Raw genomic sequence first — 56,189 nt, 5'->3', positions numbered from 1 at the left:
TGTGAGCAGGCTTCGCCCTCGGTTTGCCTGGATGGCCGAGAAGGTCTCGTAGAAGAGGTCTCGGATTCTCATGCGCTCGTCACCTCCTGCGTGCCCACGAGCGCCTCTCGCTCTCGCTGGGCAAGCGACGCCACGTAGGCACGCTCCTGCTCGTCCGAGAGAAGCCGTCCGTCTCGTATGTGCACCACGCGGTCCGCCCAGCCTGCGACGCTCGAGTCATGCGTGATGAGCACTACGGTCTTGCCGCGTTCTTGCATGCGCCTGAACGTCCGCATGACCAGCTCTCCGGTGGCGGAGTCGAGGTTTCCCGTAGGTTCGTCAGCAAGGATGAGCGCAGGGTCGTTTACCAGCGCGCGGGCAATGGCCACGCGTTGCATCTGGCCGCCGGAAAGCTCGTTCGAGCGGTGGGTGTAGAGGCTCTCGGGAAGGCCTACCTCTGCAAGAGCCTGCCACGCCCTCAGCTCGCGATCGGCGGTGGAACCCCTGCTGTAGACCAAGGGAAGCATCACGTTTCGAAGCACCGTGGCACGTGGGAGCAGGTTGAATGACTGGAAGACAAAGCCAAGCCGCGTGGAGCGCACATGTGCCAGCTCGTCGTCGGTGAGCTTTGAGACGTCGATGCCCTCGAGGAGGTAGAGTCCGGACGTGGGGCGGTCGAGGCAGCCGAGGATGCTCATGAGCGTGGACTTGCCCGAGCCGGAAGGGCCCATGATGGCGAGAAACTCGCCGCGCTCGACGTCCAGGCTCACGCCGCGAAGCGCTGGCGTGAGGCCGGCGGCCGACGAGTAGATGCGACAGACCTTCTCGGCGTGGATGACGTGGGAGGCCATACTAGGCCGCCGAGCTCGAGGAGGATGCCTCGCCGGTCATGGTGTCCGCGCCTGTCTCGGCGCCTCCCTGCATCACGCCTATCACGACCTCGTCGCCTTCGGCAATGTCACCCTCGACGGCCGCCATGGTTCCGTTGGATGCAAGCACCGTGATGTGTCTTGCCTCCGTTGTGGGGAATCCGGAATCGTCCTGCCCGGTAACAACGCCCACCATGGCCTGGTCCCCCTCGCCGTCTACGGCGCTCAGCGGCAGCATGAGCGCGTCGGGGATGTCCGTCGAGGAGATGGTGACGCTTGCCGTCATGCCTGGCTTGAGCGACGGGTCCGGGTTGGGGATGAGAAGGTCGACGGCATAGGTGACCACGTTTCCGCCGTAGCCGGGGATGGCACCTTGGGCATCCGAGGAAGAGACGGTCGCAATGCGGGTGACCGTGGCGTCAAGCTCCACGTTTGGAAGTGCCGAGAAGGTCGCCCGCGCCGCCTGCCCAACGGAGACCTTCGAGATGTCCATCTCGTTCACCTGCACCGAGACCGTCATCTGCGAGAGGTCTCCAATGGTGATGAGCGCGCCCGAGGACCCGGCGGCAGACGTTGCCGTGGCGGCGGCACCGGCACCCGCGCCGGAACCCACGGCCGCGCCCTCGACGGCGTTCATGACCACAATCGTGCCCGAGGCCGGTGCCGTGACCGTGCGCTTGCCTGCGGTGGCAACGGCGTCGTCGTAGGCGGACTGTGCGGTCTCGAGCGAGAGCTGCGCAGCGTCGACAGCATCGGCGGCAGAGTTCACCGTGGCGAGGTCCGTCTGGTCCGCGTAGTAGGCGTTGTAGGCGGTGGTGTAATTCTCCTTGGCTGAGGAGAGCTGGGTCTTTGCGGAGCGCAGCTGGATGTCCGCCTCGCGCACCGCCTTGTCCAGGGAGTCGTTGCGGATGGTGAGGAGGGTGGTGCCCTCCTCGACGTAGTCGCCTTCGCTCACGAACACCTCGGAGATGATGCCGTCCACTTCGGGCGTTACCACAACGGAGTTCATGGGCTGGACGTTGCCGGATGCCTTGACCTCGTCGGTAAACTCGCCGCGCATGACCGGCGTGGTCTGAAGCGAGGGCTCCTCGGGGGCGTTCGCACTTTGCTGAGAAGTCACGGTCCAAACGAGAACAGCAACAACTGCGCAGGCGGCAACGACACCAACGATGATGTTCCTGCGGCGGCGCTTCTTGCGGTGGGCGAGAAGGCTTGCCATCGCGTCGCGGGTGTCCTCGTCCTCCTCGGCGCTCTCGCCAGGCAGGGGAGGCGGTGCGGTGGGAGAGTCCCCAGAGATGACGGGGAGGCTGTCGAGCGGATGGGCTTTCGGCGTTGTCTTGTCGGGTTCGCCGAGGTAGTTGGTGTGGTCGGTCTCCTGGGACATGCGTCCTCCTCGCCCTTGTGTGCCAAACGGGTGGTGCCGGGGTGCCGCCGAGCCTGTGGTGCCGAGTTAGTGACGGTGTCATGCCTGTTCAACGCGCTTGTGGAAATGATACCGGGGCATCGCCATCAGGAACCTATCGGCAAGCTTACGATTCTGTAAGCGGCGCTTGTGCCTGCGGACGGGCGAGACGGTAGGCACGGGGGCTCTCATCCCATCGGCTGGAGTTTGCGGCCAATAGGCAGGGCTTTTCAGTCCCGAAGGCCTATTGCCTCTCAATTATTGAACGTTATTTCTTCTAAGAATGACATTCTCCCAGTTGCTGTTAGGATTTCTCGGAATATCGCGCAATAAAACCTTGCCAGCAAGGCAACATCGAGTCGCGCACGGCTCTTGCCCCGCAGCTAACGCTCGCCCAACAGCCTGTGGGCCACGAGTGGCTAGGCAAAAGGGGCACACAAAACGGGCTTCCCAATGCCCATGCGGCACCGGGGAGCCCGTGGAGACGCTGTCACAGAAGCGCTACGCCGCGCTTGCCTGGCTCGTATTCTTGAGTCCAAACGAATCCTCACCGTCGTAGACGCTGCGGTCTACCAGGCCCTCGCCGGCGGCCACGATAAGCGAGGCCTCTGCCGCGCCAAGCACGTTGGTTGCCGTGCGGCCCATGTCCACGATGGAGGAGATGGGCGCGACAAGGGCTATGGTCTCCACGGGAAGCCCCAGCGCTGCCAGAAGCGCCGTGGCGGTGATAGTTGCCGTGCCAGGCACGCCCACGGTGCCAATGGAGACGACAAGCGTGAGCAGGACGAGGAAGCCGTACTGGACCGGCGTGAAGGGGATGCCCAGCGCGTTGATCGCGAAGACCGCCACGAGCGTTGGCCACATACCGGCGCAACCGGGCATGCCAAGGTTTGCCCCAAGGCCGGCGGTGAAGCTGGCCACGTCCTCATCAACGCCCAGGTTCTGCGTGAGCGAGCGAATGGTCACGGGCAGCGTGCCAATGCTGCTCTGCGTGGTGAAGGCGGTCACGGCAGCGGGGGCCATGCCCTTGAGGAAGCGCACCGGGCTAAGATGACCCACCCAGGCCACGAACGCAGACTCGACGCCAAAGAACTGGATTGCCAGGACCACGTAGGCAACGGCCAGCACGCCAAGCAGCGGCACGAGCTGGGTGACGTCGGCGCGGCCAACTGCGCGGCCAATGAGCGCCACCACGGCGTACGGCGTGAACCCAACAACCCTGCTTACGGTCTCGCCCAGGACCTTGTTGCCGGCGTCGATGAACGCCTTGAACGGCCGCACGTCGACCTTCTCGCCATCCTGGCGCTCTGATGCAAGCCGGTTGTACGCCAGTGCGACGATGATCGCAAAGACGATGATGGGCACAACTGCGTTGCTGGTCCACGCGGCGGCGAGGTTCTGCGGGAAGAGGCCCACGATGGTATCGGTGACGGTGGGGACCTCCTTGGCCTCGTAGGTTACGCCGTCAAGCGAGAAGCCCGTTCCCACGCCCAGGGGCAGCGCGATGGCAAGCGTGAGGAGCGTCGCCGTGAGCGTGTTGAGCACGAGGAAGACCACCGATTTCACGCCGATGCCCTTGAGATGCACGAGGTCCGCCAGGTTGGTGACGCTCGAGATGATGCTAAAGAGGAGGAGCGGCACCACAAGCGCGGAGATCACGTTTGCGTAGATGGTGCCAAAGATTGCGTAGTACGAGAAGCCCTGGCCAAACGCGACGCCAATGACTATGCCGAGTCCGGTCGCGATGAGGGTGCGCACGCCAAAGCCAACCTTGAACTTGCGCTTGAGCGTGGCGAGAAGGGCGAACGCCACAATGGTTGCGACGAGTGCCCAAAGTGCCGTGATGTCGATCTGCATGGGGTGTTACCTTCCGACGTGTCGTATGCGTTCCAAGTGGGGGATGCGGGCAAGCTGCCTCGCCGTGCTGGTTTCGCTACACATTCGGTGACAGATGATGACCATGATGCGCTCCTCAATCTCTAGTGCGTTGGTAGGATATTGGTATGGTCGTGCATCGGCGCTTCCGGTACAAGGCTGGGTGTTACAGCGTTTTCCGACAACTGGCGTTCGGAAATATGGGGGAGCGAGGTCTAGCGGAGAGGGCGCTGCTCCCCAGCGCGTTGGCTGACGTAGAATACCCGCGCAAGCGTCAGCAAGAGTAGTGAGAGGTGCTGTGTGCCATTGGAGACAGAAAAGTTCGTGCGCTACGAGTTTCTCGGCGAGAAGGACGACGCCTCGCGGCTTGAGTTCCGCGCGCTTGAGGACTGCTCAGCGCTCGACCTGGCACTCTCCACGGGGATGTCGCGGCGCTCTGCCGCCCGCGCGTTCCAGGGCGCTGAGCTCACGCGTGGGGGAGAGGCGCTTGCGGCGTCCTCGCGTCTGGCTGTCGGGGATGTGGTGGACGTTGCCCTCGCGCGGCAGGCAGCCATGCCTACGCCACCGGACGTGCCATCTGCCACCATTATCTATCAGGACTCCGTTTGCCTTGCTGTCGAGAAGCCCGCAGGCATCCTCGTACATGGTGACGGTACCTGCGCACCCACGCTCACGGATCGCGTGCGCGTCTCGCTTGCGCGCCAGGGCGTGGCAGCTAATCCCCAGGCAGTGCAACGCCTGGACGTCGATACCACGGGGCTTGTGCTCTTCTCGCTGGCCGAGGAGTTCCAGCCTGCGTTTGACGCTCTCGTGGCCGGACATGCCATGCGCAAGCGCTATCTCGCCGAGGTGAGCGGTGCCTTCCCGGGAGACGTGACCGCCATCGAGAAGCCCATCGGTCGCGACCGCCACGATGCGCGCCGCATGCGTGTGTGCCGCCCCGGACAAGGTCAGCCCGCGCTCACGCGAGTGCGCGTGCTCGAGCGGCGTGGCAACCGCACGCTCCTTCTCGTTGAGCTGGGAACGGGGCGCCGACACCAGATCCGCGTGCACCTCTCGTCTCTGGGATTTCCCATTGTGGGAGACACACTCTACGGCGGTAGGAGAGACCCGCGCGGACTCATGCTGCATGCGCTTGAGGAGGAGTTCGACCATCCGGTGAGCGGTGCGCACGTGCTTCTCCGCACGGAAGTCCCGGAGAGGTTCCGGGCGTAGCGAGGCAACACACGCCCGTTCGACTCATGCAACGAGGACAAGGTTGCGCGATACTGTTGATGAAGGGGACGCCGCCCACGTGACGGCGTGACGCCGTTTGCAGTGCGGCGAGAAAAAGGGACGAGAAGCGAGAGGATCCACCTATGGCTGACACCATGCGTGGCGTGTACACTAACCTGACGGAAATCAGGCGCAACGTCTTTTGCGAGGTCGCGAAGATCGCCTACGAGGGCGGCGATGACCAGGCGAAGAAGCTCGACGAGCTGCCCTACAAGATCATCCCTGGTGACGTGGCAACCTACCGCGAGAGCGTGTTTCTCGAGCGCGCCATCGTGGGCGAGCGCATCCGCCTCACGCTGGGCCTGCCGCTGCAGGGCGTCGACCGCCCCGAGCAGCTCTCCGATGGCCTTGCCGAGGCTGCAAAGCCCGAGACCTACTACCAGCCGCCCCTCATCAACATCATCAAGTTTGCCTGCAACGCCTGCGAGGACAACGTCTACCGCGTGACCAACATGTGTCAGGGCTGCCTTGCGCACCCCTGCCGCGAGATATGCCCCAAGGGCGCCATCACCTTTGTGGACAAGAAGGCCCACATCGACCAGGAGAAGTGCGTCCACTGCGGGCAGTGCGCCAAGGTCTGCCCGTACCACGCCATTCTCCACAAGGAGCGCCCCTGCGCCTCCGCCTGCGGCATGCATGCCATTGGTTCCGACGAGCACGGACGCGCGCAGATCGACTACGAGAAGTGCGTCTCGTGCGGACAGTGTCTCATCAACTGCCCGTTTGGTGCCATTGCCGACAAGAGCCAAATCTTCCAGGTGATCCAGGCCATCAACGCGGGCGACGAGGTCATTGCCGCCGTGGCGCCGGCGTTTGTCGGCCAGTTTGGCGGCAAGGGCAACGTGGGCAAGCTGCGTGAGGCCTTCCACCAGCTGGGATTCTCCGGCGTCGAGGAGGTGGCGCTTGGCGCAGACCTTTGCACCATCCAGGAGGCGGATGACTACCTGAACGAGGTCCCCGAAAAGCTTCCCTTCATGGGCACCTCGTGCTGTCCCGCGTGGTCGGTCATGGCAAAGAAGGAGTTCCCCAAGTACGCCAACTGCATCTCCATGGCGCTTACGCCCATGACGCTCACGGCGCGCATGATCCGCACCCAGCATCCGCACGCCAAGATCGTCTTTGTGGGCCCCTGCGCCGCAAAGAAGCTCGAGGCCATGCGCAAGTCCATCAGGAGTGAGGTGGACTTTGTGCTCACCTTCGAGGAGATGGCGGGCATGATGGAGGCCAAGCAGATCGACTACCTCTCGCTGGCTGACGACAACAAGAGCGACTTCGACGTGGCCTCTGCGGACGGTCGCGGGTTTGCCGTTGCGGGAGGCGTAGCCACCGCCGTTGTCAACGCCATCCACCGTCGCTACCCCGACCGCGAGGTCAACGTGGCCAATGCCGAGGGCCTCGAGGACTGCCGCAAGATGATGAAGGACGCCGTGTGCGGCAAGTACCCCGGCTACCTGCTCGAGGGCATGGCGTGCCCGGGTGGTTGCGTGGCCGGCGCCGGCACGCTGCAGGCCATCAAAAAGTCTGCCGCGGCGGTCAAGCGCTATGCCAAGCGCTCGCCGCACGAGAACGCCACCGAGAACGCATACCGCGTGCTCATCCCGGCGCTTGCCGAGGAGGGTGGCGTGGACACTGAGGTCGAGGAGACCTTCGAGGCCCAGCGCCCGGTTGCGAAGGAGTAGGCGCGGCTGGGGGCGCTCTTCGCGCAAGGCCCCCGGAAACCTGCGGGTTAATAGCATCGTGCCGAGAAGGACCAAGCTCCCTAGCTGCGGTTCTTCTCGGCACTGTCTTCTTGCGACTGCTATTAAGCCGCAGGTTTGGCAGGGGTGCAGGCATTTCCTCCTTTGCACACAAAACGGCCCCGTTGGCAAACGCCAACGGGGCCGCAATGCTCTTAACGGCAGAGTTACGCGGACTTCTCACCCTTGACCGAGGCATAGAAGGTTGCCTGGTCAAACACGTCCTTGATGGTCTTGCCATGGACAAAGGGGAGCGTGAGGAACTCGTCAACCGTGTCGACAAGCTCACTGCAGTCGACGAAGTGGTTCTTGGAGTTGCGTCGCAACGTATCCTGTGCGCGCCACGCTTCAAAGTTGACGTCTGTGAGGTAGTAGACGGCCGACCCAACCTTCATGTACACCGAGTGGTTTCTATGGAGGTAGTCGGCCAGATCGTTGTAGCTGATATCGAGCGCCTCTGCCGCTTTCTTTCCCATGGCATGTCCTTTCGCCGAACGACCATGACCTGCATAGATTGACTATATCCCCGTTGGCCCAGAGTTAGTCCCGCGTTTGGATAATGTTTCCTTCTCGTCGGCAAGCGATTGTTTCTCCAAATAAGCAGCAGCTCGAAAGGGGTGTGCATACACCGCCCACCCAATTGGTTGCGGTTGCCGGAGCCCATTGTGTAATGCGTGCGATAGCATAGTGGGGAATGCGCAGAGTCTGGGCGCCTTTCGGCACCCGTTTGAGGCTTGATGAAGGAGCGCTGCCATGGAAGCAAGCGAGGCCGGTGTTCTTGCGTCTGCGTGCGAGCGGCGTCGCACCGTGCGCACGTTTGACGGAACGCCGCTCTCGCCAGAGGCGTGCGAGCTTCTGGAGACCCTGGCATCCAATGACGAGAATCCCTATCGCATACCGGTTGAACTGCGGCTTATTGATGCGGAGAAGTTCGGTGCTACAAGCCGGGTGATTCGCGGGACCAGCTGGTACATTGTTGGCTCTCTCCCGCGCTGCGTACATGCCGAGGAGGCCTTTGGCTACGTGGTCGAGCGCTTGGTCCTGGCTGCGACGGCGCACGGCCTGGGGACGGCATGGCTTGCGGGTACCATTGATCGGCCCGCCTTCGAGCACGTGGTGGGTGTTGACAGGGACGAGAACCGCATCATGCCGGCGGCCATCGCCGTAGGCACGCCGGCGCCGCGCGCTTCGGCACTTGAGCGAGTCATGCGCTCGAAGCTCCATGCGGACGAGCGTGCCCCGTGGAACACCCTGTTCTTCCAGGGCGACCTTGCACATCCTATGGCCTCGCCGGATGCGTGTGATCCTGCGATTTCGGCCGCGTTCAGCTGCGTGCGGTTGGCGCCCTCGGCGCAGAACCTCCAGCCGTGGCGGCTCGTCTGCTCGGACGGGCGCATCGACCTCTTTGAGGATCGCACGCTGCCACTTAGGTCCATCGGTGACGTGCAGCTCGTTGACATGGGGATTGCCATGCTCCACCTTAAGGCGGGCCTCGCCAGGCGTGGCGTGCATGGCACGTGGTCATTCGACGGGCCGGTGGCTGGTGCGGCCGGTGCGGACGCCTCCGCCACCTACATTGCTACCATCAGTTATTAGACACAAATCGCATCAAGTGTCGTTTACTTCTCGCACCACGGGGTAGATAATTCATCGAAACAAAGGTTAGCTTCGAGGCACGGCTCGGGGCTCGAGTGAGGGAGGCGATACCGATGGGCAGCGAAGACGAGATACATTCAAACCTGTCTGCGGCCGCCAACCCAAGGCACGCCCGTTTGTAGGTCCCGGGAGGGCCAGCAACGCGAAGCGTAAGTCGCATCAAGGGCGCTAGCAACCTGGCGGTTCACAGACAGCAGCTCTACAGGTTGCGATAGCAGAGGAGCGATACCACCCTAATAGCCCAAGGGAAGTCCACATGACATGAGGAGGGCCGGCAGGCCAAGAGACGCCGGCCCTCTGTTTTTTTGGCTGTTGTCGGCAAATGCACCTGCTAGTGGCGCACCTCAAAGGGCGTCTTCTCTCCACGCTCGAAGGCGAGAAGTGCGCTTGCGGAGTTGCGGATCATGGCCTCCACGTCCTCGGCGGTGTAGAACGCCATATGCGGAGAGACGATCACGTTGGGGAAGGCCATGAGGACCGAGCGGTCTCGGTTGGGAAGCACGTCTCGGCTGCGATCCAGGTAGTAGAGGTCCTCCTCGTGCTCAATGGTGTCAAGCGCCGCCGCGCCCACCTGGCCGGACTCCACCGCCCCCACCAGCGCCTGTGTGTCGATGAGCATGCCGCGCGCCGCGTTCACGATGGTTACGCCTCGCTTCATCTTGGAAAAGGCCGCGGCGTCGATCATATGGCGGTTCTCGGGCAGGCCGGGCGCGTGGAGCGTGATTGCGTCGGACTCGGCGTAGAGGGTGTCAAGGTCAACGTAGGTGGCAAGTTTTGCGACCTCGGGGTTGGGATAGGGGTCATAGGCAAGGAGCCTGCAGCCAAAGCCCGCGAGATGCCTCACGACCGTGGCGCCAATGCGTCCTGTGCCAATGACGCCCACCGTGGAGGTGGAGATGTCCTTCCCCAGCTTGCCATGAAGGCCAAAATCCTGCGCGAGGGACTGGCGCGAGAGGAGCTTCACCTTGCGCTGGGCCATGAGCAGCAGCATGATGGCGTAGTTCGCCACGCCTTCGGGCGGGTAGGGGGCGTTCGCCACGCGCATGCCCAGCTTGTAGGCGTGTGCTACGTCGATGTGCTCGTAGCCGATGGTCCTGGTGGCGAGGTTCTTGATACCCTCCTCGTGGAAGGCGTCGAGAAGATCTGCCGGCATGGGGTTGGTGATGATACAGAGCGCGTCATACCCGCGGGCCAGGCCTACGTTATCGAGGTTGGGGTACTCGGACGTCCAGCCGTACTCGAATCCCATCTCCCGCGCGCATGCGTCAAGATAGCCCAGCTCGTCGTACTCGCGCAGGGCATAGGCAAAGAGCTTCATGTTGGTTCTCCTTAGGTCATGCTGAGTGCGGCTCCATGGTAGCCGCCGTGGTTGTGCGGGCGCCGCTCGGCAGGCAACGCGAAACATGCCGGTCAAATGGGTGTGCCGTCAGTTCGACAGGTGCGGATCGGCGTCTCGTCCCTTCTGGAGTGAGCGCTGACGTTGTCGGGCAACTTTCGGACAGAATTCGCGCTGGGCAAGGAGCAAAACGTCCGATTTTTGCCCCATGGTTTTCCGAAGCCAACTCGGATGCCCGAGTGGGGCAGGCTTGGAGCTTCGACAGGTGTTGGAACTACGCACGGCTGAGGGCGAGAAGGACAAAAGCCCAGCAATCCACAAAGCTTAAACGCGACCGTGCGTAGTTCGGGGCCCGGGGTGTGCGGACCGCATGCCCCGGGCCGGCGGAAACGCAGACGACTCGTCCTTCTCGCCTATCAACCTGCACACAGAGAAAATCTCAGCGCGTATGCAGTAGATTTTCGGCCCTTAGGGGTTTATCGCCCCCGGTGGTGGGTAACTAGATAAACGTTGGCTTGTCTCAAGGGAAAGAAGCGCACATGAAGCAATTCAAGACAGAGTCCAAGAAGCTCTTGGACCTCATGATTAACTCGATCTACACCAACAAGGAGATCTTCCTGCGCGAGCTCATCTCCAACGCGTCGGACGCCATCGACAAGCTGAGCTTCGAGAGCCTCACCAACCCAGACGTCCACGTTGACCAGGACTCGCTTGCCATCCACCTTGCCTTTGACAAGGATGCGCGCACCATCACGGTGAGCGACAACGGCATCGGTATGACCAAGGACGAGCTGGACAAGAACCTGGGTACCATCGCCCACTCTGGCTCGGAGGCCTTCAAGGAGGCAAACGCCGAGCACCAGGGCCAGGACATGGACATCATCGGCCAGTTTGGCGTGGGTTTCTACTCCGCCTTCATGGTTGCCGACAAGGTCCGCGTGGTGAGCCGCGCCTATGGTGCGGACGAGGCCTTTGCCTGGGAGTCTGACGGCCGGAGCGGCTACACCATCGAGCCTGCCGCTGAGGGAGAGCGCTCGGGCGAAAATGACCACGGCACCGACGTGACGCTCTACCTGCGTCCCTCGACCGAGGAGGACAACACCGACCGCTTCCTCTCCGAGTGGGGCCTGCGCGACCTTGTCACGCGCTACTCCAACTATGTGCGCCATCCCATCCAGATGATGGTCACCAAGAGCCGCGAGAAGCCCAAGCCCGAGGACGCCGGCGACGACTACAAGCCCGAGTACGAGGATTACCAGGAGCTTGAGACCCTCAACTCGATGACCCCCATCTGGAAGAAGCGCTCGAGCGAGGTCAAGCAGGAGGACTACGACGAGTTCTACAAGTCGACCTTCCACGACTGGGAGAAGCCACAGCGTACGATCAGCTTCCACGCCGAGGGTGCGCTCTCGTACGACGCGCTGCTCTTCATCCCGTCCGAGCAACCCTTCGACCTCTACAGCAAGGACTACGAGAAGGGCCTGGCGCTCTACTCGTCAAACGTCCTCATCCAGGAGAAGTGCGCCGACCTCTTGCCCGACTACTACAACTTTGTGCGCGGCATCGTCGACTCGCCTGACGTGACGCTCAACATCTCCCGCGAGACGCTGCAACAGAACTCGCAGCTCAGGGCCATAGCACGCCGCATCGAGAAGAAGATTCACTCCGAGCTCGAGGACATGCGCGACAACGACCGCGAAGGCTACGAGAAGTTCTTTGGCAACTTTGGCCGCGGCCTCAAGTTTGGCATCTACAACTCCTACGGCTCGAAGGCCGCCGACCTCGCCGACCTGCTGCTGTTCTGGTCGGCCAAGGAGGGCAAGCAGGTCACGCTCAAGGAGTACGTGACGGCCATGCCCGCCGAGCAGGACAAGATCTACTACGCTGCCGGCGACTCCCGCGACCGCCTGGAGAAGATGCCCGTGGTGACCTCCGCCGTGAACCACGGCTTCGACGTGCTTCTCTGCACGCAGGACGTCGACGAGTTCATGTTCCAGTTCATGCGCACCTACCACGTTGACGCTGTGGCGGGCGACTCCGAGCACAAGGGCACCGACGCCCGCGACCTCGAGTTTGCTAACGTCTCTTCCGCGGATCTCGACCTTGCGACCGAGGACGAGAAGAAAGCTGCCGACGAGGCGACCACCGAGCACAAGGACCTTATCGACGAGCTCAAGGGTGACCTGGGCGACAAGGTCACCGACGTGCGCGTGGCGGCCGGCCTGGGTGACGCCCCTGCGACGATTGCCTCCGAGGGCCCGGTCTCGCTCGAGATGGAGCGCGTGATTTCCCAGGGTCCCGAGGCTGCCTCTGCCCCCAAGGCCCAGCGCGTGCTGCAGCTGAACGCTGCGCACCCTGTGTTTGGCAAGCTCGTCGCGGCGCAGGAGGCTGGCGAGAAGGACCGCCTCAAGCTCATGGGTTCCATCCTGTATGATCAGGCGCTTCTCGTCGAGGGACTGCCCATCGACGACCCGGTGGAGTTCGCCAAGAACGTGACCGAGCTCATGTAGGAGTCGGTGGGGAAGCCTACTCGGCGGGGTCGGCCGGTGTCGCTGCGCTTTGCGCCTCACTGGCCGCATCCTTATCATCACCGGCAACCGCCCTCGTGACCTCCTTGGAGGGAACGAGGGCGTTCTTGTCCATGCAGCCCATGATCAGCTGGTTGAGCTCGGCGATGTAGGCCTGCGCGAGGCTTGAGAGCTTGCGCTCGCGGTGCACCACGTAGCCCACGTTCATGACCTCGTCCACGTCGAGCGGGATGGCCACGATGCCGTCGAGCATCTCGTCCGAGCGCACGCCTGTCGAGACGAGAAAACCGTCGTAGCAGCGCAGGAGGCTCGTCATGGTTGCGCGGTCGCTCACGGTGATACGCTGGCGGTGGGGGAGCGACGAGAGCGGCTCCTCGGAGTAGTAGAGCGAGCCCTCGGGGCCCTGCTCGAAGGTGTAGCGCGGATAGTCCTCGAGGTCCTGCACGCGCACGCTCTTGCGGCTGGAAAGCGGGTGCCCCTCACGGACAAAGACGTGCGGGCGCGCCCGAAAGAGCGAGACAAAGCGCAGGTTTGCCTCGTCCAGGCGGCGCCTGAGCACGCGCTCGTTGTAGGTCGAGAGGTAGAGCACCCCGATGTCGCTCCTAAAGGTGCGCACGTCGTCGATCACGTCGGCCGTGCGCGTCTCGCGCAGCGTGAAGTCGCAGGACTCGTCGTGGCGCTTGGCAACAAACTCCGTGAAGGCGTTGACCACAAAGGCATAGTGCTGAGACGAGACGGACAGCTTGCGGTAGGTGTCGTTGCGGTCGCTCTCGTAGTGGCGAATCATGAGATCGGCCTGCTCGACCACCTGGCGCGCGTAGGCGAGAAGCTCCACGCCCTCGGACGTGAGCGTGATGCCCTTGTTCGTGCGGTTGAAGACCTTGACGCCCATCTCCTCCTCGAGCTCGCGGATGGAGGTGGAGAGTGCGGACTGGGAGATGTAGTGGCTGTGCGCCACGGAGTTGATCGACCCGCTCTCCGCAACGGCGATGAGATAGCGCAGCTGCTGCAGGCGCATGTTAGTCCTCCTCGCGCTGGCCGGGGAACATCTTCCGCTCAGAGAACTCGGCCTGCACGGTCGCGAGCATGAGGTCCACGTCCTCGAGGCCCAGGTGGCGCTCCTTTTCGTTCTTGCTCAAGGTGCCGCGGCGGCGGGCCCAGTTCTCGAGCGTGGCGGGGTGGGTCTCGCGGGGAAGCAGGCGCACCTCCGGGTCCACACGGCGGCAGATGTCGCGTGTGTCGATGGGCACGATCTTGCCGGCCTTGCGCGCCTCGGCGTAGCCGTCAACGTTGAGCATGAACCAGGAGTCCTCGAAGGCGGCGTTGTGGGCCATGTAGGGGAATGCCGTGAGCGCGGCGAGAATAGCCTTCTGCATCTTGGGGTTCTGGCGCAGGGGTGGCACGCCCTCGAGGTCCTTCCAGGTGATGTGGTGGATCTCTGAGAGGGGCACGCCCTTCTCGGCGTACATCTCGGGCATGCCGCAGTAGGCGGAGTAGGGGTTGGTGGGCTTGGCCGTGGGGGTGAGGTTCATGAACTCCAGGCCCACGTTGATCACGTAGCCGCGGTCGGGCTCGCGGTCCGAGGTCTCGAGGTCGATGCCTACCACGGCGCCCCATACTGGCGCGTCGATGTAGGCGATGCCCAGGTCTGCGGCAGTGGGGCCAGAGACGCGCGCGACCTCCTCGTCCGTGCGGTGCTGGAGCGTGGCCACGCCGTGGATGAGGTCGGCATCCGAAAGGCGCCGCGCGAGGTTCAAGCCGTTGGTGTTTCTCAGCCGCTCGATGCCATAGCGGTCACAGATGTCGCGGTTCCTGTCGGCAAGGCCTCGTACCAGGTCAAACGAGAAGGGCTCGCGGCCAAGCGGCGCCGCCTTCCAGGCATCGGTCAAGACCTTGATTGCCTCCTCGTTCTTGGAGCGCTCCTGGGTGAGGGAGTCGTCGTCCGTGAGGAAGCCAGGGAAGACAAAGGCGTTTGCCTGCTCGATTGCCTGGGAGAGGTCCATGCTTGCCGCTTTCGCTCCTGGCGGGTGAGGCCCGCGCGTTGTTGCCGTGTTAAGCGTCCGGTGGAACCAGACGGAACCATACAGACTAGCAGAGGGGCGTGGTGGCGGTGTGCGCGGACGGAGGTAATCGGCGTGGCTCCCGATGGCGTGGGCGCGGTTCTCGGCACGGCGCTATCTGCCACGCGTTATCGCCGGTTAGGGAGGTCTAACCGATCGGAATCCGCGGCAACTGCCTACGACGCGATAACCTCCGGCCATGCGTCGCCAAACTTCTTGCGAAGGTCGAGAATCGCCTCGCAGAACGTGTACCCGTGTGGCGCAGACGTTCGCACCAGGCGTCCGTCTCGGTAGGCAATCAGGCGGTTGCGCGGGACTGGCTTCCAGAGGTCCTTCTCCGCGTCCCCGCCAAGCGGCTTTGTCGAGAAGACGATGGCATCGTCCGAAAGTTGTCGGTAGTTGAGCGTGTCTTCCGACGTATTGGTGTGCACGTAGGTGTAGGTGCCATCGTCCAGGATGAGGTTCAGGCGGTTGAGGTTAGAGATTTGCGAGAGGGCGCCTGCCAGCGCGTCAAAGGTGCCGTCAAAGCCCAGTGTGCCACCTGCACGCATGGTGGCCTCGTCCAGGACGTCGAGAAGGAAGAGCATTGTGCGCTCGCTGTCCGTCTCACCGCGCTCGATGCGGTCGTAGCCCGCGAGCAGCTCCTCGTTGAAGAGGATGCCGTTGTGGATGAGGGTCCACTCGCGTCCGGAGATGTCCGAGCCCAAAAACGGGTGGCAGTTCTCCACGCTCTGCGCGCCGCAAGTGGAGAAGCGAATATGCGCCTCCAGGCGGCAGGCCTCCACGGGCTGCTCCAGAATCTTGGGCAGCAGCGTTGACTCGTAGGCCGGGATGGGCTCGTGCCAGAGCATGACGTCCGCCTCGGGGTCGCCGGGCTTGCCATGGTCGTCTCGCCACGAGAGGCCCCAGCCATGCGGGTTGTCATGACTGTGGGTGTAGAACTCCCTCAGGTAGGCGTTGGCCAAGACCGGCCTTCCCGAGTTGATCGCGAAGAGCTCGCACATGCCGGGCGTCCGATCTCAAGCGGGTGCAGGTACAACACGATGATAGCGCGTCTCGTGTGACGGCACTGTTACCGAGTGGCGCCGCGCGATTCTTTGGGCATACTAGAGCCATGCAAGTGACGGAGCTGACTGGCAGCACTCTATCGGTGATTCGCGCGGGCTCCAGAACTTTTGCGTAAGAACCTGTGGCTATAAGGGGCACAAGTCTGCATCTCCACAGTGAACGCTCTGCATACGAAGGAGCAGCAGGTGCGTTTACAGGAGGATGGCTATGCCCACGATTTCGATATTCTATGGCATCATCATCGCAATGTTCTACGACGATCACAATCCGCCGCACTTCCATGCGACTTATCAGGATTATGAGGCAATATTTGACTTGAATGGGAATATGTTAGATGGAGAAATGCCGATCAGGCAACGTCGTCTTATTGTCGCATGGGCAACGATCCATCAAGACGAGTTGGTGGGGAATTGGCGCTTGCTGTCTGCACATGAGCTCCCATATAAGATTGACCCTCTGCGGTAGAGGTCTCGCCCGATAAGGAGCAGGAGGTGCCATGGGAAGATTTGGTTGGTCCGTAATGTCGGTACGACCACATGAGGACTACAGCATCGATGTCGAATTTTTCGACGGGACAAAAGGCTCCTTCGATGCGCGTCCCCTCTTGAATCTACAGCCGTATGCCCCGCTCAAGAATCCCGTGTTCTTTATGAAGGCACATGCGGAACGTGGGACAGTCGTGTGGAACGATGATTTGGACGTAGCCCCTGAGCGCGTATATGAGGAGTGCACAAACGCGAAATCTGACGGCCGCAATCCCTAGTACCCCACGGTGCAGGGGAAGCCGAGGGCTCGCACGCGCTGGGCAATGGCGTCGAGGGTCTCTCTCGGCGCCTTACCAAGGCCCGAGGCAGGCGTGTCGCGGTCCACGGTGTAGATGGTCACGCCCTCCGGCCTAATGCGCTCAAGCGCCGAGAGCCACGCTTCCACGTGGCCTTCATCCGTGTTGTCGAGCGAGCGGCCCTTGTAGCTGCCGCGCAGGAAGATGGTCTGCACAATCACATGCCCCTTGAAGGACGCGAACACTTCCACCTGATGCTCCACGCTATAGGGCACACGGGGGCGGTCAAGTGCGGCCACGTAGGTGGCGTCGACGGTGTCAAGCTTGAGGACGTTCCTGTCCACGCGGAGAAGTGCCGCGTGCACCTCCGGCCGTGCTGCCTGCGTGCCGTTTGAGAGCACGGTCACGTGCGCTTCTGGCGCGTAGCGGTCGCGCAGTGCTAGCGCCGCGTTGACGGCTGCCGGAAAGACGGGACTTGCGGTTGGCTCGCCGTTGCCGGCAAAGCAGATGTCATCGAGCTTCTCGCCCCTCTCGGCCATTGCCACTAAGGCCGTTTCGAGGGCGGAGATCACCTGGTCAAGGCCCACATAGCTGTCGCGCGTGCGGCGCTCGTCGTTAAAGCCGTTCTCGCAGTACAGACAGTCAAAGGTGCAGATCTTGCCTGTTCTCGGCATTAGGTTCACCCCGAGGGAGACGCCAAAGCGCCTGCTTGTGACCGGCCCAAAGACGGGGCTCTGGTTGAGGAACGTGGGCATGTCGATTGCCTCCAATGCCGCTGGCGTTACCACCTATATCTCGTCGGCGAAGGTGACAAAGTCGAGGTTGCCAATCGACTCTATGAAGAGACTCTTGCGCCCCATCGACGAGAGCTCCACCGAGAAGGTCGCCGCCGTGCCCTTGCGGCCATCCTGGCCGCGAATGACCTCGAAGTTCTCGTACGTGCAGTCCCACGAGTGCAGCTTGCGGAGAAGCTCTCGCACGCCCGACGGCTCGTTGAACTCCACGTAGACGTCGAAGGTCTTTGATGCGCGGCGAATCACGCGGTCAAGGCGGTTGAGCCCCTCGAAGGTGAGAAGCACGAAGAACAGCCCGATGAGCGCGGCCTCCGTGAATCCAATGCCCGCAGCAAGCCCTATGCACGCGCACGCCCAGAGACCGGCGGCAGTGGTGAGGCCGCGGACCTCGTTCTTGCCGGTCACGAGGATGGTGCCCACGCCGAGAAAACCAACGCCCGAGATGACCTGGGCGCCAATGCGGTTGATGTCGCCACGCGCATCGGGGAACTGGTGGAGCACGTACTCGCTCACGATCATGGCCATAGCTGCGCCAATGCACACGAGGACGTGGGTCTTGACGCCTGCGCCCTTGTTGTGGAACTCGCGGTCGATGCCGATGGCCACGCCAATGAGGGTTGCGAGCAGCAACCTTAAGAAGACGGCATGGGCACCCCATGCCGCCGTCTCAGAAACAAAGCTCTGCCAGGCTTTGCCAATCATGCCCTGTGCCGCTTGCTACTCGTCGCCAAAGCTGATGCCCAAAAGCTTTGCCTCGCGCACGAGGTCGCAGTTGGGGTCGACGTACTTGAGCTTGCCGGCAACGTCCTCGAGCGGTACGCGACACATCTTGCCGCCCACCTTGGCAATCATGTAGCCGTACTTGCCCTCGAGGCAGCCGCGCGCCGCCTCGACGCCGCACTGCGTGGCAAAGATGCGGTCCTGGGAGTCGGGCTGGCCGCCGCGCTGCGTGTGGCCGGGCACGGCCACACGAACTTCTCGGTCGGTCCTGCGGGCGATCTCCTCGGCAATGTCATAGGCCACAGAGGGCTTCACGCGCTCGGCTACGAGCTTCTTGTAGTCCTTCTTCTTCATGGCCGCCTGCTCCTTGGAGATGGCGCCCTCGGCGCAGACGATGATCGCAAAGCGTCCGCCGTTCTCCTCGCGCCGGTCGATAGCCTTGACCACGTTGTCCATGTCGTAGGGGATCTCGGGGATGAGGATGACGTCGGCACCGCCGGCAACGCCTGCGTAGAGCGGAATCCATCCCACCTTGTGGCCCATGATCTCGATCACGAAGACGCGGCCGTGCGAGCTGGCGGTGGTGTGGATGTCGTCAATGCAGCGCGTGGCGACGTCGGTTGCCGAGGTGAAGCCAAAGGTGATGTCGGTGCCCCAGGTGTCGTTGTCGATGGTCTTGGGCAGCGCGATGATGTGCAGGCCCTCCTGCGAGAGGCGGTTGGCGGTCTTGGTCGACCCGTTGCCACCGAGCACGAAGAGACAGTCAAGCTTGAGGTTCTTGTAGGTGCGCTTCATGGCCGGAACCTTCACGGTGCCGTCTGCCTCGGGGATGTCGAGCAGCTTGAAGGGGGTGCGGCTGGTGCCGAGCACGGTGCCACCCTGCGAGAGTAGTCCCGAGAAGTCGCCGGGGGTCATCTGAATGTAGCGGTTGTGAATGAGGCCCTGGTAGCCATCGAGAAAGCCGTAGATTTCGACGTCCTGCTTGGTGTTGTGCATGACCGTCTTGACGATTGCACGCATGGTGGCGTTGAGCGCCTGGCAGTCGCCGCCGCTGGTGAGAAGGCCGATCCTCAGCATGGTTCATCCTCTCCTGTGGTCCGTCGTCCCCTGGCGGACGCCTAGAGAGAGTGTGGCACAAGTTGCGGCTCGCGGGTGGGGCCGGCGGCCAAAGGGAGGCTGGCCCGGTGCAGGCGTGAGCTTGCCGCCGGGCCAGCTGCGGGCGCTGCGCCCCGCTCACAGCGAGAGGAACAGCCGGTGCAGCCTGAGGTCTGGGTCGAGTTCCGGATGGAAGGCAACCCCCAACTGGGCACCCTGCCGCACGGCCACCACGTTTCCGTCCACGCGCGCCAGTGCCAGAGCGCTTTTCCCCACGTCAACCACGCGCGGCGCGCGGATGAAGGTCATGGGCACATCTGGGCCAATGCCAGCGACCTCCGCCGTTGCATGGAAGCTTCCCAGCTGCCGACCATAGGCGTTTCTCTCGACGGTCACATCCATCGTTGCCAGGCGTGGCGTGCCCTTGTCGTCATGGGCCGCAAGTCTCTGCGCCAGGAGGATGAGCCCGGCGCAGGTTGCAAGCACCGGCATGCCGTCCTCGATACGCTCGCGCAGTGGCCCGAGCATGCCCAGCTCCTTGAGAAGGCGCCCCTGGACCGTGGACTCGCCGCCGGGCAGCACCAAGCGATTGAACGGGCGCGCGAGGTCGTCCGCGCTCCGTAGCTCGATGGTGTTCTCGCCAAGCTCGGCGAGGCGGGCCTCGTGCTCGGCGAAGGCTCCCTGGAGGGCGAGAACCGCGGTGGCCATTACTTGCCCCTCTCGGCCATGAGCAGGTCTATCTCGTCCTTGTTGATGCCCACCATGGCTTCGCCGAGGTCCTCGGAGAGCGCGGCAACCTTCTCCGGATCGTCGAAGTTGGTGACGGCCCCCACGATGGCACGCGCGCGCTTGGCGGGGTCGCCGCTCTTGAAGATGCCCGATCCCACGAAGACGCCCTCGGCGCCCAGCTGCATCATGAGCGCCGCGTCAGCGGGGGTGGCCACGCCGCCTGCGGCAAAGTTAACCACAGGCAGGTAGCCGTTCTCGTGCACAAAGCGCACAAGCTCGACGGGTGCCTGCAGGCGCTTTGCCTCCTCGAAGAGCTCGTCCGTGCGCAGGCTCACCACGTGGCGGATCTGCGAGTTGATGAGGCGCATGTGGCTTACGGCCTGCACCACGTCGCCAGTGCCCGGCTCGCCCTTGGTGCGGATCATCGAGGCACCCTCGGCAATGCGGCGCAGTGCCTCGCCCAGGTCGCGGGCGCCGCAGACGAAAGGCACCGCGAACTGGGTCTTGTCGATGTGGTAGACGTCGTCGGCAGGGGAGAGGACCTCGGACTCATCGATGTAGTCGATGTCGATGGCCTGGAGCACCTGAGCCTCCACAAAGTGGCCAATGCGGCACTTGGCCATCACGGGGATGGAGACCGCCGCCTGGATGCCCTTGATCATGTGGGGGTCGCTCATGCGGCTCACGCCGCCTGCTGCGCGGATGTCAGCAGGGATGCGCTCGAGTGCCATGACGGCGCAGGCGCCGGCTTCTTCGGCAACGCGAGCCTGTTCGGGGGTCGTGACGTCCATGATGACGCCGCCCTTGAGCATCTGTGCAAGCTCACGGTTGAGCTTTGCGCGCTCCGGCCCGGGTGCCGGCGTGACGGTCTTCTCGTCTCTCTTGTCCTGTGACATTCGTGGTCCTCCTTGCGTTGGCGCGTCTGTGTGCCTACGTAGACTAGGAGCACCGTGGCAATATTAGAATGTCCAGAACGTGATAGATTGCTATGACCAATATAAGTCCAGTTTTACAAAACCGATAAGACCAGATGTTGAGAGGATCGTCGCATGCGGGGGATTGACCTCACAGGGAGAGGGGAGCTTCCCCTCTATGAGTACCTCTACCGGTGCATTCGCAACCAGGTTGTGACGGGTGCGATTGCCGCGGGCGAGCGCTTGCCCTCTAGGCGCGTCCTGGCGGAGCGGCTGGGCGTGAGCGTGGTCACCGTGGAGGGCGCCTATACGCAGCTGGTTGCCGAGGGGTATGTGATCGCTCGGCCGCGTCGGGGCTACTACGCGGCAAGTCTGCCTTCGCTTCCGGACATGGCGATTGCCACGCCGGCTTCCTCGGCGGCCGAGATTGCGCCGGCAGGTGTGGCAGAAGACCAATCCGCTGCAGGTAGGGTGCCATATGATCTGACGCGTGGAGCTAACGTCGCCTGCCAGGGAGCGGCGCGTCTCTGGGAGCGTGCGTTGCGCGACGTATTGGCCCATGAGCCCGACGAGGTGCTCTATCGCACACCGCCTGCCCGAGGCGTTCTCCGCCTTCGCGAGGCGATTGCAAACCACCTCGCGCGCTCGCGCGGTATGTCGGTCGACCCTCGGCTGGTGGTTGTGGGTGCTGGCGCGCAGACGCTCTACGGACTTGTCGCACAGCTCGTTCTTGGGGATGGTTCGGTGGGCGTGGAGGACCCCGGCTATGCCCGTGCGAGCGAGACCTATCGAGCGCATGGGCTTGACGTGCACTACCTGCCGCTTGATGGCGAGGGCATCTCGGTGCGTGCCTTGCGTGCGTCTGGTGCTACCGTGGCGCACGTTATGCCCTCGCACCAGTTTCCCACCGGCCGTGTGATGAGCGTCGCGCGTCGCTACGAGCTTCTGGGCTGGGCCGCCGAGCAGGACGGGCGCTACATTGTCGAGGACGACTACGACTGCGAGCTGCGCCTCGCGGGCCGGCCCATTCCGGCGCTTGCGAGCATCGATGCCACGGGAAGCGTGATGTACCTCAACACGTTCTCGAAGAGTCTCTCTTCAGCGCTGCGCATCGCCTACCTGGTGCTGCCTGCCGCGCTCGACGCCGTCTATGACGAGCGCCTGGGGTTTCTCTCGACCACCGTACCTGCTATCGATCAGGTGGCGCTTGCACAGGCACTTGAGTCCGGAGCGTACGAGCGGCACGTGGCTCGCTATCGCCACGCCATGCGCGAGGTGCGCGATGCGCTGGTTGAGGGTCTGCTCGATGGACCCTCGGGGGAACGCGTCCGCTTTGAGGAAGCCGATTCCGGGATTCACTTCGTGCTGGAGGTGCGCGATGAGGGGCGCGGGGAGGCCGGTATTTCCGCGGCTGCGCGTGAGGTGGGCGTGGGACTGATGCCGCTCTCCTCGTTTGCGCGGGTTTCCGAGCATGTCGGGGCACCGGATGGCTTTGCCCGGTTTGTGGTGCAGTACGACAGCCTCTCGGTGGACGATGCCCGTGCTGCTGCCAAGGCGCTTGGGAGCGTGCTATAGGCCAAGCTCGGCTCTCACCTGCGAAAACGGACGCACCGACGGCTGTGGCAAAGCGTGGGCGCCCAGATTGCGTTCCATCCACACTGTGTCGTACCAGTGCCCAAACTTGTATCCGCAGTTGGGAAAGTGGCCTATCTCGTGGTAGCCTCGCCGCTCGTGGAAGGTGACGCTCCCGTTGTCGAGGTGGGTGTCGGGCGTGCTTGTTGTGGCAACGCAGGCGTATAGGTTGAGGATTCCCTGAGCGGTCAGCACGCGTTCGAGCTCCTGGTAAAGGGCGGTGCCAACCCCGCTGCCGCGGGCCTCGCGGTCAACGTAGATGGAGGTCTCAACGCACCAGGCGTATGCGGCTCGCCCATAGTAGGGACTCGCGTAGGCATAGCCGAGCGCTGCTCCTGCGGCGTCGCGCGCAATCAGCCAGGGGTGTGTGGCGCCAACCCGTTCGATGCGAGCGGCCATCTCCCGTGCGTCAGGGGCATCGTACTCGAAGGTGATTGCGGTGTCTCGTACGTATGGAGCGTAGATGTTGGCGACGGCTGCAGCATCTGAGCTGGTAGCGACCGTTATGCGAAGCTGGTCTACCTGGTTCATGTGGTTCCTCCTTGTAACTCCTGGGTCAACTATAGCGGTGTGCTTGGAGTCCATCGGGCTTGTCGCGGCGCCCATGCTTGCTGCAACAGTCATCTCACTGCACAAAAAGTCGATAGCGGACAGAGTTTCAGGGTTCGCTGCATAAAAACGCTCTATCGGACGGTGTTTTTTGTCTAACTGCATCAAATATTGAATCAAACTTTCATAGAAATGCATACTTAATATGAAATATGCAGTATTGTGGATATGTAGTTCAAAGTTTGATATCTGTGACACGAAGGCACTGTCCGATAGAGCGTTTTTATGCAGCGACTCAGGATTCACCGTCCGATAGGGTAGTTTTATGCACAGGGATCAGCGTCGTTGCATGGCGAAGCGCAATAACTCCTCCGCCTGCAGGTGCCCTATAGCAAGCGCTGCATCAAGTCCACCTGCCGCGCACACCCTCTTGGCGACGCTCCTCTGTGATAAAGTGCGCTCACGGACGCCTGCCCCATCAGGCGCGACGTCTGGGTGACAATGGGTGCACGCGCCGAGTTCAGTCGGCGCAGATTGGCTCGAAAGGCGGTATGGCATGGCAGACGAGCACGACGGCACGGCGATCACCGGCAATGCGGGGGCAAAGGACGCAACGCGCCTTCCGCACGAGAGGCTCGAGGAGATGCAGCTTGAAGGCGTGCGCCGCACGCTGGTCAACTGCTACGAACACGTCCCGTTCTACAAGCGCTCCTTCGACGAGGCGGGCTTTGACCCCTATCACCTGGCCTCCCTCGATGACCTTGCCAACGCCCCGTTTGTGAACAAGCAGGACCTCCGCGACGCCGCGCCCTACGGCATGCTTGCCGTTCCGCTCTCCGACGTGCGCGAGATTCACATGTCGTCCGGTACCACGGGCGTTGCCACGCTTGGTGCCTATACCCAGCATGACCTCGACTTCTGGTCCGACTGCTTCGCCCGCGGCATCCGCTTTGCGGGCGGTGGCGCCAACGATGTGGTGCAGGTTGCCTACGGCTACGGCCTCTTCACGGGTGGCCTTGGTGCCCACTACGGCGCCCTTGCCTCGGGCGCAACGGTGATTCCCACCTCTGCCGGCAACACTGAGCGCCAGATTCGCATCCTGCGTGAGATGGGCACCACGATTCTTTGCTGCACGCCCAGCTACGCCATGCACATCGCCGACACGGCGTTGGAGATGGGCCTCGATCCCTCCCGCGATTTCCATCTCAAGGCGGGAATCCACGGCGCCGAGCCCTTCTCCGACAACTTCCGTGCCGAGCTCGAGCGCAAGCTCGACTACAAGGTGCTCGACATCTACGGCCTCACGGAGACGATGGGCCCGGGCGTGGCCTGCGAGTGCCTCGAGCAGGACGGCCTTCACCTGGCGGAGGACCATTTCTTTGCCGAGATCATCGACCCGGCCACCGGCAAGCGCCTGCCCGACGGCGAGTGGGGCGAGCTTGTCCTTACCACGCTCGATCGCGAGGCATCGCCCGTCGTGCGCTACCGCACGCGCGACATCACGCGCATCCTGCCTGGCGAGTGCCCCTGCGGCTGCACACACAAGCGCATCGACCGCCTGCATGGCCGCACCGATGACATGCTCATCATCCGCGGCGTGAACGTCTTCCCGTCGCAGATCGAGGACGTCATGAAGACCTTCGATCAGGTCTCCAGCTGGTACCAGATCGAGGTTGGCACAGACGAGCGCTCGCTGGATGTGGTCACGCTTAAGGCCGAGGCGAACCCCGACTTCGACTTCGACCAGACCGGCGCAATCGAGTCCCTGCAGCGTCAGATCTCCGCGCGCCTCAAGACCGACCTCTCCGTTGGCATCAAGGTTCGCATCGTCGAGCCCAAGTCCATCTCGCGCAGCACCGGCAAGGCGAAGCGCGTCATCGACACGAGGAAGGGGATTAAGTGATGATCAAGCAGATTTCGGTCTTTCTTGAGAACGACAAGGGCCGTCTGGCCGCGCTCTGCCGCTGCCTGGCGGACGCGGGCGTCAACATGAGCGCCCTCTCGATTGCCGATACCCCGGAGTACGGCCTGGTACGCATCGTATGCAATGAGGCCGACAAGGCCAAGGCGGCGCTCGACGCGGCCGGCTACCGTGCTCGCGTGACCAAGGTCACGGCCGTGGCAGTGCCAAACCGCCCCGGCGGCCTGGCCGAGCTCCTCGAGACGCTCGACGAAGCTGACATCTCGGTGGAGTACGGGTATTGCTTCTCGCACCAGGACGGCAACGCGATCTTTGCCCTTAAGGTGACGGACTCCGCGCAGGCAGCGGAGGCGGTCTTTGCCATCGAGCGCGCCGGCTTCCAGATTCTGGAGGAGGGCGAGCTGGACTAGCTCCGGTCCTGGATGCCGCTGTCCTTCTCGCATATTGAACGGAGAAGCCCCTCCGGCGCCATCTGGCACCGGAGGGGCCGTTTTGGAAGCAACAGCGTCTAAAACCCTCGCTCCGGCGCCGAATTCTCGCCCGAAGGTGCATTTCTGCAGAAGGGGAGAGAACCGCACGCGAAGAAGCGAGAATCGCACACCTACAAGCGACCGAAGAGCGTCGCGCTTCCTGTGCAGTCGTCGTCGATGGTGGCGGGCAGCGCGGGGACCATGGCCTCGATGAGCTTGCGCAGCAGGTGGAGGTTCTCGTTAAAGACGCGCAGCACGTCGTCGTTGGTGACGGCGGCGTACTTGCCCAGACCGGAGTCGTAGTCGGTGACCAGGCTCACGTTCACGTAGTGCATGCCAAGTTCGCGGGCGAGCCATGCCTCGGGGTACTGCGTCATGTTCACCACCGACCAGCCCATCTTCTGGAACCACTCGCTCTCAGCGGTGGTCGAGAAGCGCGGCCCCTGGATGGTGACAACAGTCCCGCCGTCGTGCACGGGAATGCCCAGCTCGCGGCACTTCTCGACGGCGACCTTGCGCATGGTCTCGCAATAGGGGTGAGCTGCGGAGAGGTGCTGCACGCCCAGCCCCAGGTCATGCGTGAAGAACGTGTCGGCACGGCCCTTGGTCCTGTCCACAAACTGGTCGCAGATCACAAAGTCGCCGGGGTGGATGTCAAGCGAGAGGGACCCCACCGAGCACGGCCCAATGACCTGCTTCACGCCCAGCTCGTGCATGCCCCAGAGGTTGGCGCGATAGTTGACCTCGCCGGGAGCAAAGGTGTGCTTGTGGCCGTGGCGGGGGAGAAACGCGACCTTGCGACCGCCGATGGTCCCCACGGTGTAGACGTCGGAGGGCTGGCCCCAACGGGTGTCAAGGGAGACCTCCTCGTAGTCGCCCTCGAAGAGGCTGTAGAAGCCGGACCCGCCAAAGATGCCGATTTCTGCCTGCGGAAGCTCTGCCATGCGTGACTCCTTTCGAATGCGGTGCATATGCCCTCGTACATTGTAGAGTGGCGTCTCTGCTCCGTCACGCGGCACTGCATCAAAGCAAATCGATACAAGCTCTATATGGGAAGGTACATCAAAATGTATTTTACCTATCCATTGGCCAATCCTACTATCAAGACTGAAAGGCGGCGCGCCCCATGGCGTGCTGCACAGGGACCGCAACAGGTGTTGCCGTCCAACCGCATGTCGTTATAGGAGGCAACAATGGTTCTCGGAATGGGTGTTCCCGAGCTTCTCGTCATCCTCTTGGTCGCCCTGATCATCTTTGGGCCCAAGAACCTGCCCAAGCTTGGCTCCGCCATCGGCAAGACCGTCAAGAACGTGCGCGAGGGCATGGAGGAAGGCAGTGACGACAAGGACGTCGCCAAGGTCGAGAAGTCCAGCTCCTCCGAGAACCTCGAGGAGGTCGTCGCCGACCCCGATGACGCCGATGTCGAGGTCTCCGCGAGCGCCAAGTAACCTAGGTTCCCATTTCCCCAGGCCGGACGGCCTCCTTCCTCCGTTCGGCCAGTTCCTACCCCAGATCGCCGAGAAGAGCCAAGCACCTCTGTGCAAGCGGTGACATGTAACGGTCTGCCTTCCAGACCACCGCCTGCCGAGTTGACAAGCCCTTCTCGGCGATCACCTTTATGAAGCAATCGCCCGTGTCGGTGACGGGAAGCAGCGTCTCGGGTGCGAGGGCAACGCCCATGCCGCCGCGCGCCCAAGTGCAGGCCGTGCGCTCGTCGTCGACCACGCAGCCTACGGAAAGCTCCGCCTTGGCTTCGTCGAACGTGGCGCGCACCTGCTCTTCAAGGCGACGCGCGAGCACCACCGGCACGCCCGAGAGCTGAGTGCAGGTGACTTCCATCTCCGAGCCCACCTCAAGCGCGGGCGGCATGATGGCAAGCATGCGCTCCGTCTTGGCGTAGCGGCAGCGCAGACCGGCGCTCGCGAACGGCGTGCGCACCACGCCGATGTCCACCACGCCGCCCTCGAGCATCTCGAGTACCTGCGGCGTGTCTCCCTCGCGCAGCTCCACCGAGACGTTGGGTGTGGACGCAAGCTCGACGAGTCTCGTGCCGGGCACCAATCCCGCGCACGAGGCATCGACCCCAAGCGTGAGCACGCCGGTCATGCCCTTGCCCACGCCCTCGACGTCGCGCTTCGTTGCCTGCGCAAGCGCTAGGATGCGCGTGGCCCGCTCGTAGAGGAGCTTGCCTGCGTCCGTGAGCGTGGCCGAGCGAGGCCCCCTGCGCACGAGCGTGGTTCCCAGCTCGCGCTCCAGTTGTGCCAGCTCGTACGAGAGCGGTGGCTGCGAGATGTGCAGGCGACGCGCGGCCGCCGTGATCTGGTGCTCCTCGGCTATGGCGACGAAGTACTCCAACTGCTTGAGATTCACGCATGCCTCCTGCGGTATCTGCATGTGTGCGGCCGCCTGGCGTGACGGCAGCGTGCGAACAAGTCATACGAGAATTGTATGGCGTTGCCTTAGAACATGCACGTGCAAGATGGATCTCTATCATTGCGCCCCGCACCCATGGGTAGAATGTGGGCACGAAGGGAGCCGGGCACAAGCGCCGGCACACACGGAGGGTGAGGTCCACATGGCCCGCAACAGCGACAACTACCCCAGCTACGAGGTCCCCGGTGAGGACTTTGACCCAAAGCGCGAGGTCGAGGAGGCAATTGACGCGGGCGAGAAGGCCCTTGCGTGCCTCAATCGGGCGTCCAAGTGCCTTGACAGCGCGTCGGGGTGGGGCATGCTCGACATCTTTGGCGGTGGCCTCATCTCTGGCCTGGCCAAGCACCACCGCATCGACGAGGCGCAGGACGCCCTGCGAGAGGCGCAGTCATCCCTTGCGGTGTTCTCGCGCGAGCTCTCGGACGTTCGCGAGTTCTCTGGCCTCAAGGTGGACATTAGCCGTGGCTGGACCTTCGCGGACTTCTTCTTTGACGGCGCCATCTCGGACATCGTGGTGCAGAGCAAGATTGAGGACGCGCGCAGCCGCGTGGACCATGCGCGTGACACCGTACGAGATGCCCTCGCGCGTCTGGAGAAGCTCCGCTAGGCGTCTTTGCACATCGAAAACGTGGCACTTACGCTGGGCTAACGTCTTGTTCAAACAAGTTGTAGACGTTATGTGCAGTTAACGATGAAGCAACATATCGCTCCTGCATGGCGGGTACCGTATTCACCAGGAACACCGCTAGGAAAGGAGGACTCCATGAAGATCAAGAACCTGAGCAGGCTCCAGAAGAAGGTCCTTGACGCCTGCATGGACGGCTGGTTCATGAGCGGCGAGTACACCGCCATGTTCGACAACCACCGTCGCAGCTTCGAGGCCGACAGCCCCCTGTGGCTCTACCGCGATATTGAGCGCTGGTATGGAAGCCATGCCGCCAACCACGGGGATTCCCACCTGCTCGTCAAGTGCACCAGGGTCGATTAGGGGCAATACGCCCCGGCACCCCGGTGCCGTCCGGGGAAATGACAAAGTGCACGTTGGCAAGCGGGACCCCACGGGGTCTTTTTTTGTTAGTCTTCGGGGAGTAGCGCCCGCGCGCCGCCCCCGTTTTTCTTTGGGGCAGCCTGGAATCCCTAGGAGGAACCCATGCCCCTCTCGCTCAATGCTGCCCTTGATGACCTAAGGCTCTCTGGCATCAGGCGCTTCTCGGCACTCGCTGCCCAAACTCCCGGCTGCGTCTCGCTCACGCTTGGTGAGCCCGGAGAGGACACGACCCCCAACGTATGCGCCAAGGTGGGGGAGGACCTTGCCCGCGGTCTCACGCATTACCCGCCCAACAACGGCTTTGCATGGCTTCGCGAGGCAATCTGCGCGTGGGAAGCCGAGCGTGGCGTGCGTCTTGCGCCGGAAAACGTGATTGTGACCGATGGCGCAACGGAGGCGCTCTTCTGTGCCATCACGTCGCTTCTCAACCCCGGCGACGAGGTCATCATCCCCACGCCGGCGTTTCTCCTCTATGACTCCCTCGTGAGGCTGGCGCGCGGTGTGCCCGTGGCGCTCGACACCACAGCGAGCGACTTCCAGCTGGACCCGCGCGCGCTCGCGCAGGCGGTTACCCCCCGCACCAAGGCGATTGTGATTACCTCGCCCAACAACCCCACCGGGTGTGTGCTCGACCGTCGCAGCATGGATGCCGTTGCCGAGGCGGCGCGTACGCGCGACCTCTACGTGATCTGCGACGACGTCTATGGCGAGCTTTGCTACGAACCTGGCTACCGACGCTTCTCGTCCCTCTATCCCGAACTTGCGGATAGGACCATCGTTGCCAACAGCTTCTCGAAGCCGTGGGCCATGACCGGCTGGCGCCTAGGCTGGGTGGGCGCTGGCGAGAAGGTCGCTGCCGCTATGGCCAAGGTGCACCAGTACGCGGTCTCGTCGGTGCCGGCCTTCCTGCAGCACGCCGCCGTGGAGGCGCTTGCTACCAATACGGCCCCCATGCGCGCCTCCTACCAGTCACGACGCGACGTCACGGTGGAGGCGCTCGCGCACATGGGGCTTCGCACCGTCACGCCCCAGGGCGCGTTCTACGCATTCCCCAGCATCGAGGCGCTGGGCTTCTCAAGCGAGGAGTTCTGCGAGCGCGCCATCCGCGAGGCCGGTGTGGCGCTGGTGCCGGGCTCGTGCTTTGGCGGCGAGGGCCACGTACGCCTAAGCTATGCCACGGACGAGAAGACCCTGGCCACAGGCCTTGAGCGCCTGGCTGGGTTTGTGGGAGAGTTGCGGTAGGGGTGCCTGCCGCCAACGGCGCATACGGGCGCTACTCGTCCTCCACCACGTGTGCCATCATGAGCAGCAGCGCCACCGCGACGCCCTGCTCAAGCGACGCCTTGCGAATCCACTCGTCGCGCGTGTGGGGAAGGCCGCCCGCGATGGTGCCCACGCACACCGCGGGCACGCCAAGCGAGAGCGGCACATTTGCGTCGGTCGAGGAGCTCACGTGCCGCGCGCGCATGCCAAGGACCGCCTGAATGGCGTCGTCGCAGCGACGCGTGAGACGGCGCTCGGCACTCTCGCTCACGTCACCGGTGGCGGGGCGGCGGCCTATTACGTCGATTCGCACCTCCATGTCGTCGCGGGCGTCCGCGCGGGCGACGAGGTTGCGGAGCTTCTCGTCCATCTCCTGCAGGCACGCCTCGCTCGTGGAGCGGAACTCGCAGAGGCACGACGCCTCGCTCGCGATGCTGTTGACCGTGGTGCCGCCCTCGATGAGGCCAACGTTGCAGGTGGTGCGGGCCTCGGTGGGGCGCGGCAGGTCGTACATCGCGCAGACGATGCGCGAGAGGCGCTCGATTGCGTTGGGAACGCCCCAGTTCTTCCAGCTGTGACCGCCCTGTGTATGCACGCTGATGCGATAGCGCATAGACCCCACGGCTTCGGTGACCACCTCAGGGAAGTGTGCGTCGAGCGCGGTGAGTTCGGTCACGGGGGCCGTGGCCTCGCGCATGAGCTGCTTGGTGCCCTTGAGGTTACCCAGGCCCTCCTCGCCGGAGTTTGCCACCACCACAACGCAAGTGTCGAGCTTGGGCCGGTGCCTCAGGAACCACTTGGTGGCCATGAGCAACGTCACCAGGCAGGCGGTGTCGTCGCCGATGCCCGGGGCGTACATGTTCTCCTCGTCCTCGGAAAGCGGCAACTCGCCCGTGTCGGGAAAGACAACGTCGGTGTGAGCCGAGAAGACCGCACGGCCTGGTTCGGACCGGTTGCCCAGGATGCAGACCACGTTTCTTGCCTCGTCCACGGTGACGTCGGTTGCGCCCTGCTCGCGGAGCCAGTTGGCCACGAACTCCGCACGGCGGCCCTCATCGCCGGTGGGTGCGCCAATGCGGCCGATCGTGCGAAGGAGCTCGAGTGACTCCTCGTGCACCTCTTGAGCAAACTCCAGTGCTGTGCAGGTCTCCCTTGGGTTCATGCGGTCCTCCCGAGCGCGGCGCACCGCCGCGTAGCGTGCGTGTTGCCCTTAGCATACTCCCTTACTGGCGCCCAGCTCTCCTCCTATCGGCGCCCGCCTCCTCCATCCCCCTCCGCCCCGTTCTTTAGCGGTATTTGAGAATCGTGTTTCTCGCCAACTGGGCAAATGCAGTGCCCGATTCTCAGAAATCGCTAAAGAACGGCGGGGCGCAGGGGGACTATGGAGATGATGGGCGAGGAGGTGCCTACCACCTCGTGAAGAAGTTTTTCTCCGTTGGTGTCACGTGCGACCTTGCGCCGCCGGGGCGTGGATGCTAGCGTTGTCCCCACGATAGAGGAGCGGGCACGATGGTCCTGGTGGAGCCGGCGGGCGAGGATTCCAGGAGAGGCGATGACCGCCGAACTTCCACGTCAGGCATGGCGTGGCGGTGGGCTCGGCGGGAATACCGCCGGGACTGTCCGTGGAGAAGATCTGCGGGAGCGCTATCCCCGGCCACGCGGCGCTGCTGCGTGGACCCCGGCGGCGCCCCTGCGGCGCGTCTGGGGGAACAATGGGGGAGAAGCTACCGTTCGTCACAAGAGACCAGCTCGAGCGTGCCGCCGCGCAGTGGCCCACGCCCTTCCACGTCTATAGCGAGAAGCTCATCCGCGAGCGTGCGCGCGCCTTGAAGGCGGCGTTCTCGTGGAATCCCGGCTTCACCGAGTACTTTGCCGTGAAGGCAACGCCCAACCCCACGATTGTCTCCATCCTCGCCGAGGAGGGCTGCGGCTGCGACTGCGCAACCGCCACGGAGCTCACGCTTGCAAACGCCTGTGGCGTGCGAGGCGAACGCATCATGCTCTCCTCCAACGATACGCCCGACGAGGACTACCGCCGCGCGCGCGACCTGGGCGCCATCATCAACCTGGACTCGCTCGACATGGTGGACTGCCTGTCGCGCGCGCTTGACGGCAGGCTGCCCACCATGGTCTGCCTGCGCTTTAACCCCGGAGGGAACTTCACTGCCTCGAACGGCATCATCGGTGAGCCCGAGGACTCCAAGTTTGGCATGACCGTCGAGCAGGTCATGGAGGCCGCGCGCAGGCTCTCTGCCATGGGCGTCACCGAGTTTGGCCTCCACGCGTTTCTCGCCTCGAACACGCAGGTCGAGGACTACTACCCGCGCCTCGCGCGCGTGCTCTTCGAGCTGGCCGTGCGTCTTTCGCGCGATCTTGGCGTGCATGTGCGGCTGGTTGACCTCTCCGGCGGCATTGGCATCGACTACCGACCCGAGGATGTTCCCGTGGGCATCGCTGCCGTGGGCGAGGGCGTGCGCCGCGTGTACGAGGAGGTTCTCGTGCCTGCGGGTATGGGTGACGTGGCGCTTGCCGCCGAGCTTGGCCGCTGGATGCTGGCGCCTGCGGGCGGCCTTGTGACCCGTGTGATCCACGAGAAGGTCACCTACCACGACTACCTGGGCGTCGACGCCTGCGCCTCCAATCTCATGCGCCCCGCCGTCTACGGCGCCTATCATCACATCACCGTTATGGGCCACGAGGGCGAGCCCGCAACCAAGCGTTACAACGTGGTGGGAAGGCTCTGCGAGAACTCCGACCAGTTCGCGCGCGACCGCATGCTGCCCGAGGTCCACATCGGTGACCTGCTCTTCATTCACGACGCCGGCGCCCACGGGTACTCCATGGGCTACAACTACAACGGCACGCTCCGCTCGGCGGAGCTGCTGTTGCGCGAGGATGGCTCGTTCGAGCTCATCCGGCGCGCCGAGACGCCGGCGGACTACTTTGCCACGCTCGACTTTCCGGGTTCGCGCTTCTCGGCGCTCGCCCACCCAGAGGGCTAGGCAGCACGTAGGGATCACACGCAAGGCGCCTGCGGGGCGCCCAGACGAGAGGGGAAACAATGGACATGCAGGGACTTACCGGATCCGTCGTGGCGCTGGTCACGCCGTTTTTGGAGGACGGCTCCATCGACTTTGGCTCGCTGGAGCGCCTGGTTGACTTTCACCTCGAGAACGGGACCGACGGCATCTTGGTCCTGGGGACCACGGGAGAGTCTTCCACGATGACCGACGAGGAGGACCTCGAGGTAGCCAAGACCGTCATTGACCGCGTGGCGGGCCGTATTCCCGTCATTGGCGGCGCGGGATCAAACTCCACGGCGGAGTCGCTCCGCAAGGCAAAGGCGCTGGAGAAGCTTGGTGCCGACGGTCTTCTCCTCATTACGCCCTACTACAACAAGTCCAACGAGGAGGGCATCTACCGTCACTTCACGACGGTCCTCGACCAGGTTGACGTGCCGTGCCTGCTCTACAACATCCCTGGTCGCACGGGCTGCTCCATCTCGGAGAGAAACGTCGCACGCCTGGCCACGCACCCCAACGCGTGGGGCATCAAGGAGGCCTCGGGCAACATCTCCTATGCCACGATGGTTGCGCGCTACCTCTCGGATGACTTCCACATGATGAGTGGCAACGATGACATGGTGGTGCCCATCCTCTCGCTTGGTGGTGTTGGCGTGGTCTCGGTCTGGGCAGACGTTGCGCCGCGTACCGTGCACGACATGTGCGAGAAGTGGCTCGCTGGCGATACCGCCGGCGCGCTCAAGGTGCAGCTTGAGAACCTCGACCTGGTGCACGCGCTCTTTGGCGAGGTCAACCCCATCCCCGTGAAGGCGGCGCTCGCCAAGATGGGCCTCATCGGTCCCACCGTGCGCCTGCCGCTCTGGCAGCTCTCGCCCGAGGCTGACGCGCGCCTCGAGGAGGCCATGAAGGGGGCTGGTCTTCTTGGCTAGCGTGCTGGTGGTAGGTGCCAAGGGGCGCATGGGAACGCTGCTCCGGGCTGCCGTCGAGGCAGATGAGTCGCTCTCGCTTGCGGGCGGATACGACGCCGATAACGTCTCTGAACTGGACTCGGTTGCGCCGGAGGTGGACCTCGTGATTGACTTCTCCGCCCCCGCGTCGCTGTCCCACGTGGAGGCGTACGTGCGCCGAACGCACGCGGCGCTCCTTTCGGGTACCACGGGCCTCTCGGCAGATGACCTCGCGCGACTGCGCGCTCTGGGCGAGGTGGCACCGGTCATCTGGAGCGGAAACTACTCGCTGGGTGTGGCGGTCCTTCGACACCTGGCGCGCGAGGCTGCGGCATCGCTTCCCGGATGGGACACCGAGATTGTCGAGTGTCACCACAACCGCAAGGCGGACGCCCCCTCCGGAACGGCAAAGATGCTGCTTGAGGCCGTGGACCCCGCTGGCGAGAGGAGCGTCGTCTACGGTCGCGATGGCATCGTGGGACCGCGCCCCGCAGGCGAGATCGGCATGCACAGCCTGCGCGGTGGCACTGTGGCAGGAACGCACGAGGTGATGTTCTTTGGCGAGGACGAGGAGGTTGTGCTCACGCACCGCGCGACGAGCCGCCAGATCTTCGTGAACGGCGCCATTGCCGCGGCCAAGCGCCTGCTTGCGCGCGAGCCCGGCTTCTACGACTTCGACACGCTCATGTTCGGACAGCTTTAGGAAACGAGAGCCGCCAGTTGTTGGCGAGAGGAGACTATCCGTGGACGCCCAGGAAATCATCAACTTCATAGCGAGTGCGCCAAAGAAGACGCCGGTCAAGGCATACGTCAAGCTTGCCCCTGGGGCGCACGTGGACTTTGGTCCCAGCTCTCACGTCTTTGGGGCGGGAGACGTCGTGGTCTTTGGCGACTGGTCCGAGGTCGGGCCGGCGCTTGAGGCGGCAGGTGACGACGTTCTCGACGTCGTCATAGAGAATGATCGCCGCAACTCCGGCGTGCCACTGCTTGACGTGCGCAACGTGAACGCTCGCATTGAGCCGGGCGCCATCATTCGCGACCAGGTGGAGATTGGTGACAACGCGGTCATCATGATGGGCGCGATCATCAACATTGGTGCGGTCATTGGCGCGGGCACGATGATTGACATGGGCGCTGTTTTGGGTGGGCGCGCCACGGTTGGCGCCCACTGCCACGTGGGCGCTGGCTGCGTGCTTGCTGGCGTGGTGGAGCCCGCGAGCGCGACGCCCGTGGTGATCGAGGACGACGTGCTTCTCGGCGCAAACTCCGTGGTCATCGAGGGGTGCCGCGTTGGCAAGGGGGCCGTTGTGGCGGCTGGCGCGGTAGTGACCGAGGACGTGCCTGCCGGTGCGGTGGTTGCCGGGTGCCCGGCTCGTGTGATCAAGATGAAGGACGAGAAGACCGAGGCCAAGACTGCCCTGGTGGACGCGCTGCGCAACCTGTAGAGGGAGCTGCTCGTCACGGCGGGGGGTGCTCTTCTCGCCCTTGCTTTTCTTCCCGTCGCGTTGTCGCGGATTTCGAACGGTTAAGCAGGGTTAACCAGCGAAAATCCGCGTCATTCGAACTGTTCCGCGGAATTCGAACGTTTACGGTGGTCCAAACGTTCGAATTCCGCGGCTTTTGCATCTTGCTAGATGCAACTCTTCCAGCCACGCAGCGGTGCGGCGAGGATGGGCGTATAGGTGAGCTGCTCGCCCGTGGGGTGGTGGCTCCACATGAGGGCTACCTCCGCGTGGCGTGTCTCGAGCTGGGAAAGCTCGCAGGAGACCTCCTTGCAAATGCGCCACAGGTCAGGCATCCCGTTGGCTCCTACCTCTCTTGCTGGCCGCGCGCCACGTACAAGGGTCACGTGCGGCACGAAGGGCCTCTTGTCCACAGGAAGCCCCTGTGCGGTCAGCTCCCGCACGAGCGTTCGCTGGAGGACGAGAAGCCCCTCTTGCCGAGAGACGCCCCGCCATACGATGCCCCCGCGCCGGTGCTCAAAGGCGCCAAGGTCGCCCAGCGAGAGGCTCACTGGGCCACACATGCGCGCGGTCGCGAGCAGCGCTTCGGCCGCGTGCCGCTCGCTCGATTCGTCGAGCGATCCGAGAAAGGTCAGCGTCAGGTGGATGTTTGTCGTGGGGGTAGGACGCCCCGTGCGAAGCCCCTTCAGCATGGCGTCGCGCGCCCGCGCAAGCGCTGCCTGCTCCTCTGCCGAGAAGCGCAGGGCAATAAAGAGCCGCTTGGGTGTCTGGACTGTAGACGGTTGGTGGTTCTCGGCATGCTCCATGATGTCTCCCGTAGCTAGCCTGCAGAGATTGTCCCTACAAGGAAGCCTATCTCAACGAGTGGCTCCGCAGCTCCACTTGCAGGAATGACGAGTTGAACGTCTGCTCTGTGCCCTATAGTCATTCGGTGAGCGGGATAGGCGCCCGCGAGCCACGTGACGTTGGGAGGGTACACATGAGAGTCAGGGCTTTGGTCGTGCACGAGAAAAACGGCCCCTATTGCATGGAGGACGTCGAGCTGGACGAGCCTAAGGACAACGAGGTTCTCGTGCGAAACGTGGCCTCGGGCATCTGCCACACCGACGAGTTTGGCCGCTCCCAGGGCGTGCCCATAGCGCTGCCGCTGGTGCTGGGCCACGAGGGCGCCGGCATCGTCGAGCGCGTGGGCGCCAACGTGGACGACCTCAAGCCCGGAGACCACGTGGGCATAACCTACGCTTTCGACAACACCTGCCCTGCATGCCAGGCGCACGAGCCCTACTACTGCGAGAACTTCAACCAGATCAACTTCGGCGGCGTTGCCTCCGATGGCACCACGCGCCTCCACCAGGACGGCCATGACGTGAGCATGTTCTTCGGGCAGTCCTCGTTCGCCACCTACTCCGTGGCCAACGCTGCATCGGTCTGCAAGGTTGACGATGACGTTGACCTGGGTATTGTTGCGCCTCTGGGCTGTGGCGTGCAGACGGGCGCCGGTGCCATGATCAACGTGGCTCACGTGGACGAGACAAGCGCCGTCGCCGTATTCGGCTGCGGTGCCGTGGGAATGTCGGCCATCATGGGTGCGGCTGTAGCGGGAGCCAAGGTCATCATCGCGGTGGGAGGCAATTCCAAGAGCCTGGCCCTTGCCCGCGAGCTTGGCGCGACTCACACCATTAACCGCAAGGAGGTGGACGACGTCCCGGCGGTGGTCCACGGGATCTGCCCTGCCGGCGTCGACGTCACGTTGGACACCTCCGGCAACCAATACATGATGGTAAACGCCATCCGCAGCCTCAAGTACCATGGCATGTTCCTGCCTGTTGCGGCAGCAGGTTGTATAGACCACTTTGACGTTGGCGGCGACATCATGATGCCCATGCGCACCATGAAGGGCACCTGCGAGGGAGAGTCAGATCCCAAGACCTTCGTCCCGCAGATGGTGCGCTGGTACAAGGAGGGTCGCTTCCCCGTGGACAAGATCCTCTCGTTCTACGACTTCTCCGAGATTGACAAGGCTCTTGAAGATACGTCTAGCGGCAAGGCCATCAAGGCCGTACTCAGGATCTCGAAGCAGTAGGACGCGTATTGCTGGCGATTGTTGTCGGGCCTCCTCCGTCTGGTTGACAGGATTGTTCTATCTGTTATAGTTCAAATAGAACAAATGCTGTCGCCGCGGAGGGGGCTTTGCCATGCCCATCGTGATAGACCAGATGTCAGAGGATCCCATCTACCAGCAGATTCGCACACAGGTGATAGGGGCCATCGCCACGGGTGAGCTGTCTCCCGGGGAACCTCTCCCCTCGGTGCGCTCGCTTGCGCGAGACCTTGGTGTGAACCTCCATACCGTGAACAAGGCGTATGCCGTCCTGCGCGACGAGGGCTACCTCATCATGCGCGGTCGGTCTGGCGCCTTTGTCGCAGACATACGGGATTCGCCCGTGCACCATCTCACGGCCGAGCAGGACTGGCTCATGGGAAAAGAGCTGAGGCGACTAGCGGTAGCCTTCCGGGCTCGCGGGGGTTCGGAGTCTGCGTTTGTGGAGGAGGCGGCCCGCCAGGCGCGCGCCGCGTTCCAGAGGGAGAAGACCTTAGTCAAAGGGGCTGGTACGGATGAGCGCTGAGTCTATCCTTGAGGTGGTCATGATTCTCGTCTTGGTGCCAATGTGCGGCATCGTCTTCGCCCTGACTCCCTGGATCACGCCGAAGAGCGAGCTTTTCGCGGTGAGCGTTCCCACCGCGGCGGCGAGCGACCCAGAAGTACGTTCGCTCAAGCGTGGTTACTCACAGTGGATGCTCGTCCTAACCGCCGCGCTCACCGGCTTGGTCATCTATGCGTTCGCCGCGGCTGATGAATACACCGCCGCACTTGTCATCTGTGTGGCGACCGCAGCCCTGGTGCTCGTGGGCTACCTCCTCATGCTGCGCTGCAGGGACAGGGTGCGTAACCTCAAGAAGGTCCGCGGCTGGGTAGCCTCAGCCCAGGAGCACGCGGCCATGTTGGTCGGTGACGGCGTTCCCATGCCGGCGTCGCTGAGCTGGGAGCTTCTCAACTTGCTGCCCATAGCCGCATCGTTGCTCATAGCAGCGCTGGGCTACGACGGGGCGCCGGACCTCATTCCCATCCACGAGGGCTTGGACGGAGTCGTGAACGGCTGGGCTGAGAAGTCCGTTCTCACGATGCTCCTGCCGATTCTGTTCCAGCTGGCGATGGCAGGTACGATGACCGTTGCCCACGCCATGATCTTGCGGTCAAAGCGTCCCGTGGACCCGCGACATCCGGCGTCGAGCGCCTTCGCCTACGGTGCCTACGTGCACGCCTGGAGCGTGTGCTGCGTGTGGATGGGCCTGGCACTGAACGCGTCCGGGATGGTGCTGGAGGCATCCCAGGTGGGATGGGTCTCGCTGCACGTTGCATCCACGGCGATCACGGCCGTCACGCTGGCAATTCTCGTCCCTTGCTTGGTCCTGGCCGTTCGCTATGGGCAGAACGGCACGAGGCTCCTTGCGCGGCTGCCGGAGGACCTCGCGCTTCCCGCGGACGAGGACGACCGATGGTATGGAGGCGTGTTCTACGTCAACCGAGAAGACCCGTCAGTAGTGGTGCCCAAGCGCTTTGGGATTGGCTGGACGCTCAACATGGGAAGGCCTGCCAGCTGGGCCATCGTGGTTGGGCTAGTCGCCATCTGCATCGTGTCCATTGTGGTGGCTGCGCAGGGGTAGGCGAGGCGCCGCCCTGCTCAACGGGTGCCCTTCTCCTGGTAGAGGTGTTTGTCGGCGTACTTGAGCGGGTCCTCGTAGGTCTTTGCGCCATCCGTTTGCACGCTCGAGAACCCAACGCACAGCGTGGGGGCCTCAAGTCCCATGGCATCTGCAAGATAGCTCAGGTTCGCCTTGGCGTCTTCGAGGCAGGCGAGAAGCCCCTTCTCGTCCTGCGAATCGGAGATGGCCGCAAACTCGTCGCCACCCATACGGAAGCACAGCGCGTGGCTCCCAAATCCCCCTAGAGAGCCTGTCCAATGCAGCTCAGAATCCGGTTGCCCGCGTCGTGGCCATACGTGTCGTTGAATACCTTGAAGTCGTCTACGTCGACGATGAGCATGGTCGTTGCGTCCCTCGGAACCCCTTGGCGCACTCGCGAGAACGCCCGCATGTTGCCCAGTCCTGTGAGGGCGTCCGTCGACGCGAGGGTCTCGAGGCCCTCCTCAGCCTTGTCACGCCTCAGGCGCTCGGAGTACATGAGTACGCAGACGGCATCTCCCTACGACATCCCTTCCCATTGGAGGCCCCTCAACGCACTGCGTCCTCGCAGGTCATACCGGTCTGCCATCCGCCAAGATCCTGGGTGACATCGACCAGCTCAAGGAGGGGGACTGGTTCATCATCCCCGTTCTGGGGGAGGACCACGCCTACCGTGTGACCAGCACCGAGGTCGTGCTTCCTACAGAGACGCAGAGCCTCGTCACACAGGACGGAAAGGACCTGGTGACGCTTGTCACCTGCACGCCGTATGGCGTGAACACGCACAGGCTGCTTGTCCACGCGGAACGCTGCGACGTGCCCCAGGAGTGGCTCGACATGCAGGACACGGCCGATGACGTGCCACTGCTCAGTCCTGCTGACGAGAGCGCGCCCCTCATCGTCTTCTCCCTCATAGGCCTTGGCGTGGGCATCGGCCTGCTCGTCCTGCGCTGGGCAGTCGTGCGCAGGAGAGACCGAGACTCTTCCTACACGCCATGCCACGAACGCAAGTAGCGTCTTGGCCCTATCTCGTCTCAAGCCCCTCCGTTCTTTATCGGTATCCGTGAACGGGACGTCGCATTTGCCCAGTTGGCGAGCAGAGCATTCCCAGATACCGATAAAGAAGGCTGATTGGGGAGGCTCACCAGTCTGGCATCCCTCTCGTTGGGTAGATTGGTCCCTGGCATGTGCCCGGCGGCATGGGCGCCGCCGGAATCCAACGGAAAGGAAGAGCCAATGGCCAATCGCTTTGTCCTCAATACCATCTCGTACCACGGCTCCGGTGCCATTAAAGAGATCCCCGGCGAGTTGAGCCGTCGCGGCCTCACTAAGGCGTTCGTGTGCTCTGATCCTGATCTCGTGAAGTTTGGCGTCACCGCCAAGGTAACCGACCTCCTTGACGAGGCGGGCTTCCCCTACGTGGTCTACTCCGAGATCAAGCCCAACCCCACCATCAAGAACGTGCAGGATGGCGTGGCCGCCATGGCGGACTCCGGTGCTGACTGCATCATCGCCATCGGCGGCGGTTCCTCCATGGACACCGCCAAGGCCATCGGCGTCATCCACGAGAACCCCGAGTTCGCAGACGTCCGCTCGCTTGAGGGCGTGGCGGACACCAAGAACCACGCCACCTTTACCATTGCCGTGCCCACCACGGCAGGCACCGCGGCTGAGGTCACGATTAACTACGTGATCACCGATCCCGAGAAGGTCCGCAAGTTCGTCTGTGTGGACACCAATGACATTCCTGAGGTCGCCGTCGTCGATCCGGACATGATGGCTTCGATGCCCGTTGGCCTCACGGCTGCAACCGGCATGGACGCGCTCACCCACGCAATCGAGGGCTACACCACCAAGGGTGCCTGGGAGCTCTCTGACATGTTCCACCTCGAGGCCATTCGCATCATCTCGCACAACCTGCGCGAGGCCGTGGCCGAGGCCAAGTCCAAGGAGCCGGGCGAGGGCCGCAAGGAGATGGCGCTGGGCCAGTACATCGCCGGCATGGGCTTCTCCAACGTTGGCCTGGGCATCGTGCACTCCATGGCGCACACCCTCTCGGCGCACTATGACACCCCGCACGGTGTGGCCTGCGCTATGCTCCTGCCTGTGTGCATGGAGTACAACGCCGACGCCTGCGGCGAGCGCTATCGCGAGATTGGCCGCGTGATGGATGTGGCCGACTGGGATACCGACCCCATCGACGTGGTGAACAAGAACGTGGTTGCCGCTGTTGCCAAGCTCGGCGAGGACGTGGGCATCCCCAAGACCTGTAACGGTCTGGTGGAGGCCGACCTCGACCAGCTCGCAGACGACGCTGCCGCCGACGCGTGCTTCCCCGGGACGCCCAAGCCGGCAGACCACGAGACCATCAAGGCGCTGTTCCGCAAGGTCATGGCGTAGGCGAGAAGGACTCCGGACTACGGCCCGGCTGGGGCTTCCCGGCCGGGCCGTTTTTCTCGGCTGGGCGCAGTCCTTGGCCCTGCAAGGGAAGACTACGGCTGAGAAAATACACGCCGCCGAGAAAACCTGCGGTTTAATAGCACCCTCCGAGAAGGCCGCGGGCCTTCTACCTGCGGTTTCTCTCAGCGGCGCCCCAGGCTAACTGCTATTAAGTCGCAGGTTTGGTGAGAGGCGGATCGACGACGGGTCGACACCACAGGCAAACTGCAATTTAGCCTCAGATTTCCCCCACCTGCACGCGTTCGTGGCATACTGCCTCATACCAACTGCTCGTCTAGCCTTGCACGGAGGGACGCCCATGGCGAACATCCACGACTACCTTGACCTTCGCGCCGACATCACGCTAGGGGAGCGGCCGTTCAACGTGGTCGACGGCCTGGTGCTTTCGGTGCTCTCGTACGTCGACTTTTCGGGCATCGTTCCCGGGGAGGGGGAGGGGCCGGTCAACATCTCGTACGCCTGCGACGCCCTGCTTGACCGCGCTGGTGGCGACGTCTCGCCCTACGTGCGCTCGCTCGCCAAGATCGATGAGCGCTACCTGCGGCTCCTTGGTGCGTCCAAGCGCTTTGGGCAGGCTGGCGTTGAGGACTACGTGGACGTCTTCGACCACGATCGCGACCTTCAGTTTGCCGCACTCACGGTGGACCTTCCGGGCGGGATGCGCTTCGTCTCCTTTAGGGGGACGGACAACTCCCTCGTTGGCTGGCGCGAGGACTTCATGCTGAGCTTCGAGGTCACGGAGGCACAGCGCTTGGCGGCGGAGTACCTGCTGAGACAGGCGCGCCGCGCCAGGACCGAGGGCGTGCGCCTTATGGTGGGCGGCCACTCGAAGGGAGGCAACCTCGCGAGCTTCTCGGCGGTGCTGCTGCCCGACGACCTGCGTAACGTGATCGAGCGCGTCTACTCAAACGACGGCCCACTCATGGCGCCGGAGGTCGTGCCTCTGAGCTGCCATGATGTGTACGGCGAGCGTTTCGTGCGGATTGTCCCCACCTACAGCGTGGTGGGCATGCTCTTCGACGACCCCGCCGAGCCCAAGACCATCGTGCGGAGTACCGGTGACGGTGCCCTCCAGCACGACCCCACAACCTGGCAGGTCCACGCCGATTGCCTGGACGAGGCAGACGACCTGCTCCCCCAGTGCAAACTCGTGAACGCCATCTTTGACAAGTGGATGCGCGGGGCCAACCTTGCCGACCGCGAGCTCTTCACGCGTCAGGTCTTCGACGCCTTCGAGGCCGGGGGAGCGACAGCCTTCGACGAGGTCGTGGGCAACCCCGCAGGCGCCCAGCGCGTGCTCGCTGCCCTGAGGGATGCCGACCCCCGCACCAAGGAGCTTCTCGGCGAGCTGGTGCAAGTTGCCGCCGACAAGACCTGGGACGCTACGGTGGCGGCAGTCGCAAGCGCAACACGTGCGGCCTTGAATGCCGTGGGGGCAATGCTTCCGCAGCGCAGACCGGCAGGCGAGAGCGAGGCTGGCGAGAGGGACGAGAAGCACGTGGGAAAGGATGCAGACGCTCCGACGTCCAGCCCTACGTTGCCTGGTGACGGGGAAGGAGCCTCTCCTCGCTGAGGCTCTAATTAATGTCGCTCCCCTGTTCCATACTGCAGACAACGCAGAGAAGGGCCCACAGGGCCCGGAACGGAGGAAACCATGTACGAACCTTCTCGTCTCATCCAGTCGTTCTTCATTGCGGGGTTCCAGTACTACGATGGCGCGCTTGCCCTCTCCAGCCTCAAGCCGGGAGAAACTGGCCTCGCGCTTGTCCCTGAGCCGGACAACCCGCATGATCCCGATGCCGTGGGCGTCTACTTTGATGGCCTGAGGCTGGGGTACGTTCCTGCTGACGAGAACAGCATTGTGTCGCTCATGTGCCGCTTTGGGCACGCGGACGTTTTTGAAGTTCGGGTTCTACAGGTCAAGGCAGACGCCGACCCGTGGAAGCAGGTGCGTGTGGGCGTCTACGTCACCGACGCGCGATGACGGCGCCGCCCCCTCGGCACTTTGATGCGCTAAAGTGGTTTTCACGCACGTGACGCTGCACGTTGGCACAAAGTGGCGCGGGAGGGTGTGGATGGCGCGAGACAGCAGAACGCGTGACAACGCAAGTAACCCCGAGGAGACGAAGCGGCTCTGCGAGGCCGTGTGTCTCGTGAAGACACCAGAGGAGGCCGTCGCCTTCCTCGCTGACCTGCTCAGCCCACACGAGATGTGCGACCTCGCCCAGCGCCTTGAGGTGGCAACGCTCTTGCGGTCTGGGAGGTCCTACGTAGACGTCTCGAGCACCACGGGGGCATCGTCCACCACGGTGAGCCGTGTCTCAAAGTGCCTGCGGGGCGAGCGGGGCGGCTACCGTCTTGTGCTGGAACGCCTCGATGGCGCTGCGGACGCTGCGGAACATGCCGGAATCGAGAAGGACTGGGATTCGGAAAAGCAGGGAGACAAGAGCTAGGGATGCTTCACATTGCGACGACTTCAGATGAGTGCCTGGCAAGCGCCGAGGTTCGTGCATGCCTGGAGGAGGCGCTGCGTGCACGCGGCGCGGCAACACTTCTGGTTGCGAGCTTTGCCGATCAGCTCGTCGCTCAGAAGGAGCTCTCGGCGTATCCCGCACTTTCGCTTGGCGTGACCGTAACCACGCCCGCTGCGTGGGCAAAGGAGCGCTGGGAGGTCTGGGGAGACGGAACGCACGTGGTCGAGCCCCTCGTGAGGACCATTGCCGTGCAGCGTGCCATTGTGCAGGCACCCCAGTCGCGCCGCCGCGGCGTGTCGTTCAACGCGGGTACGGTTCAGCTTCTCTCGTCGCTGGTGCGCGGGGCGCTGCCGTGGCTTCCCCTCGATCCCGCAGGCGAGCCAAGCGAGCTTGCCTGCCATGAAGCCGGGCTCACCGATGCCGAGGTGGGGCTCGTTGCGCTTGCGGGGGAGTATGCGCGCATCATTCACGGTGCGGGATACGTGGAGGAGTCCGAGGCCATGGCGCAGGTCGTTGACGCCCTTGCCAAGGGACTTGTTGACCCGGGGTGCGTGTGCGTGGCTGGCTTGGGCGAGGCTTCTCGTGCCACGCGCGAGCTTCTGGCAGACCTCGCCTGCGCAGGAGAGCTCACCATTGTTGCCCAGACGGGAAATGACGCTGCCCTGGAGGGACAACGTTCCACCATTGCGCAGGTGGAGGAGGCCATTGCCGTACGCGGCGGCAGCGTCTCTAGGGAAGGGGAGGCAACTCCCGGGCCGGTGGCTAACGCCGATAGGGCACCAGAGCTTCAGAACCTTGTCAAATCGATCTTTGGTACCGAGACGGGCGTCGCGCCTACGGGTGCGGTGGAGCTTCTCGCTCCGACCGGGCCTCTCGCCGAGGCGGAGCTGGTAGCATCCCGTGTGGTCGAGCTTGCAAAGTCGGGCGCGCACGAGGTGGTTGTAGTCGCGGCAGACCCCGCCCGAGCTTGGCGCGAACTCTCGCCCAAGCTCTTCTCGCGCGGCGTGACGTGTGAGGCGGAGCTTTCCTCGCGCGTGGACCAGCTCGAGGCGGGGAGGGCCTTCCTCGAGTTTGCAAGCTCTGTCGCGCAGCTCTCTGAGCTGGCTGCTTCGTGGCCGGCTCCTGAGGAGAGCCCCGAGGGGGAGCTCGTTGTGTTGGGCGATATGACTTGGTGGCCGCCGCGTGCGCTTGCGGACTTCCTGCGTCAGGACATAGCGCACGTTCCCACCGAGCGCGCCGTCTCGCTTGATCGTGCGTGGCGCGCAGACCGTCTGCTCACCCCCGCGGACGTCCTTGCCACGCTCCAGAACCCCAAGGCCACGAGCGCTCCCGTTGCCGCTGCCACGAGGGAGCTCCTGCGCGGGCGCGTGGGGTCCGCGGCGTCAAAGCTCCTTGCACCCTACCTGCAGGATGGGGAGGCCATGCCAGCGGACCTGGTTCCCAGCGAGACCACCCTCGAGCTGGTCCCCGTTGCCTCGGAACAGAACCGCCTTGCCGACGAGCGTGCCATCGGCGTCCTGGATGCAGTGCTGGGCATAGCGGGCACCCTCAAGGACCTGGGGGTCACAGCAGACCCCCAGGTCGAAAGTCATGTCTCGCTTCCTGCACTGGTCGAGCTCTGCGCACAGGCCATGTCCCAGACGAGCGTCATCGTACGGCCAGGTGCCTGGGCAGGCGACAACGCTTGCCGCTGCAGAATCTACGGTCGCTCGCGTGCGGCGGGCCTTGCGCCACTCTCGGCGGACGCCCTTGTCTCGTGCTCCATGACCTCAGCCGAGTGGCCGGTGGGAAACGGGGACGACGTTCTTTCGGCGCTTCTCGAGCGCCTGGGCATTGAGCCAAAAGCAGACCCTTCTGCCCATGAGCGCTCGGTTTTCTGGCGCATGCTGCGCGTTCCTCGACAGATGCTGGTCGCGGAGAGGTGCGGGGTGGACGGCTCGGGCAGCCCCTGCTACCCCGCTGTCATGCTCACGGAGCTTCTCTCCTGCTATGGCGAGGCAGCTGACGACAAGGACAAGGCCCTTCCCACGCGGTCGCTGGGCGAGGACAAGGCGGACGCAAACCTGAGTACAAGCGGGCATGGCATGCCCGTCGTCGGAAAAAGCGACCCCTCTCCCGCCGGCAGCATCTCTGGAGCCAATGCGGCTCTCGTGGTTGTCCCACCCACGGGTAGGGTTGACCTTATTGAGGGAAAGCCGCTCCTCTCCGCCTCGCAGATAGAGTCGTACCTTGAGTGCCCGTACAAGTGGTTTAGCCTTCGCCGCCTGCGCCTGCAGGACTCCGACGCCGGCTTTGGCCCCATGGAGATGGGAACCTTTGCCCACCGCGTCCTTGAGGTCACGCACGCTCGCCTGCTTGCCGAGGCGCGCGAGCGCTCGGGCATCGCGGCGGGTGCCTCTCTCGACCCGTGGGTCATGCTTCCTGGTTCCCGCGTTCTCGAGGATGACCCCGAGGGCCTTACCCACGCGCACGAGGTCCTTGTCGCCGAGTTTGAGGAGCATCTGCGGCACCAGAGCCTGAGGCAGGGCAAGCGCAGCCGCTACCAGGCCTTTGTTCCCCACAACTCCGCAGACGAGTCACAGCTGGCACAGCTTAGGCATGACCTTGAGACGGCGCTCGACTACGAGGCGGGCCTCTTCGTTGGCTTCGAGCCGCGCTTCTTCGAGTGGGACTTTGGCACGCAGAACGAGCCCGTGGAGTACGCGGGGGCGTGGATCTGCGGCACCATCGACCGCGTGGACGTTGACGCTCACCAGCAGGCCGTAGTCATCGACTACAAGCACAAGGGCCCCATTGGATTTGCCAAGGAATACGGCGTGACGCCCGTTAGCGCGGTCGAGGCAGAGGGGGCGACGGACGAGAAGAACGTTGCGCCCTACGGTCTGCCCCGTCGCGTCCAGTCGCTCATCTATGGGCAGGTGGTGCGCCGTACGCACCCGGAACTCAAGGTGCGGGCGGCGGTCTATCTGGGAACGCGCGGAAGCCACGCCGTGGGTGGCGCCATTCTGGAGAACTCCCTCGACCGCGTGCTTGGAAGCCATGTCCCCTTAAGGGACAGCTCACTCGCCGCGTACGCGATTGGCGACAGTGACTCCTACGGCATGGAGGGCGAGTGTGGCATGGAGGCGTACCTGGATGCCACCGAGGCGGCAATCGCCGAGAAGGTGGCTCAGCTCCTTGCCGGAAACGTTGAGGCAAACCCGCTCGACGCCGCGGCATGCTCGTACTGTCCCGTCATGAACTGCGAGAGGAGGCTCTCCTAGTGTCAGGCATAGACCTCTCAACCCTCAATGAGCGCCAGCGCCAGATTGTCTCGACGCTCGACCGGCCGGTCTTTGTCGAGGCGGGCGCCGGCTCCGGCAAGACGTTCACCCTCACGCACAGGATTGCATGGGCGCTCTCGCCGGGTTCCGGCGTGGGAGACGCTCCGTTTGTGGACGACCTAAGCCAGGTCCTGGTCATCACCTTTACCAACGCCGCCGCACGCGAGATCAAGGAGCGAGTCCGCTCGACGCTTCGCCAGGCGGGCATGCGCGAGCAATCGCTCATGGTCGACTCCGCATGGATTAGCACCATCCACGGGATGTGCTCGCGCATCCTCAAGCGTCATGCGCTTGACCTGGGGATAGATCCCTCGTTCAAGGTTGCTGGCGTCAACGAGGCGCGTGCCCTTCTCGAGCAGGCAACAGAGGAGGTCGTAGGCACCGCCAGCCACGACCATACAAACGAGGTGCTCAGCCACGCCTTTGAGGAGTACGGCTACGGCACTCTTGGAGGGGCTATGCCCTTTGGCGTGGTATCCATGGTGCTGAACGTGGTGAATGCCGCGCACTCCTCGCCAGACGGCTTCGATTCGCTTGTCACGGTGGGGGAGCCGGACGTCGAGGGGTCGATTGCACGCCTCAGGGAGGCCATCGGTGCGCTTGGGGCGCAGTCTGGTATCTCGCCTGCTGCGCGCGAGGCCGTCATGACAAGTCTGGGGGCCCTCGACGAGTATCTCTCTGCGTCTCCGGGGCAGCGCACGCCGGAGGCGGCGGCAGCAGCACTTGCCGGGGTGAAGCTTCCCAGCGCGCGGGCGAAGGCGATAAAGGAGCTCGTGCCCGAGGCAAAGCACGCCCTGGGCGAGGCTACGCTCGAAGCCGCGCTTGCGGGCACCGCGCCGCTGGCAGACGCCCTCATCGACCTGGCGCGCAAGGTCGACGAGCGGAACCTCCAGCTCAAGCGCGAGAAGTCTGTCCTCGACAACGATGATCTTGTCTCCCTCGCTCTTCACGCCGTGCGCGACAACCCCGTAGTTGCCGCCGACTACCGCGGTCGCTTCAGGCTCGTGATGGTCGACGAGTCGCAGGACACCGATGCCCGGCAGCTCGAGCTCATTACGCTCCTGTCTGGCGACGGCGCGAAACATCTCACCACGGTGGGCGATGCCCAACAGAGCATCTACCGCTTCCGTGGCGCGGACGTGGGCGTGTTCCGCGCGCGAGGGGAGGAGGTCCCGCAGGAGGACCACGTGCGCCTGGACGTGAACTACCGCAGCCACGCCGACGTCCTCTCGTTTGTGGATGCCGTGTGCGGTGGCCCAAGCGGTGTGGTCGACGGCTTCATGCACCTGGAGCCTAACCCCAAGCGCAAGGATGGCTACCGGGCTCGCGGCCTTCCGCGCGTGGACGTCGAGGTGACGCTAGCCAGGCGAGGCATGGCAGCGCTTGCCTCTGCCACGTGCGCAACGCAGATCGCAGACCGCCTTGCGGCGTACGCCGCGGCTGGACAGAGCCCATCTGACATGGCGCTGCTCCTTGGCGCCACCGGCAAGGCCGACCTCTACATCGACGCCCTGCGCTCGCATGGCCTCGAGTGCGTGGTCACCGGAGGCTCGACCTTCACCCGTACCTCTGAGGTCAAGGTTATGGCCGCCTTGCTCCACGCCCTTTCCAACCCCCACGACACCCAGTCGGGCCTCTTTCCGCTTTTGGCATCGCCCATGTTCGAGCTCGACGCCAACGACTTTGTCCAGCTGGGGACGCGCAGACAGGACATGGTCGACGCCCCTACCAAGCGCGCCATCGACCGCGGCCTTCAGACCATGTTGTTCTATGGCGAGGAGCAGCCGTCTCCTCGTCTGAGGGCTGCGCACGAGGTTCTCTCTCGCGCGCGCCTGGCCTTGCGCAAGCATCCCGTGGCAGACGTCTGCCTGCAGGTGGTGCGCGAGTCTGGGTGGCTTCGTCGCCTGGAGGGTGCCGGCACCGATGGCCTTGCACAGGAGGCAAACATCCTTGCCGCGGTGCGCTACATTCGCGAGCTTACACAGGACCTGGGCCTTGGCCCGGCCCGCGCCGCGCTTGAGTTTGACCTCTGGCTCGAGGCCGCAAAGGTGCCACCCGCCTCTCTTGCGGGCGGATCCTCCAACCAGGTGCAGATTATGACCGTGCACGCCTCAAAGGGTCTCGAGTTCCCCATCGTGGCCATTGCCGAATGCTGGGCCAACCCGCGTCCCTCCGGCTCCGTGGTCACCGGTCGCGTGGACGCTCGCCGTCGCGGTATTCTCGTTAAGCCCAAGGGGCTCAAGGTCCCCAAGGACCTCACCGCTGAGGAGAACCCCCGCAGCTGCGCGGAATGGCTCCTCTCGCTTACCGAGGATAGCGCAGAGCAGGAGGCTGCCGAGAAGACCCGCCTGCTCTACGTGGCGCTCACGCGTGCGAGGGAGGCGCTGGTCCTGGGCGTTGGCATCACACAATCCGCCTCGGGCGCCTCGCCGACGCTCGCTGCGAATGTGCTTGGGGCGCTTGTGGGAACGCCTGCGCCCGCGCCGGGTGTGAGCTCGGTCGAGTACGGCGGAAGCGAGCCAGGGCGGCTGAGGTGCGTCTCCCTTGAGCCATGCGAGGAAAACGGGGGAAAGGGTGCCACGCTTGACTCCGCCGGCAGCTTCTTCGACGGCACCGTCGTAAACACGGACGAGGTCATAGGCATCGGCGCCACCATCGAGGTTCCGGAGCCTGCGGGCTTCTCGCTTGTCTCGCCAGACCCAGATCCCGCGACGCCTGCCATCACCATGTGGCGACCCCGTGCAGGCGTCTTCAGCTACTCGAGTGCCCACGCGCAGATGCTCGGCGACTTCTCGGCTGCGGACGCCGCGTCGCTGGATGACGCAGGCCCCGCTACCGGTGTGGCCGCCTTGCCCTCGCGCGCCGAGCGTGATTCCATGCAGGAGGGCGCACCGGTGGTGGGGGACGCCGACAAGGCCACGGGACTGGGGTCTGCCTTCCACGAGCTTGCCCAGGCCATGGTTGAGGGGGGCCAGCGCTTCCCGCTTCCGGAGCGCATTGCGGCCACCAAGCGCTTCTGGCACCTCTCCGAGCGTGCGGGCGGCAGGCTCGACGGAGCGCTTGCGCGCTGGTGGGGCTCGGATGTGCGGAAGGAGGCGCTCTCGCATGCCCTCGTGCGTGCGGAGGTCCCCTTCTTCCAGTGCGTGGACTCCGCCTATGGCGGCTATGTGGAGGGAGCCATCGACCTTCTTTCCACAGACCCCGGCTCTGACCACGCGTTTCTGGTGGACTACAAGACGGGCGACCGAGGCCTGGACGCTCGCGCTCTTCACCGACGCCACGAGATGCAGGCAAACTTCTACGCGCACGTCCTCATGGAGCTTGGCTTTGCTTCGGTGAGCTGCCGCTTTGTCTGCGTCGAGCTGGACCGCGCGGACGCTCCCGGCCAGCCCGTGGTGGTGCCCTACGAGTTTGACGCTGTGCACCCGCCGCGCATGGGGTAGCGCTTCCCTGGGCCGCGGCCCACCCGAACAACGTGTGGAGCCTCTGCTTGATTTCTACCTGCGGCAACGTCATTGCCGCAGGTAGGGTGGGGTATAGGTCAAAACGTCGGCAGCCGGCCTTCTGCTATGCTTTGCCAAACACCACAGCACCACCCGGTATGGAGAACACATGGCATTCGTTCACCTACACAATCACTCGGACTTCTCGATCCTCGATGGCGCCACGCCCATCCCCAGCATGGTCAAGCGCGCCATTGACGAGGGGATGCCTGCCGTTGCCCTTACGGACCACGGCTACATGTTTGGCATCCCCAACCTCGACCTGGAATGCCGCAAGTACAACGACGGCCAGGCCAACATGAAGCAGTGGCGCCACGACGTCGAGTGTTTCAAGAAGAGCTGGGACCTCGAGGAGCCCGAGCCAGACGCAGACGACGCGAGCTATTTCGATCGCGTCCACGACCAGTGGGCAAGCGACGTGGCTGTGTGGGAGTCCTCTGGCCACGACCTTGCTGCGGTCCAAGCAAACCGCCCACGCCTCAAGGTGAAGCCCATCTTTGGCTGCGAAGCCTACTTCATCACCGATGACTGCATTGAACGAGGCACAAAGCAGCGCCGCTACCACCTCATCCTTCTTGCCAAGAACGAGACGGGCTACCACAACCTGGTGAAGTGCATGTCCAAGGCTGCCGGCCACGAGATGATGTACTACCGGCCGCGTACCACGCTCGACATGCTCAAGGAGTACCACGAGGGCCTCATCTGCCAGAGTGCCTGCGTTCAGGGCATCATTCCCCAGTGCATCCTGGACGGTGACTTTGACGGAGCACGCAGGTGGGCAGAGACCTTCCGTGATGTCTTTGGTGACGACTTCTACATCGAGATCCAGGATCACGGCCTCACCTTCCGCAATGGATGGGATGATCGCAAGCTCGACGAGTACCTGGTCAAGATGGCGCACGAGATGGGCGTGAAGGTTGTTGCCACCAACGACTTCCACTACCTCACGCGCGAGGATGCCCCTACGCAGGACATCCTTTCCTGCATAGGCAAGGCAACCACCCTCGATGACCCCAACCGCATGCGCATGGAGGGCTCGGAGTTCTACATGAAGTCCGAGGACGAGATGCGCCAGCTCTTCTCCTGGTGCCCCGAGGCCTGCGACACCACGCTCGAGATTGCCGACAAGTGCAACTACGAGCTCGACTGGACCCACATGTACCTGCCCGAATACCCTGGCCTGCGCCCCGGCGAGACGGCAGACGAGCGCTTCCGCGAGGAGTGCGAGAAGGGCCTTGCCAAGCGCTACGGCGAGAACTGGCGCGACCTCACCATTGGTGGCTGGAACGTCAAGGACCGCTTCGAGCACGAGTACAAGATCATCACCGAGAAGGGCTTTGCCAACTACTTCCTCATCGTGCAGGACTACGTGCAGTGGGCCAAGGACAACGGCATCGGCGTGGGCCCGGGCCGTGGCTCTGCCGCCGGCGCCATCGTCGCGTACGCCATGAACATTACGAACTTCGACCCGCTCGAGAACGGCCTCATGTTCGAGAGGTTCCTCTCGCCGCAGCGCTCCGAGATGCCCGATATCGACATGGACTTCGACGACGAGCACCTCCAGGACGTCCTGCAGCACGTGCGCGACGTCTACGGCGAGGACCACGTGTGCAAGGTCATCACGTACTCGACGATTAAGGCAAAGCAGGCCATCAACGATGCCAACCGCGTCCTGGGCTTCCCTGTCTACAAGGGCCAGCAGCTCTCAAAGATGCTCTCGAACGACCCCAAGCTCCAGCTTGCCAACGCTCTCCACAAGAACGAGAAAAAGCCCGACCAATACTCGCCGGACTTCGAGGAGGCCTACAACAAGGACCCGGACGCCCACCGCATCATCGACGCCGCCCTCTCCATCGAGGGCTTTATGCGCGGCGAGGGCGTCCACGCCTGCGCAACGCTCATCGCGCCCACGCCTGTAACAGACCACGTGCCCACCAAGCTCGACACCAAGGGCAACGTCACCATCACCCAGTACGAGGGCCACTCCGTCGCGGACATGGGCCTGCTCAAGATGGACTTTCTGGGCCTGCGCACGCTCACGGTCATCAACAAGGCGCTCGCGAACATCCGCCACTCCTACCCCAACGCCTCTGACATCGACCGTATGCCAGATGCTGTCAAGGCCTGCATCAAGCCAGGCGCCACCTGTGTGGACATCGACGTGGACAAGGTCGACTTCTCGGACCCCAAGATCTACGAGCTTCTCGGCAAGGGGTACACGGCCGGCGTGTTCCAGGTAGAGTCTGCCGGCATGACCGCCACCATCAAGAACATGCAGCCCAACGCCTACAAGCAGATCGTCGCTCTTATCGCCCTGTACCGCCCGGGCCCCCTGGGCGCCGGCATGGTCGACAGCTACATCAAGCGCATGCACGGCCAGGAGAAGATCTCGTACTACGACGACCGCCTGAAGCCGATCCTGGAGGAGACCTACGGCACCATGGTCTACCAGGAGCAGGTCATGCAGATCTCGATGAAGATGTCAGGGTTCACGGCCGGCGAGTCCGACTCGCGCATGCGCAAGCCGGTGGCCAAAAAGAAGATCAAGATGCTCACCGACCAAGTCTTCCATTGGGAGGGCAATGGCGCGGACGAGACGATCTACGACCACTGGATGAACGGCGCCGTCGCAAACGGCTACAAGCGCGAGGTGGCGCAAGAGATCTGGGAGAACGTCCTTGAGTTTGCCTCCTACGCGTTCAACAAGTCCCACTCCGCCGGCTACGCCATCCTGGTCATGCAGACCGCGTGGCTCAAGGCGTACTTTCCGCGCGAGTACATGGCCTCGGTCCTCACGTCCTACATGGGCAAGACCGACAAGATCGTGCACTACGTCACGAGCTGCCGTCGCGAGGGCATCCAGGTCCTGCCGCCTGACATCAACGAGTCCGGCAAGGATTTCACGGCAACGGCCGAGGGTGTGCGCTTTGGCTTCGCCGGCATCCGTGGCGTGGGCGAGGGCGTGGGCGAGTGCATCATGGCCGAGCGAGACGCCCGCGGCCCCTTCAAGAACCTCCACGACTTCTGCGAGCGCGTGGACGGTTCCCAGGCCAACCGTCGCGTGGTCGAGTCTCTGATCAAGGCAGGCGCCTTCGACTCCACGGGCTACACCCGCATGCAGCTCATGCACTTCGTCGACAAGAACAACCCCGAGAACATCATCGACGCCGCGGCGCGCCGCCAGAAGGAGCGCGCGGTGGGGCAGTTCTCGATGTTCGACATGTTTGGCGATGTGGCGGGCTCAGGCTTCCAGGACGAGGTCCCCGCGCCGGACGGCGTGGAGTGGGACCGTCACATCAAGCTCGCGCAGGAGCACGACGTCCTGGGCATCTACGTCTCTGACCATCCGCTGCGCCCCTACGCCTACGCGCTTGCCAAGGCGCGCGACTACACAATCGCAGACCTTTCGGTCTCGGAGGAGTACACCGATCCCAACACCGGCGCCACCACCGAGCGCTTCAAGGTCCCCGAGGACAAGCCCATACGCCTTGCCGGCATGGCAACCTCGGTCCAAAAGAAGACCACCAAGAAGGGTGACGCCATGGCCATCGTCACCCTCGAGGACATGGAGGCCGAGACCACGCTCGTGGTCTTCCCCAAGGCCTACAAGGAGTGCGCGGCCACGCTTGCCGGCGAGGTCGACCCCGAGACGGGCGAGAGCACGGGCGACGTCTTCATCAAAGTGGTGGGGCGCCTGGAGCGCGGCGACCGCGGCGACCAGCTGATCTGCTCGTCCATCGAGCCGCTCGAGCTTAACGACAAGACCAACCGGCCCAAGGTGCTCGAGATTAACATGCCCGCCAACCTCCTCACGCGTGGCCGCATGGACAACCTGGGCGAGATCCTTGGCCGCTACCCCGGCCTCGACCGCGTGGAGCTGCGCGTGGAGAGCGCGACGGGAGACGTCATGCGCATGGAGCTCCCCACCCGCATCGATGCGCACAACATGGTCCTCATGGCAGAGGTCATCGACCTCATCGGTCGCTCCGGCCACGTGAAGGTGGCCTAGCTCCGTACCGCTGCCTTTCATGGGCGCGCCCCTCGTAGCGGGGCGCACCCTTTCTTATTGGCAGTCTTTTATATGTAGGTTTAAAGATAGCAATTAAGCGGATGCATGAAGTGGCAGGCAGTGGGGGACAATAGTAATAGTGGCGGTCGCTCCTGCGGCCGCAGGCATTGGCGTCAACCCTGCGGGGCTGCACCAAAACTAGGAGAGGATGTCCCATGGCAGATGTAAAGATCTATCGCTGCAAGCACTGTGGCAACATCGTCGTGAAGATTGTTGATGGCGGTCCAACGCCCGTGTGCTGCGGTGAGCCCATGGAGGAGCTTGTTGCCAACACCACCGACGCTGCCGTCGAGAAGCACGTTCCTGCGCTGACCGTCGAGGGTGACCGCCTTGTTGCCCGCGTTGGCTCCGTCGAGCACCCCATGACTCCCGAGCACTACATCGAGTGGCTGCTCTTCGCCGATGGCACCAAGACCGTCATCCGCTACCTCAAGCCGGGTGACGCCCCCGAGGCTCGCTTCCACCTGGGCGAGGGTGGTAAGGCTACGGTCTATGCCTACTGCAACCTCCACGGCCTTTGGAAGGCAGAGGTCTAAGGAGCCAGACTCCCAGACAGCGTTACTCTTCGTGCCGTCCCGGCAGCGCTGGGGCGGCACGCTTCTCTCTGGGTGGCATTTGCGAGTAGGGCGGGGATACAATTACCAGCAGGTTTATTTGGCAGGGGGAAGGTCCAAGCATGAAGATCGCGGTTGCTCAGATGAGGACCACGGCAGGCGAGCTCGAGCGAACGGCAGAACGTATGGTGGAGCTTGCGAAGAAGGCCGCAGACGAGGGAGCGCAGCTCGTGGTGTTCCCGGCCGCCGCCCTGATGGGCGTTTGGCCAGTCGATCCGCCCAGCCAGGAGGGTCTTCTGCTTGATCTTGCGGAGGCGCTGGTCAAGATCTCCGAGGAGGTCCCCTGCCCCTGCATTGTGCCGGTACTCTCGGATGCGGACGGGGCGCCCGCCCCCGAGGCAATGCTCGTGCACGACGGGGAGCTTACCCCGCTAAAGCTCTCGGCGCTCCTGCGCTCATCGGCCACAGGCCAGACCGACAAGCACGCGGGGGAGGG

51 protein-coding genes and 1 riboswitch (2 of these 52 running past the window's edge) are annotated in these 56,189 nt (G+C 63.6%); of the genes, 30 read left to right on the top strand and 21 right to left on the bottom strand.

Translation table 11 applies throughout. The annotated features are described in order from the left end of the window. The 4 genes from AUL39_RS06560 to AUL39_RS06545 all read right to left on the bottom strand — a co-directional run. Positions 1-72: the 5' portion of an ABC transporter permease gene (locus tag AUL39_RS06560; protein WP_059054773.1), read on the bottom strand. 1,146 nt of this gene lie to the left of the window's left edge; only the first 72 of its 1,218 coding nucleotides appear in the window; its start codon is at positions 70-72; the stop codon falls past the left edge of the window. Beyond that, entirely contained in the window at positions 69-830 is a 762-nt protein-coding gene (locus tag AUL39_RS06555; RefSeq protein ID WP_059054772.1) for an ABC transporter ATP-binding protein, read from the bottom strand. The genes AUL39_RS06560 and AUL39_RS06555 overlap by 4 nt, the downstream gene beginning before the upstream one ends. A gap of 1 nt (position 831) precedes the next feature. Then, on the bottom strand, positions 832-2,232 hold the full coding sequence (locus tag AUL39_RS06550; RefSeq protein WP_059054771.1) for an efflux RND transporter periplasmic adaptor subunit: 1,401 nt from the start codon (positions 2,230-2,232) through the stop codon (positions 832-834). A 519-nt stretch (positions 2,233-2,751) separates the two neighbouring features. Then, complete coding sequence (locus AUL39_RS06545) at positions 2,752-4,107, bottom strand: dicarboxylate/amino acid:cation symporter (protein WP_059054770.1); 1,356 nt, start codon at positions 4,105-4,107, stop codon at positions 2,752-2,754. Between the two features lie 318 nt (positions 4,108-4,425). Between AUL39_RS06545 and AUL39_RS06540 the strand changes: the two genes are divergently transcribed. Continuing rightward, entirely contained in the window at positions 4,426-5,340 is a 915-nt protein-coding gene (locus AUL39_RS06540) for an RluA family pseudouridine synthase (protein WP_235810782.1), read from the top strand. 143 nt (positions 5,341-5,483) lie between these two features. Further along, complete coding sequence (locus AUL39_RS06535) at positions 5,484-7,079, top strand: 4Fe-4S dicluster domain-containing protein (RefSeq protein WP_059054769.1); 1,596 nt, start codon at positions 5,484-5,486, stop codon at positions 7,077-7,079. A gap of 224 nt (positions 7,080-7,303) precedes the next feature. Here the strand turns inward: AUL39_RS06535 and AUL39_RS06530 are convergent, their stop codons facing one another. Then, positions 7,304-7,612, bottom strand: coding sequence for a hypothetical protein (locus tag AUL39_RS06530; RefSeq protein WP_059054768.1), 309 nt, complete (start codon positions 7,610-7,612; stop codon positions 7,304-7,306). Between the two features lie 277 nt (positions 7,613-7,889). Here AUL39_RS06530 and AUL39_RS06525 point away from each other — a divergent pair, with 277 nt between their 5' ends. Beyond that, positions 7,890-8,732: a nitroreductase family protein gene (locus AUL39_RS06525; protein ID WP_059054767.1), complete on the top strand. Its 843-nt coding sequence runs from the start codon at positions 7,890-7,892 to the stop codon at positions 8,730-8,732. 391 nt (positions 8,733-9,123) lie between these two features. Here AUL39_RS06525 and AUL39_RS06520 read toward each other — a convergent pair whose 3' ends face one another. Continuing rightward, the gene (locus AUL39_RS06520) at positions 9,124-10,110 is read right to left on the bottom strand and encodes a D-isomer specific 2-hydroxyacid dehydrogenase family protein (RefSeq protein ID WP_059054766.1); all 987 of its coding nucleotides are present in this window, start codon (positions 10,108-10,110) and stop codon (positions 9,124-9,126) included. A 557-nt stretch (positions 10,111-10,667) separates the two neighbouring features. On the opposite strand from AUL39_RS06520, the gene htpG reads away from it, so the two are divergent. Further along, on the top strand, positions 10,668-12,638 hold the full coding sequence (gene htpG, locus AUL39_RS06515) for a molecular chaperone HtpG (protein WP_059054765.1): 1,971 nt from the start codon (positions 10,668-10,670) through the stop codon (positions 12,636-12,638). A gap of 16 nt (positions 12,639-12,654) precedes the next feature. On the opposite strand, the gene AUL39_RS06510 is transcribed toward htpG, so the two are convergent. From AUL39_RS06510 to AUL39_RS06500, 3 genes are all read right to left on the bottom strand, one after another. Next, positions 12,655-13,674 carry a LysR family transcriptional regulator gene (locus AUL39_RS06510; RefSeq protein WP_070807567.1) on the bottom strand — a complete coding sequence of 340 codons (1,020 nt, stop codon included), beginning with the start codon at positions 13,672-13,674 and terminating at the stop codon, positions 12,655-12,657. 1 nt (position 13,675) lies between these two features. Beyond that, positions 13,676-14,659: a 3'-5' exonuclease gene (locus AUL39_RS06505; protein ID WP_059054764.1), complete on the bottom strand. Its 984-nt coding sequence runs from the start codon at positions 14,657-14,659 to the stop codon at positions 13,676-13,678. Between the two features lie 233 nt (positions 14,660-14,892). After that, positions 14,893-15,720 (bottom strand): class II glutamine amidotransferase, encoded by an 828-nt coding sequence (locus AUL39_RS06500; protein ID WP_059054763.1) that lies wholly within the window; start codon positions 15,718-15,720, stop codon positions 14,893-14,895. Positions 15,721-15,991: 271 nt separating this feature from the next. Between AUL39_RS06500 and AUL39_RS06495 the strand changes: the two genes are divergently transcribed. Together AUL39_RS06495 and AUL39_RS11640 are read left to right on the top strand one after the other, a co-directional pair. Then, positions 15,992-16,249, top strand: a complete 258-nt coding sequence (locus tag AUL39_RS06495) for a DUF4160 domain-containing protein (protein ID WP_059054912.1) — start codon at positions 15,992-15,994, stop codon at positions 16,247-16,249. A gap of 31 nt (positions 16,250-16,280) precedes the next feature. Further along, entirely contained in the window at positions 16,281-16,547 is a 267-nt protein-coding gene (locus tag AUL39_RS11640) for a DUF2442 domain-containing protein (protein WP_059054762.1), read from the top strand. On the opposite strand, the gene AUL39_RS06485 is transcribed toward AUL39_RS11640, so the two are convergent. The 5 genes from AUL39_RS06485 to pdxS all read right to left on the bottom strand — a co-directional run bounded on the left by AUL39_RS06485 (position 16,544) and on the right by pdxS (position 20,799). Next, complete coding sequence (locus AUL39_RS06485) at positions 16,544-17,320, bottom strand: radical SAM protein (RefSeq protein ID WP_059054761.1); 777 nt, start codon at positions 17,318-17,320, stop codon at positions 16,544-16,546. The two genes, AUL39_RS11640 and AUL39_RS06485, sit on opposite strands and share 4 nt — an antisense overlap. Positions 17,321-17,353: 33 nt before the next feature. Further along, complete coding sequence (locus AUL39_RS06480) at positions 17,354-18,061, bottom strand: MgtC/SapB family protein (RefSeq protein WP_059054760.1); 708 nt, start codon at positions 18,059-18,061, stop codon at positions 17,354-17,356. A gap of 15 nt (positions 18,062-18,076) precedes the next feature. Next, positions 18,077-19,156 (bottom strand): 6-phosphofructokinase, encoded by a 1,080-nt coding sequence (locus AUL39_RS06475; RefSeq protein ID WP_059054759.1) that lies wholly within the window; start codon positions 19,154-19,156, stop codon positions 18,077-18,079. Positions 19,157-19,312: 156 nt separating this feature from the next. After that, positions 19,313-19,882, bottom strand: a complete 570-nt coding sequence (gene pdxT / locus AUL39_RS06470; protein WP_059054758.1) for a pyridoxal 5'-phosphate synthase glutaminase subunit PdxT — start codon at positions 19,880-19,882, stop codon at positions 19,313-19,315. Beyond that, positions 19,882-20,799: a pyridoxal 5'-phosphate synthase lyase subunit PdxS gene (gene pdxS / locus AUL39_RS06465; RefSeq protein WP_059054757.1), complete on the bottom strand. Its 918-nt coding sequence runs from the start codon at positions 20,797-20,799 to the stop codon at positions 19,882-19,884. Before pdxS ends, pdxT begins: the two co-directional genes overlap by 1 nt. 153 nt (positions 20,800-20,952) lie before the next feature. Here pdxS and pdxR point away from each other — a divergent pair, with 153 nt between their 5' ends. After that, the gene (gene pdxR, locus AUL39_RS06460) at positions 20,953-22,392 is read left to right on the top strand and encodes a MocR-like pyridoxine biosynthesis transcription factor PdxR (RefSeq protein WP_059054756.1); all 1,440 of its coding nucleotides are present in this window, start codon (positions 20,953-20,955) and stop codon (positions 22,390-22,392) included. Here the strand turns inward: pdxR and AUL39_RS06455 are convergent. Beyond that, entirely contained in the window at positions 22,387-23,073 is a 687-nt protein-coding gene (locus AUL39_RS06455) for a GNAT family N-acetyltransferase (protein WP_235810781.1), read from the bottom strand. The genes pdxR and AUL39_RS06455 overlap by 6 nt on opposite strands. A gap of 481 nt (positions 23,074-23,554) precedes the next feature. Between AUL39_RS06455 and AUL39_RS06450 the strand changes: the two genes are divergently transcribed. Both AUL39_RS06450 and AUL39_RS06445 read left to right on the top strand, forming a co-directional pair. After that, positions 23,555-24,901 (top strand): phenylacetate--CoA ligase family protein, encoded by a 1,347-nt coding sequence (locus AUL39_RS06450; protein WP_082667289.1) that lies wholly within the window; start codon positions 23,555-23,557, stop codon positions 24,899-24,901. Continuing rightward, positions 24,901-25,329 (top strand): ACT domain-containing protein, encoded by a 429-nt coding sequence (locus tag AUL39_RS06445; RefSeq protein WP_059054754.1) that lies wholly within the window; start codon positions 24,901-24,903, stop codon positions 25,327-25,329. Before AUL39_RS06450 ends, AUL39_RS06445 begins: the two co-directional genes overlap by 1 nt. Positions 25,330-25,520: 191 nt before the next feature. Here the strand turns inward: AUL39_RS06445 and AUL39_RS06440 are convergent, their stop codons facing one another. Continuing rightward, the gene (locus tag AUL39_RS06440; protein ID WP_059054753.1) at positions 25,521-26,333 is read right to left on the bottom strand and encodes an S-methyl-5'-thioadenosine phosphorylase; all 813 of its coding nucleotides are present in this window, start codon (positions 26,331-26,333) and stop codon (positions 25,521-25,523) included. A 249-nt stretch (positions 26,334-26,582) separates the two neighbouring features. On the opposite strand from AUL39_RS06440, the gene tatA reads away from it, so the two are divergent. Further along, on the top strand, positions 26,583-26,837 hold the full coding sequence (gene tatA / locus AUL39_RS06435; RefSeq protein WP_059054752.1) for a twin-arginine translocase TatA/TatE family subunit: 255 nt from the start codon (positions 26,583-26,585) through the stop codon (positions 26,835-26,837). Between the two features lie 55 nt (positions 26,838-26,892). Here the strand turns inward: tatA and AUL39_RS06430 are convergent, their stop codons facing one another. Further along, positions 26,893-27,759 carry a LysR family transcriptional regulator gene (locus AUL39_RS06430; RefSeq protein ID WP_059054751.1) on the bottom strand — a complete coding sequence of 289 codons (867 nt, stop codon included), beginning with the start codon at positions 27,757-27,759 and terminating at the stop codon, positions 26,893-26,895. A 205-nt stretch (positions 27,760-27,964) separates the two neighbouring features. Between AUL39_RS06430 and AUL39_RS06425 the strand changes: the two genes are divergently transcribed. From AUL39_RS06425 to AUL39_RS06415, 3 genes are all read left to right on the top strand, one after another. Beyond that, entirely contained in the window at positions 27,965-28,429 is a 465-nt protein-coding gene (locus tag AUL39_RS06425; protein ID WP_059054750.1) for a hypothetical protein, read from the top strand. A 156-nt stretch (positions 28,430-28,585) separates the two neighbouring features. Then, complete coding sequence (locus AUL39_RS06420) at positions 28,586-28,810, top strand: hypothetical protein (protein WP_059054749.1); 225 nt, start codon at positions 28,586-28,588, stop codon at positions 28,808-28,810. A 162-nt stretch (positions 28,811-28,972) separates the two neighbouring features. Then, complete coding sequence (locus AUL39_RS06415) at positions 28,973-30,112, top strand: pyridoxal phosphate-dependent aminotransferase (protein ID WP_059054748.1); 1,140 nt, start codon at positions 28,973-28,975, stop codon at positions 30,110-30,112. Between the two features lie 31 nt (positions 30,113-30,143). On the opposite strand, the gene AUL39_RS06410 is transcribed toward AUL39_RS06415, so the two are convergent. Further along, the gene (locus AUL39_RS06410; protein ID WP_059054747.1) at positions 30,144-31,295 is read right to left on the bottom strand and encodes a M20 family metallopeptidase; all 1,152 of its coding nucleotides are present in this window, start codon (positions 31,293-31,295) and stop codon (positions 30,144-30,146) included. Between the two features lie 323 nt (positions 31,296-31,618). Next, a riboswitch (Lysine riboswitch) is annotated at positions 31,619-31,788 on the top strand. A 57-nt stretch (positions 31,789-31,845) separates the two neighbouring features. Between AUL39_RS06410 and AUL39_RS06405 the strand changes: the two genes are divergently transcribed. Genes AUL39_RS06405 through dapD form a run of 4 tightly spaced genes read left to right on the top strand, consistent with a single transcriptional unit; the run spans position 31,846 to position 35,548 of the window. After that, the gene (locus AUL39_RS06405; protein WP_059054746.1) at positions 31,846-33,135 is read left to right on the top strand and encodes a diaminopimelate decarboxylase; all 1,290 of its coding nucleotides are present in this window, start codon (positions 31,846-31,848) and stop codon (positions 33,133-33,135) included. 59 nt (positions 33,136-33,194) lie between these two features. Then, positions 33,195-34,085, top strand: a complete 891-nt coding sequence (dapA, locus tag AUL39_RS06400; protein WP_059054745.1) for a 4-hydroxy-tetrahydrodipicolinate synthase — start codon at positions 33,195-33,197, stop codon at positions 34,083-34,085. Between the two features lies 1 nt (position 34,086). After that, positions 34,087-34,806 (top strand): 4-hydroxy-tetrahydrodipicolinate reductase, encoded by a 720-nt coding sequence (dapB, locus tag AUL39_RS06395; RefSeq protein ID WP_235810795.1) that lies wholly within the window; start codon positions 34,087-34,089, stop codon positions 34,804-34,806. A gap of 40 nt (positions 34,807-34,846) precedes the next feature. Further along, entirely contained in the window at positions 34,847-35,548 is a 702-nt protein-coding gene (gene dapD, locus AUL39_RS06390; protein WP_059054744.1) for a 2,3,4,5-tetrahydropyridine-2,6-dicarboxylate N-acetyltransferase, read from the top strand. A 185-nt stretch (positions 35,549-35,733) separates the two neighbouring features. On the opposite strand, the gene thpR is transcribed toward dapD, so the two are convergent. After that, a complete protein-coding gene (gene thpR, locus AUL39_RS06385) occupies positions 35,734-36,372 on the bottom strand; it encodes an RNA 2',3'-cyclic phosphodiesterase (protein WP_059054743.1) in 639 nt (212 codons plus the stop codon). Between the two features lie 173 nt (positions 36,373-36,545). On the opposite strand from thpR, the gene AUL39_RS06380 reads away from it, so the two are divergent. From AUL39_RS06380 to AUL39_RS06370, 3 genes are all read left to right on the top strand, one after another. Beyond that, positions 36,546-37,649: an NAD(P)-dependent alcohol dehydrogenase gene (locus AUL39_RS06380; protein WP_059054742.1), complete on the top strand. Its 1,104-nt coding sequence runs from the start codon at positions 36,546-36,548 to the stop codon at positions 37,647-37,649. A gap of 112 nt (positions 37,650-37,761) precedes the next feature. After that, complete coding sequence (locus tag AUL39_RS06375; RefSeq protein WP_059054741.1) at positions 37,762-38,193, top strand: GntR family transcriptional regulator; 432 nt, start codon at positions 37,762-37,764, stop codon at positions 38,191-38,193. Continuing rightward, positions 38,183-39,292 carry a DUF1648 domain-containing protein gene (locus AUL39_RS06370; RefSeq protein WP_059054740.1) on the top strand — a complete coding sequence of 370 codons (1,110 nt, stop codon included), beginning with the start codon at positions 38,183-38,185 and terminating at the stop codon, positions 39,290-39,292. The genes AUL39_RS06375 and AUL39_RS06370 overlap by 11 nt, the downstream gene beginning before the upstream one ends. Positions 39,293-39,309: 17 nt before the next feature. On the opposite strand, the gene AUL39_RS11550 is transcribed toward AUL39_RS06370, so the two are convergent. Together AUL39_RS11550 and AUL39_RS11545 are read right to left on the bottom strand one after the other, a co-directional pair. Then, on the bottom strand, positions 39,310-39,552 hold the full coding sequence (locus AUL39_RS11550; protein ID WP_268873227.1) for a diguanylate cyclase domain-containing protein: 243 nt from the start codon (positions 39,550-39,552) through the stop codon (positions 39,310-39,312). Between the two features lie 20 nt (positions 39,553-39,572). After that, positions 39,573-39,809 carry a GGDEF domain-containing protein gene (locus AUL39_RS11545; protein ID WP_059054738.1) on the bottom strand — a complete coding sequence of 79 codons (237 nt, stop codon included), beginning with the start codon at positions 39,807-39,809 and terminating at the stop codon, positions 39,573-39,575. 38 nt (positions 39,810-39,847) lie between these two features. On the opposite strand from AUL39_RS11545, the gene AUL39_RS10910 reads away from it, so the two are divergent. The 10 genes from AUL39_RS10910 to AUL39_RS06310 form a co-directional block, all read left to right on the top strand. Continuing rightward, positions 39,848-40,324, top strand: coding sequence for a sortase (locus tag AUL39_RS10910; RefSeq protein ID WP_082667286.1), 477 nt, complete (start codon positions 39,848-39,850; stop codon positions 40,322-40,324). Positions 40,325-40,546: 222 nt separating this feature from the next. Beyond that, positions 40,547-41,710 (top strand): lactaldehyde reductase, encoded by a 1,164-nt coding sequence (gene fucO, locus AUL39_RS06350; protein WP_059054737.1) that lies wholly within the window; start codon positions 40,547-40,549, stop codon positions 41,708-41,710. 358 nt (positions 41,711-42,068) lie between these two features. Then, a complete protein-coding gene (locus AUL39_RS06345; RefSeq protein WP_059054736.1) occupies positions 42,069-43,343 on the top strand; it encodes an Mbeg1-like protein in 1,275 nt (424 codons plus the stop codon). 81 nt (positions 43,344-43,424) lie between these two features. Then, positions 43,425-43,754: an HIRAN domain-containing protein gene (locus tag AUL39_RS06340; protein WP_059054735.1), complete on the top strand. Its 330-nt coding sequence runs from the start codon at positions 43,425-43,427 to the stop codon at positions 43,752-43,754. Between the two features lie 91 nt (positions 43,755-43,845). After that, a complete protein-coding gene (locus tag AUL39_RS06335; RefSeq protein WP_059054734.1) occupies positions 43,846-44,223 on the top strand; it encodes a YerC/YecD family TrpR-related protein in 378 nt (125 codons plus the stop codon). Positions 44,224-44,225: 2 nt separating this feature from the next. Beyond that, positions 44,226-47,507 (top strand): PD-(D/E)XK nuclease family protein, encoded by a 3,282-nt coding sequence (locus AUL39_RS06330; RefSeq protein ID WP_059054733.1) that lies wholly within the window; start codon positions 44,226-44,228, stop codon positions 47,505-47,507. Then, on the top strand, positions 47,507-51,010 hold the full coding sequence (locus AUL39_RS06325) for a UvrD-helicase domain-containing protein (RefSeq protein ID WP_059054732.1): 3,504 nt from the start codon (positions 47,507-47,509) through the stop codon (positions 51,008-51,010). Before AUL39_RS06330 ends, AUL39_RS06325 begins: the two co-directional genes overlap by 1 nt. A 169-nt stretch (positions 51,011-51,179) precedes the next feature. Continuing rightward, entirely contained in the window at positions 51,180-55,079 is a 3,900-nt protein-coding gene (gene dnaE, locus AUL39_RS06320; RefSeq protein WP_059054731.1) for a DNA polymerase III subunit alpha, read from the top strand. Between the two features lie 215 nt (positions 55,080-55,294). Beyond that, a complete protein-coding gene (locus AUL39_RS06315; protein ID WP_059054730.1) occupies positions 55,295-55,675 on the top strand; it encodes a desulfoferrodoxin family protein in 381 nt (126 codons plus the stop codon). 140 nt (positions 55,676-55,815) lie between these two features. Further along, a protein-coding gene (locus tag AUL39_RS06310; protein ID WP_059054729.1) for a nitrilase-related carbon-nitrogen hydrolase crosses the window boundary here: on the top strand, positions 55,816-56,189 show its 5' end (the start). 1,552 nt of this gene lie beyond the right edge of the window; the window shows 374 of its 1,926 coding nt (coding positions 1-374); it begins with the start codon at positions 55,816-55,818; its stop codon lies off the right edge, out of view.

Source organism: Tractidigestivibacter scatoligenes (assembly GCF_001494635.1).
In the GTDB taxonomy this organism is placed as follows: Bacteria; Actinomycetota; Coriobacteriia; order Coriobacteriales; family Atopobiaceae; genus Tractidigestivibacter; species Tractidigestivibacter scatoligenes.
The sequence above is the reverse complement of the archived record's forward strand: the minus strand, read 5'-3'. Positions and strand labels throughout refer to the sequence as shown.

What these genes read in the sequence shown, in the direction of transcription:
- AUL39_RS06500 (WP_059054763.1), bottom strand. Translation starts at nt 15,720, where the DNA reads ATGTGCGAGCTCTTCGCGATCAACTCGGGAAGGCCGGTCTTGGCCAAC.
- AUL39_RS11640 (WP_059054762.1), top strand. Translation starts at nt 16,281, where the DNA reads ATGGGAAGATTTGGTTGGTCCGTAATGTCGGTACGACCACATGAGGAC.
- AUL39_RS06370 (WP_059054740.1), top strand. Translation starts at nt 38,183, where the DNA reads ATGAGCGCTGAGTCTATCCTTGAGGTGGTCATGATTCTCGTCTTGGTG.
- AUL39_RS06525 (WP_059054767.1), top strand. Translation starts at nt 7,890, where the DNA reads ATGGAAGCAAGCGAGGCCGGTGTTCTTGCGTCTGCGTGCGAGCGGCGT.
- htpG (WP_059054765.1), top strand. Translation starts at nt 10,668, where the DNA reads ATGAAGCAATTCAAGACAGAGTCCAAGAAGCTCTTGGACCTCATGATT.
- AUL39_RS06555 (WP_059054772.1), bottom strand. Translation starts at nt 830, where the DNA reads ATGGCCTCCCACGTCATCCACGCCGAGAAGGTCTGTCGCATCTACTCG.
- AUL39_RS06545 (WP_059054770.1), bottom strand. Translation starts at nt 4,107, where the DNA reads ATGCAGATCGACATCACGGCACTTTGGGCACTCGTCGCAACCATTGTG.
- AUL39_RS06405 (WP_059054746.1), top strand. Translation starts at nt 31,846, where the DNA reads ATGGGGGAGAAGCTACCGTTCGTCACAAGAGACCAGCTCGAGCGTGCC.
- AUL39_RS06440 (WP_059054753.1), bottom strand. Translation starts at nt 26,333, where the DNA reads ATGGCAGAGCTTCCGCAGGCAGAAATCGGCATCTTTGGCGGGTCCGGC.
- AUL39_RS06345 (WP_059054736.1), top strand. Translation starts at nt 42,069, where the DNA reads ATGGCGAACATCCACGACTACCTTGACCTTCGCGCCGACATCACGCTA.
- AUL39_RS06340 (WP_059054735.1), top strand. Translation starts at nt 43,425, where the DNA reads ATGTACGAACCTTCTCGTCTCATCCAGTCGTTCTTCATTGCGGGGTTC.
- AUL39_RS06530 (WP_059054768.1), bottom strand. Translation starts at nt 7,612, where the DNA reads ATGGGAAAGAAAGCGGCAGAGGCGCTCGATATCAGCTACAACGATCTG.
- AUL39_RS06380 (WP_059054742.1), top strand. Translation starts at nt 36,546, where the DNA reads ATGAGAGTCAGGGCTTTGGTCGTGCACGAGAAAAACGGCCCCTATTGC.
- AUL39_RS06335 (WP_059054734.1), top strand. Translation starts at nt 43,846, where the DNA reads ATGGCGCGAGACAGCAGAACGCGTGACAACGCAAGTAACCCCGAGGAG.
- tatA (WP_059054752.1), top strand. Translation starts at nt 26,583, where the DNA reads ATGGTTCTCGGAATGGGTGTTCCCGAGCTTCTCGTCATCCTCTTGGTC.
- AUL39_RS06495 (WP_059054912.1), top strand. Translation starts at nt 15,992, where the DNA reads ATGCCCACGATTTCGATATTCTATGGCATCATCATCGCAATGTTCTAC.
- AUL39_RS06330 (WP_059054733.1), top strand. Translation starts at nt 44,226, where the DNA reads ATGCTTCACATTGCGACGACTTCAGATGAGTGCCTGGCAAGCGCCGAG.
- AUL39_RS06505 (WP_059054764.1), bottom strand. Translation starts at nt 14,659, where the DNA reads ATGGACCTCTCCCAGGCAATCGAGCAGGCAAACGCCTTTGTCTTCCCT.
- AUL39_RS06480 (WP_059054760.1), bottom strand. Translation starts at nt 18,061, where the DNA reads ATGATTGGCAAAGCCTGGCAGAGCTTTGTTTCTGAGACGGCGGCATGG.
- AUL39_RS06535 (WP_059054769.1), top strand. Translation starts at nt 5,484, where the DNA reads ATGGCTGACACCATGCGTGGCGTGTACACTAACCTGACGGAAATCAGG.
- AUL39_RS06415 (WP_059054748.1), top strand. Translation starts at nt 28,973, where the DNA reads ATGCCCCTCTCGCTCAATGCTGCCCTTGATGACCTAAGGCTCTCTGGC.
- thpR (WP_059054743.1), bottom strand. Translation starts at nt 36,372, where the DNA reads ATGGAGCATGCCGAGAACCACCAACCGTCTACAGTCCAGACACCCAAG.
- AUL39_RS06550 (WP_059054771.1), bottom strand. Translation starts at nt 2,232, where the DNA reads ATGTCCCAGGAGACCGACCACACCAACTACCTCGGCGAACCCGACAAG.
- AUL39_RS06410 (WP_059054747.1), bottom strand. Translation starts at nt 31,295, where the DNA reads ATGAACCCAAGGGAGACCTGCACAGCACTGGAGTTTGCTCAAGAGGTG.
- AUL39_RS06485 (WP_059054761.1), bottom strand. Translation starts at nt 17,320, where the DNA reads ATGCCCACGTTCCTCAACCAGAGCCCCGTCTTTGGGCCGGTCACAAGC.
- AUL39_RS06375 (WP_059054741.1), top strand. Translation starts at nt 37,762, where the DNA reads ATGCCCATCGTGATAGACCAGATGTCAGAGGATCCCATCTACCAGCAG.
- AUL39_RS06475 (WP_059054759.1), bottom strand. Translation starts at nt 19,156, where the DNA reads ATGCTGAGGATCGGCCTTCTCACCAGCGGCGGCGACTGCCAGGCGCTC.
- AUL39_RS06425 (WP_059054750.1), top strand. Translation starts at nt 27,965, where the DNA reads ATGGCCCGCAACAGCGACAACTACCCCAGCTACGAGGTCCCCGGTGAG.
- dapA (WP_059054745.1), top strand. Translation starts at nt 33,195, where the DNA reads ATGGACATGCAGGGACTTACCGGATCCGTCGTGGCGCTGGTCACGCCG.
- AUL39_RS06450 (WP_082667289.1), top strand. Translation starts at nt 23,555, where the DNA reads ATGGCAGACGAGCACGACGGCACGGCGATCACCGGCAATGCGGGGGCA.
- fucO (WP_059054737.1), top strand. Translation starts at nt 40,547, where the DNA reads ATGGCCAATCGCTTTGTCCTCAATACCATCTCGTACCACGGCTCCGGT.
- AUL39_RS06455 (WP_235810781.1), bottom strand. Translation starts at nt 23,073, where the DNA reads ATGACTGTTGCAGCAAGCATGGGCGCCGCGACAAGCCCGATGGACTCC.
- pdxS (WP_059054757.1), bottom strand. Translation starts at nt 20,799, where the DNA reads ATGTCACAGGACAAGAGAGACGAGAAGACCGTCACGCCGGCACCCGGG.
- pdxT (WP_059054758.1), bottom strand. Translation starts at nt 19,882, where the DNA reads ATGGCCACCGCGGTTCTCGCCCTCCAGGGAGCCTTCGCCGAGCACGAG.
- AUL39_RS06510 (WP_070807567.1), bottom strand. Translation starts at nt 13,674, where the DNA reads ATGCGCCTGCAGCAGCTGCGCTATCTCATCGCCGTTGCGGAGAGCGGG.
- pdxR (WP_059054756.1), top strand. Translation starts at nt 20,953, where the DNA reads ATGCGGGGGATTGACCTCACAGGGAGAGGGGAGCTTCCCCTCTATGAG.
- AUL39_RS06315 (WP_059054730.1), top strand. Translation starts at nt 55,295, where the DNA reads ATGGCAGATGTAAAGATCTATCGCTGCAAGCACTGTGGCAACATCGTC.
- dnaE (WP_059054731.1), top strand. Translation starts at nt 51,180, where the DNA reads ATGGCATTCGTTCACCTACACAATCACTCGGACTTCTCGATCCTCGAT.
- AUL39_RS06520 (WP_059054766.1), bottom strand. Translation starts at nt 10,110, where the DNA reads ATGAAGCTCTTTGCCTATGCCCTGCGCGAGTACGACGAGCTGGGCTAT.
- AUL39_RS11545 (WP_059054738.1), bottom strand. Translation starts at nt 39,809, where the DNA reads ATGTACTCCGAGCGCCTGAGGCGTGACAAGGCTGAGGAGGGCCTCGAG.
- AUL39_RS06420 (WP_059054749.1), top strand. Translation starts at nt 28,586, where the DNA reads ATGAAGATCAAGAACCTGAGCAGGCTCCAGAAGAAGGTCCTTGACGCC.
- AUL39_RS06445 (WP_059054754.1), top strand. Translation starts at nt 24,901, where the DNA reads ATGATCAAGCAGATTTCGGTCTTTCTTGAGAACGACAAGGGCCGTCTG.